Source organism: Streptomyces achromogenes subsp. achromogenes (genome assembly GCF_000720835.1).
Lineage (GTDB): Bacteria > Actinomycetota > Actinomycetes > Streptomycetales > Streptomycetaceae > Streptomyces > Streptomyces achromogenes.
Window position 1 is genome coordinate 111,728 of sequence record NZ_JODT01000017.1, and the last position, 56,644, is coordinate 168,371.

The window sequence follows — 56,644 nt, forward strand, 5'->3', positions numbered from 1 at the left end:
GTTCGACGGCGGTGACGGTGCCCTTGGTCTTGCCCGTCGCGGTCTGCGCGGCCTGCTGCGGGGTGACGGTGGCCTTCTTCAGCAGGTCCGCCAGTTCGCGCTTGTCGTCGCCGTCCTCGTCCTTGGCCCGCGCCTGGCCGGCCTTCCCGTCGGCCGCGTCCACGGAGACGGAGTGGGCGGTGCCGTCGTCCGTGGCGACCTCGGCCTCCCACCGGGGACTGTCGGGCGGGCCCTTGAGTTCGACGGAGACCGGCTTGGAGTGCGGTACGGCCCCCACCGCCGCGCTGAGCGCCTGCTCGTAGCCGGTCTTGGCCTTGGGGACGAGTTCCTTGCGCTCCCGCTGGTCCTCGGTGAGATTGCCGTCCGCCGAGGCGGTGGGCGAGGTCGCGGCGACCTGGGCGGCCTCGGCGGCGCCGCTGCGCGCGGCTTCGCCGCCGGTGTCGTCGGCGCACCCCGTGAGCAGCGCTCCGGCCGCGGCTGCCACACAGATCAGGGCGGTGCCCCGGGAGAGGGGCGGACGGTCACGGCGCGAAAGTATTTCGTCACTCTTTGTGTCCATGCGGTCAGTTTAGGTGAGATGTCCACCCGGTGCCTCGTCGGCGGCCGGACGCGGTGGCGGGGCGTACCGGACGGGTATGTGTGCCCGGTAGGGGCGGGGGAACTTGGTCCGACCGGTGGCCCCGGTGGATGCGTCCGGTGGCCTCGGTGGAGAGGAGTCCAGGTGACAGCGTCGACGTCGGCCGCGGGCGGCCGGGAACCGGACACCCGCGGGGACGGGTACGAGCCGGATCCGCGGCGGTGGCGCGCCCTGTGGGTGACGTTGGTGGCCGGGTTCATGAGCCTCCTCGACGTCACGATCGTGGCGGTGGCCCTGCCCACCGTCCAGCAGGACCTGCACGCCTCCCCGGCGCAGGTGCAGTGGGTGGTGTCCGGTTACGCCCTGACCTTCGCCCTCGCCCTGGTCACCGCCGGCCGGCTCGGCGACGCCCTGGACCGGCGCCGTATCTTCCTGCTGGCCCTCGGCGGCTTCGTGGTCTTCAGCGCGGCCTGCGGCGCGGCCCCGGACATCACGCTGCTGGTGGCGGCCCGTCTCGCCCAGGGGCTGGCGGCCGGCTTCATGGCCCCGCAGAATTCCGCGCTGATCCAGCAGATGTTCCGTGGCGCCGAGCGCGGCCGGGCCTTCGGCTTCTTCGGCGCCACCGTGGGCATCTCCTCCGCCGCCGGTCCGGTCACCGGCGGCGCCATCCTGGCCCTGGCCTCCGGGGACCAGGGCTGGCGGTGGATCTTCTACGTCAACGTTCCCATCGGCATCCTCGCCGTCCTGCTCGGCCGCCGTCTGCTGCCGCGCACCGAGCGTTCCGGGCGGGGCCGGGTGGACCTGCCCGGTGTGCTGCTCCTCGGGCTCGGCGTGCTCGCGCTGATGTGCCCGCTGGTGCTGGCGGAGTCCGGCGGCATCGAGCGCCTGTGGTGGCTGTTCCCCGCCGGTGCCGCGCTCCTCACCGTCTTCACCTGGTGGCAGCGCCGTCTCGTCGCCCGGGGTGCGCAGCCGCTGCTGGATCCGCGCCTGTTCACCACCGTGCGCGGCTACGCCATCGGCGCCGGCATCGGCACCCTGTACTTCGTCGGGTTCAGCGGTGTGTGGCTGGTGTTCGCCCTCTTCTACCAGCGGGGGCTGGACTTCTCCCCGCTCCGCTCCGGTCTCGCCGTCACCCCCTTCGCGCTCGGCTCGGCGAGCGCCGCCGTGGTCTCCGGGCGGCTGGTGGAGCGCTACGGCCGCCTGCTCACCGTCTGCGGCCTCGCGGGAGTGATCGCCGGCCTGGGCGGCACCGCGCTGCTGCTGCGGCTCGCGCCCCTGGACCTGGCGCCCTGGGCCGCCGCGCCGGTGCTCTTCCTCGGCGGCGTCGGCGGCGGCCTCGTGGTCTCCCCCAACATCACCATGACCCTGCGGGACGTGCCCGTGCGCATGGCGGGCGCGGCGGGCGGCGCGCTGCAGACCGGGCAGCGGCTGGGCGCGGCGCTGGGCACCGCCGCGCTGCCCGGCCTGTTCTACCTGGTGCTGGGCCGCGCCGGCGACTACCGCGGCGCTCTCGTCACCGCGCTGGGCGCCGCGCTGGCCGGCATGGCGGCCTCCCTGGCCCTCGCGATGTTCGACTGGCGGCGCGACCGGCGGCGGAAGCCGCACCGCACGTGTCCGGACGAGGTCGCCAACGCGCCCGTGCACGCCCGGCACACCTGACGGGCGCCTCGGGGAGCCGGGCGGAGGCAGGGCCATCAGGGTGGTGCGGGCCCGTGTCGGGCGGCGGGCACGCGCACGGTTGGCCATGCTGGCCGGGAGCGGCACCCCTTCCGGCGACAAGGAGCACGGCATGCCGACGGACCCGGTCGAACGATTCCTGGCGGCGCTGGATCCCGACCACCGCGAGGCCGTCGGCGCGCGGCCGCGCGAGGAGCAGGAGCGGCTCGCGGCGGCCTGGACGCGGGAGCTGGAGGCGGACGACGAACTGGACACGCTGGACGAGCTGTCCCCGGCGGCGGCGGAGGCCGAGGCGGCCCGCCGGGTCCTGGAGCGCGGCACCGGCTGACGCGCCCCCGCCCGGGCCGTAACGCTCTTTGTCCGTGCCACACCGGCGCGTTAAGGTCGGCCGATGGCACTCTCGAAGCGAGAACGCGAGCTGTTTCTGGCGGAGCCGCACATCGGTGCGCTGTCGGTCGTCGAACATCCGGACCGCGCCCCGCTGACGGTTCCCATCTGGTACCAGTACACGCCGGGCGGCGACCTGTGGGTGCGCACCGGGCCCGATTCCCGCAAGGGGCGGGCGATCCGCGCGGCGGGGCGCTTCAGCCTGATGGTGCAGCGCACCGAACCGACCGTGCGCTACGTGTCCGTGGAGGGCCCGGTCGTCGCGACGGCCCCGGACAGCCCCGAGCTGTCCTGGGAGATGGCCGCGCGCTACCTCCCCGAGGACAAGGTCGCCGCCTTCGTGGAGTACGACCGGTCCCGGCTCGGCGAGCACTTCATCGTGACGATGCGTCCCGAGCACTGGGTGGCCGCCGACCTCGGCGCCTTCTGAGCCCGCCCGGCCGCCGCGCGGCCGGCATCGCCGGGGGACGCCGCCGGGCGATGCCGGTCCCGCGGGAACGCGGGCGCCGCACACGGCCTGCCGTGCCGTCGGCGCCCGCGGCGGCGGTTTACAGCGAGCGTTCCAGGCGGTCCGCCATCAGCTTGACGAAGCGGGCCGGCTCCTTGGGCTGGCCGCCCTCGGCGAGCACCGCCAGGCTGTACAGCAGCTCGGCGGTCTCGGCCAGCTCCGTACGGTCCTCGCGCTCCTTGTACGCCTGGTTGAGGCCCTTCACCAGCTGGTGGTCCGGGTTCAGCTCCAGGATCCGCTTGGCGCGGGGCACCTCCTGGCCCATCGCGCGGTACATGTTCTCCAGCGCCGGGGTGAGGTCGTGCGCGTCGGAGACGACACAGGCCGGGGAGACGGTGAGGCGGGAGGACAGCCGTACGTCCTTGATGTCCTCGTCCAGCCGTTCCTTCATCCAGCCGAGCAGCCCGGAGTACTCCTCGGTCTGCTTCTCCCGGTCCTCGTCGGCGCCGTCCTCGTCCTTGGCGTCGAGGTCGATCTGCCCCTTGGCGACGGAGCGCAGCTTCTTGCCCTCGTACTCGCCGACGGCGTCGGCCCACACCTCGTCGACCGGGTCGGTGAGCAGCAGCACCTCGATGCCCCGCTCCCGGAATGCCTCCATGTGCGGGGAGTTCTCGATGCTCTGCCGGGACTCGCCGGTCAGGTAGTAGATGTCCTCCTGGCCGTCCTTCATCCGCTCCACGTACTGCTTCAGCGTGGTCGGCTCGGTGTCGTGGTGGGTGCTGGCGAAGGAGGCGACGGCGAGGATGGCGTCACGGTTCTCCGCGTCGGTGACCAGCCCCTCCTTCAGGACCGTGCCGAACTCCCGCCAGAAGGTGCCGTAGCGCTCCTGGTCCTTGGTCATCATCTCCTTGACCGTGGACAGGACCTTCTTGGTCAGCCGGCGCCGCATCATCTCGATGTGGCGGTCCTGCTGGAGGATCTCGCGGGACACGTTCAGCGACAGGTCGGCGGCGTCCACCACGCCCTTGACGAAGCGGAGGTACGGCGGCAGCAGCGCCTCGCAGTCGTCCATGATGAACACGCGCTTGACGTAAAGCTGCACGCCCCGCTTGAAGTCGCGGGTGAACAGGTCGTGGGGCGCGTGTGCCGGGAGGAACAGCAGGGCCTGGTACTCGAAGGTGCCCTCCGCCTGGAGCCGGATCGTCTCCAGCGGGTCGCGCCAGTCGTGGCCGATGTGCTTGTACAGCTCGTGGTACTCGTCGTCGGACACCTCGTCGCGGGGCCGCGCCCACAGCGCCTTCATGGAGTTGAGCGTCTCGGGCTCGGGCGTCGCGCCCTCGTCACCGGACTTCTCGGGCACCATCCGGATCGGCCAGGTGATGAAGTCCGAGTACCGCTTGATGATCTCCCGGATCTTCCACGGGGAGGTGTAGTCGTGGAGCTGGTTCTCCGGGTCGGCGGGCTTGAGGTGCAGCGTGACCGAGGTGCCCTGCGGCGCGTCGTCGACCTTCTCCAGCGTGTACGTGCCCTCGCCGCGCGAGGACCACCGGGTGCCCTGGCCCTCGCCGGCCCGCCGGGTCAGCAGGGTGACCTCGTCCGCCACCATGAAGCCGGAGTAGAAACCGACGCCGAACTGGCCGATCAGCCCGTCCTCGCCGGCCTTGTCCTTGGCCTCGCGCAGCTCCTGGAGGAACTTCGCGGTGCCCGAGTTGGCGATCGTGCCGATGAGCTGCCCGACCTCCTCGTACGACATCCCGATGCCGTTGTCGCGCACGGTGAGGGTACGGGCGTCCTTGTCGATGTCGATCTCGATGTGCAGATCGGACACGTCGGCGTCGAGCGAGTCGTCCCAGAGCTTCTCCAGACGCAGCTTGTCCAGCGCGTCGGAGGCGTTGGAGACGAGTTCCCGCAGGAAGACATCCTTGTTCGAGTACACCGAGTGGATCATCAGCTGGAGCAGCTGACGGGCCTCTACCTGAAACTCAAACGTCTCGGTCGGCATGTTCGCGAATACCTCACAGGTCCTGTTGCCCTGAACTGGTGGCAAACACTGTAAAACACCACGTCAGGGCGGTGGCCGGAAGACGGTGGCGGTGGCCGGATCCGCACCCCGGCGATCTGGGCGCGCCCGGAGACCTGGACGCGCCCGGCGGGCGCCCGGCGCCCGGCGGGCGCCGGGCGCGCTCCCGGGTGTGCCGGCGAGCCGGCGGCGGTGATCGAAACCGATGGCCATGACCGCCGGTTCCCCGGGTACCCGGCTCTCCCGGCCCGGGGCGCGCCGCACGCACGGCCGGCCCGGGACACCCCACCAGTGAGAACGGAGACCTGGAGATGAGCACGGTCAAGGAAGCGGTGGAAGTCGGCGTACCGGTGCACACCGCCTACAACCAGTGGACGCAGTTCGAGAACTTCCCGAACTTCATGGAGGGCGTCGAGGAGGTCACCCAGCTGGACGACCGGCACAATCACTGGACCACGAAGATCGGCGGGGTACGGCGGGAGTTCGACACCGAGATCGTCGACCAGCTGCCGGACGAGCGGATCACATGGCGCACGGTCAGCGGCGACACCAGCCAGCGGGGCAGCGTCCGCTTCGAGCGGGTGGACGACACCCACACCAGGGTCGAGCTGGTGCTGGACGTCGAGCCCAGCGGGACCGTCGAGAAGGTCGGGGACCTGATCGGCACCGTCGACCGCCGGGTGAAGGGCGACATGAAGCGGTTCAAGGAGTACATCGAGAAGCGCGGCGCGGAGTCCGGCGCGTGGCGCGGCCGGATCAAGCCGGGCGACGCGGGCGGACCGGCTCTGTGAGAGCCGGCACGCCCGCGCGGGGCCGCCGGTGAGAGCAGGCGGGGCACCGCCGGTCACCAGGGTCGCCCCACAGAGCAACAGGTCACCGCGTGACCTGACCGTGCCGGGCCGCGAACGCACCACCGTCGCGGCCCGGCACGACGTTGCCCGTGATCGCGTCCCGGCCCGGGCGGCACGTCCGGCCACCGCCGGACGTCAGTTCGGATTGTCCCCGTGGGTGAGGGTCTCCCAGGCGACGAAGAGGTTGTCGCTGCCCGCCGGGCGGTTCTGCGCGGTCAGGGTCCCGGTGTTGGTCATGGCGATGCCCAGGCGGTTGTGCAGGGCGTTGTAACCGACCTCGGTGACCGGGCCGAGTCCCCGCTTGACGCTGCCGCCGCACAGCCAGCTCGGGACGGCGGCGCCCAGTTCGTACTTCGACTGGAAGCCCAGCGCCTGCCGCAGCCGCTCGCCGACATCGGTGCCGTACAGGTCCTGGCCCTGGATCCGGCTGGTCTCGGCCACGTGCGAGACGGCGGAGATCCCGTATCCGGTGTGGGTGAAGTCGCGGCAGGTCTCCTGGGTGAGTCCGGTGACGAAGGTCGACTGGCCCTGCCAGTACGAGACGATCTTGTCGCGGGTGTCCAGGTTCTGGCTCGGGACGGTCTTCGGCAGGTCGCCGTCGGAGGCGAGGTACACGTAGGCGGCGGTGCGGGTGCGGAACCGGGCCATGGCGGTGTCGTACGCGGTCCTGTCCTCCAGGAAGACGGAGATGCCCACGGCCGCCTCCATCATCGACAGCTCCCAGTTGCCGTTGGAGTTCGAGCCGTTGATGATCTCGGGCAGGTAGACGTCGCGCAACATGGCCGCGAACCGGCCCGAGTCGGCCCAGGTACCGGTGTACGTGTACTTGATGATCTCGGCGGCCTTCGGCCAGGAGGAGCCCGCCCAGCCCGTCTGGAGCGGGGCGTTGCTGTTGGTGTGGTCCCGGAGCACGGCGGACCAGGCGTCCATCAGCTCGATCGCCTTCTTCGCATAGCGCTCGTCACGGGTGATGTACCAGGCGAGCGCGTCGGTGTACGCCGCGATCGCGTCCTCGCGCTCGTCCGTGCAGCCGTAGTTCGGGTTGGAGTACGAACCGCACTCGACGACGGCGCGGGGCTTCGGGGTGCGACTGAGGCTCGCGTACTTGCTCGCCATCATCTGGTCGTAGGCGCCCTTCCAGGGCTGGGCGCCGGCCAGCACCTTGCCGCGGGCGAAGTCGAGTTGGGCCCGGGAGACGGTCACGCCGGGGTGCGTGAAGGCGGCGGGGGCGGCCTGCGCCCGCTGGGTGCCGGGCCAGGAGAGCAGTCCGGCGGCGAGCAGGGCCGCCGCCGCGGTGAGCGCGAGAGCGGAACGCGGGAACTTGCGGCGGCGTCGGGCGGATATGTCCTTGTCCAGCATCTGGTCCGTCCTCGTATGTGAACGTCAAACGGCTTCCTGAACGGCCGAGTTGACGAGACCATAGGTACGGACCAACCACCCGTCAAGGGGGTCGTCCACCGGTGCCCGGCCCCTGTGCGCGCTGACGCCCAGCGGACAGGGCAGCGCCGGCAACACTGGGCCGTACGGGTGGAGAGGGGCGTGTCGGATCCGGGACGGACGGCGGCGGAGGCATATATGGCAGCGCGGGCCGGCAGTGTGAACGGCCGGCCCGCCGATGCCCGGTCCGGAGCGAGGAGGATCCGCTGTGCCTGTTCCCGTGGAGATCGATCAGCGTTCGACGGGTTACAGCCTCGAACGCGCCTACTGGCTCGCGCTGGCCTCGGACCTCGCGTACAAGGACGAGGCCACCGTCGAGGCGCGGGCGAGGGAGTGGGGGTTCGACACCGTCCGGCACCACGAGACACGCTTCACCCCGCCGTTCCCCCTCCAGGACACCCAGGCCTACACCATGGCCGGCGACGACATGATCGTGACCGCGTTCCGCGGCACCGAACCGCGACAGATCAAGGACTGGCTCTCCGACGCCACGACCCCGCCCCGGCAGGGGCCGGCGGGCACCGGGCACGTCCACGACGGCTTCGGCGAGGCGCTGGAGTCCATCTGGCCGGATGTGAAGAGCACCCACGCCGAACTGCGCACCAACGGCCAGACCGTCTGGTTCACCGGGCACAGCCTGGGCGGGGCGCTCGCCATGCTCGCCGGCGCCCGCATGTACCTGGAGGAGCCGCGCCTGGCCGCCGACGGCGTCTACACCTACGGCCAGCCCCGCACCTGCGACGCCGCCCTGGCGAGGGCCTACAACAAGGGCTACCGGGACCGGATGTACCGGTTCGTGAACAACAACGACATCGTCCCCCAGATGCCGCCCGCACCCCCCTACTCCCACGTCGACGCACTGCGCTACATCGACTCCCACGGCAAGGTCCGCGACACCATGCCGGTGATCGGCGGACTGTTCGACCACGCGGCAGGACTGACCGCGGACCCGCTGGCCCCCGCCGGTGATGGTGTCCGCGACCACTTCATGCACAGCTACCTCGCCGCGCTGGAGAAGAACCTCTCCTGAACCTCTCCCGATCCCGGCCTCGCGGGCGAGCCGCTTACGAGCCGGCCGGCTCCCGCCCGTCACCGCTGGACCCGTGTTCCCCGGGTCCGTCGTACGGCAGGGTCGTGCCCGGCAGCGCGTACTCGTCGCGGTGCCCGCACATGCCGAAACCGCCGAGCCGGGTGGGTGCGGCCCGGTACGCGGTCGCGTCGCCGAGGTAGTCGGGCTCGCCGGTCTCCAGCGCGTCGAGCTGGGCGCCGGTGCGCTCGGCGGCGGCCAGGGCGCCCGCGCGCCACAGCTCGCGCCAGCGGGGCACCTTGGCGCGGACCAGGCGGGCGGCGGTGCGCTGGAAGTCCCGGCAGGGCCCGGCGTCCCCGGCGGCCAGCGCCTCGCGCAGCCCGAGGAAGCCCTCGACCGCGAGGTCCCTGCGCCGCCGGGCCGCCGCTTCCGCGTCGGGGCCGGTGCCCGGCGGGAGTGTGGCCGCCGCCGCGTACCGCTCGGGGTCGGCGAGCACCTCGGGCGGGAAGGTGAACACCGCGTCCCCGGCCTCGGGCAGGCCGCTGTTCTGCATCAGCACGGTGACGCGCAGCCCGCCGCCCTGCACCATGCGGTGCACGGTACCCGGGGTGAACCAGGCGACCGTGCCCGGCCGCAGGGGGATGTCCCGGTAGCCGTCGGGGCCGAGGGTCTGCACCGCTCCCCGGCCGCGGGTGACGACGTACGCCTCGGTGCACACCAGGTGCAGATGCGGGCTGCCGCCGCACACGCCGTCGGCGGCCTCCCAGTCGTACGCGCTGAGGTGGGACAGGCCGACCGCCCCGGGCAGCGGGCGGGGCAGCCGGGGTTCCGGCCCGGTCACCACGGCAGGGCCGCCAGGTGGGCGGCGATCCGGTCCCGGTCCCAGGCGCCGTCGGCGATCACCAGCCGGTAGCGGTAGTCGAAGGAATCCCCGGGCTCCAGGGCGAACTCCTCGAAGAACGCCCAGGAGAAGGCGACCGTGGGAATGGGTTCGGCGCGGACGAACCAGTGGGACTCGTGGATCGCCGACTCCTCGTCCAGGTTCTCCGGCGCGTGCGCGAAGACCAGGGTGGAGTGCCCGTCGGTCTCGTCGTGCTCGGCGGTGAAGGCGAGCCAGGGGCTCCGACTGCCCATCAGCCGGCTCGCGTCGGCGTCGGCGTCGCCGGGGCCGGGGCCGGGTGCGAGGACCCGGCCGCCGGTGAAGTCGCGCGGGCCGCGCCACTGGAGCCCGGTGTACCCGGCCAGTTCGCGGCCCGCGGTGGTCGGGGAGCCGAACACCAGGGGTTCCGCGCGGATGTTGGTGAGCCGGATCGACCAGTCCAGGACCCAGGCGCCGGCCTCCTCGTCGAGCGAGTGCACCCCGATGCCGCGCCGCTCGCGCGCCCACTCCTGCCCGCCGTGCGCGACCCAGGTCAACTCCTCGGTCACGGACAGCCGTTCGGACTCGGCGGTGAGGGCGGTGAAGCCGTCGTGGCGCATGGAGCCGACCCGGTCGGGCAGTGCCAGGTAACCCCGCCCGGGCACATAGCTGTTGCCGCCCCAGAAGTTCTGCCCGGAGAGGTGACTGGCCGTCATCTGTACGCCCTTGTGCCAGCGGTGGTCGTTCGGGCGGTACCCGGTGACCGTACGCCCGGAGAGGGTGCGGACGGGGTGGGCGTAGGGCTTGGGGGACTCGAAGGGGTCCGGGTCGGGGCGGTAGACGTAGCGGAGGATCTCGGCGCCGTTCGGCGCCTGGACCGCGAGGTGCTCGCCGTGGACGTGGCTGACGCGGATGCTCACGCGCGCTCCTTCGGGGCCCAGTCGGGGTGGCCGCCGTGCATGGCCGTGTAGTAGGGATCGCCGGGGCCGATCTCGCCGGCGCGCACGGGCCGCCCGGTGAACGCCGCCTTGTACAGGGCGGCGGCGAACTCCACGGCGGCGCGGGCGTCGGGGCCGCTGCCGGGCGGCCGCACCCCCTGGTCGTAGGCGTCGAGGAAGGCGCCGAGCTGTGCGGTGTGCGAGCTGGGCACGTGGTGCGCGGGGGCGCGCCAGGCGGCGACGCGCTCGGGGTCGACGTGCGGGGCCGGGGTGTAGACCCAGTCGTCGTTGCCGTGTCCGTACAGGTGGGTCAACTCCACGGTCGCGTCGGCGCAGTCGATGCGGATGCGGCTCACCTCCTGGGGGGAGAGCACGCTGTTGACGACGGTGGCGAGCGCGCCGTCGCGGAAGCGGACCAGGGCGGTGGAGACGTCCTCGCTCTCGATGTCGTGGACCAGACGGGCCGCCATGGCCCGGATCTCCTCCCACTCACCGAGCAGGTGCAGCAGCAGGTCGTACTGGTGGATGCCGTGGCCCATGGTGGGCCCACCGCCCTCGGTGGCCCAGCGGCCGCGCCACGGCTCAGCGTAGTACGCGGCGTCCCGGTGCCAGGTGGTCTGGCAGTGCGCCACCAGCGGGGCGCCGAGTTCGCCGCGCGCGATGAGGTCGCGGGCGTGCACGGCGCCCGAGCCGTACCGGTGCTGGAAGACGACCGCGGCGTAGGCTCCGGACGCCTCCTCGGCGGCGGCGATGTCGTCCAGTTCGGCCTGGGACAGGCAGAGCGGCTTCTCGCACAGCACCCAGGCGCCCGCCTCGAGCGCGGCCACGGTCTGCTCCCGGTGCAGTGCGGGCGGGGTGCCGATCAGCACCAGGTCCGGCCGGGCCTCGTCCAGCATGGCCTCGGTGGAGGTGAACCCGGCGACCCGCGCGCCCGCGAGCTGCCGGAAGGCGTCCAGTCTGCCCTCGTCCAGGTCGACGGCGGCGACCAGTTCGACCCGCTCGGCATGGGCCCTGAGCGCGGGCAGATGGCCGCCGGTGACGATGGCGCCGGTGCCGATCACGGCGACGCGGCGGCGGGGTGCGGGCAGGGGCATGCGGCGCTCCTCGGAGGGATCGGCAGGACGCAGGCAGCATGGAAAGCGCTTGCTATCGTACGAGGACGACCCTAGGGGTGAGGAGCAGTCAGGACAAGCCCCGGACGGAGAGGCCGTACGGGCAGCGATCAGGCGCCTTGGCGCCGATACGTTCCCTCCCCTCCGGGACCGCGGTCCCGCCCTCGCGGGTGGGCATTTCTCAGTGAACGTACATGCGGCCGGGGTTCCTTGCGCTTCACACGAAGATGCACACGCGGCGAGGGGATGCCGGCCGGCGACGGCCGTCCACCGTCAGGAACGCACCAGGCGCGCGATCGCGTCGGACGCCTCCTTCAGCTTCCGCTCGCGTTCCTCGCCGCCCTCCGCGACCGCGTTGCTCACGCAGGTGGCCATGTGCTCGTCGAGCATCTGCAGCGCGAACGACTGCAGCGCGCGGGTCACCGCAGACACCTGAGTGAGGACGTCGATGCAGTAGGTGTCCTCGGCCACCATGCGCTGGAGGCCGCGGACCTGCCCCTCGATGCGCCGGAGCCGCATCATCACATCGTCCTTGTGCTTCTTCTGCCCCGCCATGACTCCGCTTCCCTTCCCTCTCCCGAGGGATGCCCCGCACCGCGGCGAGCTCCCTCCAGAAAGATACCCGCGGCCCGTACAAAGCACCCGCGACCGACCGACCGGCCACGCCGGCCCGGCGAGCGAACTCGGGCAGTGCGGCAGCGGCTTGACCTGCTGTCAGCACGCAGGCGGGCCCCATGACGGACATACCCCCGGCGCGTATACCGCCAATGATCCATCCCGGCCTTGCTTCCATGTGGACGCGAGGGTATACATAGCTTTACCGATACCCCGTAGGGGTATGCAAACGGCCGCGGGCCGCCTCCTGGTCCGTCGGCTCCGCAGTCCCCTGCCGAGGAGCATGATGGCAACAACCACCCAAGACCTGGCCCGAGTCGAGCTGACCATCGGCGGCATGACGTGCGCCTCGTGTGCCGCCCGTATCGAGAAGAAGCTCAACCGCATGGAGGGAGTCGAGGCCACCGTCAACTACGCCACCGAGAAGGCCAAGATCACCTACTCCCCCGTCCTCCAGGTGGCGGATCTGATCGCCACCGTCGAGGCCGTCGGGTACACCGCGGCGCCGCCCGCACCCGCCGTGCCGGAGGGCGGCGAGGCGGGCGAGACCGGCGGAGGGGCGGACGACGAGCTGCGCTCGCTGCGCGAGCGTCTGATCACCGCCGTCGTGCTGGCCGTGCCGGTCATCGTCCTGGCCATGGTGCCCGCCTGGCAGTTCGACTACTGGCAATGGCTCTCCCTCACCCTGACGGCGCCGGTGGTCACCTACGCCGCCTGGCCCTTCCACCGCGCGGCCTTCACCAACCTGCGGCACGGCGCCGTCACCATGGACACCCTGATCTCGGTCGGTACCGCCGCCGCGTTCCTGTGGTCCCTGTGGGCGCTGTTCTTCGGCTCGGCCGGCACCCCGGGGATGACCCACGGTTTCGAGCTGACCATCTCCCCCTCGGACGGCGGCGGGAACCTCTATCTGGAGACCGCGGCCGGGGTGACGGCCTTCCTCCTGGCGGGCCGGTACTTCGAGGCGCGCTCCAAGCGCATGGCCGGCGCCGCCCTGCGGGCCCTGATGGAGCTGGGCGCCAAGGAGGTCACCGTGCTGCGCGGGGACCGCGAGGAGCGGATCCGCACCGAGGACCTGGCCGTGGGCGACCGGTTCATCGTCCGGCCGGGCGAGAAGATCGCGACCGACGGCACCGTCGTGGAGGGCAGTTCCGCGGTCGACGCCTCCATGCTGACCGGCGAGCCCGTGCCCGTGGAGGTCGGCGAGGGCGACGCCGTCACCGGCGCGACCCTGAACGCCGGCGGCCGGCTCGTCGTCCAGGCGACCCGGGTCGGCTCCGACACCCAGCTGGCCCGGATGGCCCGGATGGTGGAGGACGCGCAGAACGGCAAGGCCGCCGCGCAGCGGCTCGCCGACCGGATCTCCGCCGTCTTCGTACCCGTCGTGATCGGCCTGGCCGTGGCCACCCTCGGCTTCTGGCTCGGCAACGGCGCGGGCGCCACGGCCGCGTTCACCGCGGCCGTGGCGGTGCTCATCATCGCCTGCCCCTGCGCCCTGGGCCTGGCCACCCCGACGGCCCTGCTGGTCGGCACCGGCCGCGGTGCCCAGCTCGGCATCCTCATCAAGGGGCCGGAGGTGCTGGAGACCACCCGGAAGGTCGACACCATCGTGCTGGACAAGACCGGCACCGTGACCACGGGCCGGATGAGCCTGCTGGCCGTGCACCCCGCCGAGGGCGTGGACGAGCGCGAGGTGCTGCGGCTGGCGGGGGCGCTGGAGCACGCCTCCGAACACCCCATCGCCCAGGCCGTCGCCGCCGATGCCGCCGACCGGGTCGGCACCCTGCCGGCCCCGCGGGGCTTCCGGAACCTGCCGGGGCTCGGCGTGGAGGGCGTGGTCGACGGGCACCGGGTCCTCGTCGGCCGGGGCAAGCTGCTCGCCGAGCGGTCCATGGAGCTGCCCGCCGGCCTGGCGCGGGCCGGTGCCGACGCCGAGGCCGCGGGCCGTACGGTCATCACGGTGGCCTGGGACGGTGAGCCGCGCGCCGTGCTGGAGGTCGCCGACGCCATCAAGGAGACCAGTGCCGAGGCCGTCCGGCGGCTGCGGGCGCTCGGGCTGACCCCGATCCTGCTCACCGGGGACAACGAGACCGTCGCCCGGTCCGTGGCCGCCGAGGCGGGCATCGACCAGGTGATAGCGGAAGTCATGCCCGAGGACAAGGTGGACGTGGTCAAGCGTCTCCAGGGCGAGGGACACGCCGTCGCGATGGTCGGGGACGGTGTCAACGACGCCGCCGCGCTGGCCCAGGCCGACCTGGGCCTGGCCATGGGCACCGGCACGGACGCGGCCATCGAGGCGGGCGACCTCACCCTGGTCCGAGGAGACCTGCGGGTCGCGGCGGACGCCATCCGGCTCGCCCGGCGCACCCTCGGCACCATCAAGGGCAATCTGTTCTGGGCGTTCGCCTACAACGTCGCCGCCCTGCCGCTCGCCGCGAGCGGACTGCTCAACCCCATGATCGCCGGTGCCGCGATGGCGTTCTCGTCGGTGTTCGTCGTCAGCAACAGCCTCCGGCTGCGCCGGTTCCGGGCCGCCGCCTGAACCACGGCACGGCGGCGGGGCGGACCATGCGGTCCGCCCCGCCGCCGTCGTATGTCCGCTGTCCGCTGTCCGCGAGAGCGGGTGTGTGTCAGGTCGGCCGGATGTGTGTCACACCAACAGGGGTGTGTCAGGTCGACCGGGGATGTGTCAGGTCAGGGACTCCGGATCCGGCTCGGGATGTCCAGGGAGGGGCGGAAGAACGGGCCGGCCCATGGATATCGCGGGCAACGCCCGGAATGTCGTGGATAATCGCCGGTTAACCGCACGTCAATGCCCGGGCGACGGCGACGGCGGCCTCACCCCGGCATTTCGGAAATCGCAGCGGGACACGGCCCGCCGGCGCCGGTTCGGAGAAGTTGCGCAAAAGCCGCTCCCTCCTGTGGATTGGAGTCCCGCTCCGCACCACTTATACCCATACCCCCTAGGGGAAGCAAGGTGTTTGAGCACGGAGAAGGGCCCGACCCGTCCCCGACCGCGCATCGGATTACCGCCCGATAACCGGCACCCGCCGTTCTGTGCCCGGCCTGGCCGTGCGCGGCTTCGCTCCCCTCTTTTCCCCGTGTTCCCCCCTCTCCATCCCTCGTTCCACTCCCCGGAAAAGAAATCTTCCCCCGTTGACAACGCCTACCCCCGTAGGGTTTCCTCGGCACGGTCGCAACAGAGCACAGTCGGCGCCGGGTCGAGTAGCCAGGCACAGAAACTGACGTTCGGTTGAAGATGGGGGACGGCAACGATGGAGACATCGACGATGCAGGAACCGAGCGCGGCCGCACACCGCTGTCTGTGACGGCGCCGGGGCACGCTGACACCTCCACGGCCGATCGGCTGGCCCACCCGCAGTTCCCGAGCCGGCTGATCCCCTCCCGCGTGCCCACCGAGCCGCACCCGCACGCCCGCCGCGTGCCGGGCACGGTGACTTCTTCCTTCTGAACTCCCGCCCACAGCCCACGGGTTCACCGCACACCGGCACCCCGGCCTGCCGCCCGTTCACCCAGGCCCGGCGCAATCCCAGGCACGAGCCCGCCGTGCGCTCACGCGCGTCGGCGGACGGTCAGCGTTCTCATACCCGCACTGGACGAGAGGACTCATGGACATCATCGGGAAGCCGTACGCACACGAGCGCTTCGCCGCGGTGGCGGCGGCTCGTGGCGAGACGACAGCGGTGGAGCACGACGGCCACCGGATCAGCTACGCCGAACTCGACGCGCACGCGAGCCGGTTGGCCAACCGGCTGCGCGCCCGGGGAGTGGGGCGCGGATCGGTGGTCCTGGTCCACCTGGAGCGCTCGATCGACCTCGTCGTGTCCCTCCTGGCGACACTCAAGGCGGGGGCGGCCTATCTTCCGGTGGAGCCGGGCGTCCCGGACGACCGGATCGCCGCCTACGTCAAGGAGACGGGCTGCGCGGTCGCCGTCACCCGCCCCGAGCACGCCCGCCGGTTCACCGGGCTGCCGGTGACGGCCCTGGACCCACGGGCCGCCGGCACCGAGGACTCCCCCGGCACCGGTCCGGACTGCACCGGCACCGGTCCGGCCGCCGCCGTCGAACCGGCGGACACCGCCTACGTCATCTACACCTCGGGCTCCACCGGCTCCCCCAAGGCCGTCCGGGTGGCCCATGCCTCCCTCGCCTATCTGTGCCACAGCGTCAACGAGCGCTACGGCGTCGAACCGGGGGACCGGGTGCTGCAGTTCGCCGCGCTCTCCTTCGACACCTCCCTGGAGCAGATCCTCAACACCCTGCTCAACGGCGCGACCCTCGTCCTGCCCGAGTACGCCTGGGCACCGAGCGAACTGCCCGGCCGGCTGCGGTCGCTCGGCATCACGGTCATGGACCTGACCCCGCCGTACTGGCGCGCCTTCCTCGCCGAACTGGCCGCCGCTCCGGTCGACTTACCCGTGCGGCTGACGATTGTCGGGGGCAGCGCGGTGCACGCCGAGGACTGCCGGACCGCCCTGCGGCTGATGCCCCGCTCCCGCCTCGTCAACGCCTACGGGCTGACCGAGACGACGATCACCTCCTGCACGATGGAGATAACCCCCGAGGTGCTGCCGGCCCAGGGCCCCGCGCCCGTCGGACGACCGCTGCCGGGGACCGTCGTCCACGTGCTGGACGAGCGGCTGACCCCGGTCCCGCCCGGACGGCACGGCGAGATCTACCTCGGCGGCCCCGGCGTCGCGCAGGGCTACCTCGGTGACGAGGCGCAGAGCCGGAAGCGGTTCGTGACCCTGCCGGGCGCGGCGGACGGCCCGGTGACCGTGTACCGCACCGGCGACCTGGGCGGCTGGACGGCCGACGGCAACCTCGAGATCGTGGGGCGGGCCGACCGGCAGATCAAGATCCGCGGCTTCCGCATCGAACCGGCCGAGATCGAGGCGACGTTGTCCGCGCACGACCTCGTCGACGACGCCGCGGTCACCTCCTTCACCCACCGGGGGGAAGACCAGCTCGTCGCCTACTTCACCGCCCGGCGCGCCCCGGGCGCCCTCGATCCCGCGGAACTGCGCGCCTTCACCGCCCGCCATCTGCCCGCCTATATGGTTCCGGCCCGGTTCGTCCAGCTCGACGCGATGCCGACGACCGCGCACGGCAAGACCGACCTCGCCGCGCTGCCCGATCCGTCCGAGCTGCCCGCGGCCCCTGCGGCGGCCGGTGGCGGGGCGTCCCCGGCGAGCCTGGTCGAGCGTGCCGTAGCCGGTCTGTGGTGCCAGGTGCTCGGTGTGGAGTCGGTGGAGCCGGGCGACAACTTCTTCGACCTGGGCGGGAATTCGATCCTCGCGGCCGAGCTGATGGCGAAGGTCCGGGCCTCGCTGGGCGTCCTGATCACCCAGGTGCGCCCCCTGATCCGGCTGCTGCTGGACGACGCCACCCTGCGCGGCTTCGCCACGGCGGTGGAGTCGGCCCGGGCCGGCACGCTCAGCGCGGACGGCGCGGCCCCGGCCGATCTGCGGGCGGACACCGCCGTCGGCGTGCCGATCCAGGACGGACCCACCGAGACCGCGTGGGCGGACCCGGCCCATGTCCTGCTCACCGGGGCCACCGGCTTCCTGGGCGTCTACCTGCTGCGCGACCTGCTGCGGAGCACCTCCGCCACCGTGCACTGCCTGGTGCGGGCCCGGGACGCCCGGCACGCCGTCGAGCGCCTCCAGGGCACCGCGCGGCGCTATCTCGCCGAGGACCTGGCCGAGTACGTGGCGTCCGGGCGGATCTCGGTCGTGCCGGGCGACCTGGACCGGCCGCTGCTCGGGCTGACGGAGGCGGAGTTCGACCACTTCGCCAGGACGGTCGATGTCATCCACCACCCGGGCGGGCTGGTCAACTTCATCTATCCGTACTCCCATATGCGCCCGACCAACGTCGAGGGCACCCGGGAGATCATCCGGCTGGCCGGACGGTACCGGAACATCCCCGTGCACTACGTCTCCACCATGGCCGTGGTCTCCGGCTTCGGCACCGCCGGTGTCCGGCACGTCACCGAGGAGACACCGCTCGACCACCCGGACCGGCTGTCGGTGGGGTATGTCGAGAGCAAGTGGGTCGCCGAGGGCATGCTGCTGAACGCGGCCCGGCAGGGGCTGCCGGTCGCCGTCTACCGGGCCGCCGACATCTCCGGCGACCGTGTGACCGGCGCCTGGAACACGGCCACCGAGATGTGCGCGATGAAGAAGTTCATCGTGGACACCGGGACCTCGCCCATCGCCGAACTCCCCCTGGACTACACGCCGGTGGACTGCTACTCCGCCGCGCTGCTGCACATCGCGGCCGGCAGGCTGCCGGCGGGCGAGGTCTACCACCTGACCAACCCCGGGAAGGTGAACGTCTCCGTGCTGGCCGACCGGCTGCGGGCGCACGGGCACACCATCCGCGAGGTGCCCTGGGAGGAGTGGGTCGACGGGATCGTCAGGATGGCCGTCGAACGGCCCGACCACCCCATGACCCCGTTCGCCCCGCTGTTCATCGACCGCTGCTCCACCGGCGAGATGAGCGTGGCCGAGATGTACCTGGAGACGACGTTTCCCGTGTTCACCCGGGACAACGTCGACGACGCGCTGCGCGGCAGCGGTATCGCGATCCCGCCCGTGGACGCGGAGCTGCTCGACCGCTACATCCGGTACCTGACCTCCATCGACTTCCTGTGAGGTGCACGTGTACATCCGTACGCTGGCGCGTACCGGTGGCGCATGGGAGTCGCTGGACGTCCTCGGCGGCCCGGCGGACGGGCCCGTCGCCTTCGGGGGCGACCTCGGCCCCCAGTCCCTGCTCGCCGCCTACCGGCGCGGCCTGTACCCGTTCCCGGCGGCGACGGCCGAACAGCGGATCGTCAACGAACTGCTGTACGAGGCCGATGTCGAGGCCGGTGCGGTGAAGACGCTGCCCGGCGACGAACCCTTCTCCATCGCCTGGTGCTCCCCCGACCCGCGGCCCGTCATCCCCGTCGGCCAGGCCCGCCTCCAGCGCAGCCTGCGCCGGCAGCTGCGCCGCACGCCGGACTGGACCACGACGGCGGACGTGTGCTTCGAGCGGGTGGTCCGCCGGTGCCGCGCCGGACGCACCGAACAGTGGCTCACCGACGACCTGCTGCGGGGCCTGTGCGTGTTGCACGAACTCGGCCACGCGCACAGCGTCGAGGTGTGGGAGGGCGACGAGCTGATCGGCGGCACCTTCGGCGTCCGCATCGGCCGCGTCTTCAGCGCCGACTCCCAGTTCACCCTGCGCAGCGGCGCGGGCAAGACGGCGGTCGCCGACCTGACGCGGCGCTTCGCCGCGGCCGGCGGGCTGGCCGTCGACGTCCAGCGCGACGGCGATCACGTCCGGCTCCTGGGCGCGCGGCCGATCCCCCGGGCGCGCTATCTCGCCCTGCTCACCGGCCCGGACACGGCCCGGCCGCTGCCCACCGAGCGGCTGCCCGCCCGCCGGCTCGCCGGATGAGGACCACGCCGACCGCTGGGCCCGCACTCACCGACGGGAGACACATCATGAGCACCACCAGCACCGGCCTGCGCGCGGTCAGTCTCGCCGCCAGACCCGATCTGGAAGAGGCGATGCTCACCATGGAGTCGTCGTGGCCCGCCTACATCCGCCCCGATCCGCTCCTCGTGGACTGGGCGCTGCGCCGCCACGCCGAGCACCAGTTCGTCGTACTCGACGAGGAGGAGCAGGTCGTCGCGCGGGCGGCCGCCGTGCCCTTCGCCTGGGACGGCGATCCGGACGGACTGCCCGACACCGGCTGGGACGAGGCGTTGCGCCAGTGCCTGTCCGACACGGTAGCCGGCCGGGAACTCACCACGCTGTGCGCGCTGGAGGTCGCCGTCGTCCCGGACCGCCTCGCGCGGAACCTGTCCGGGTACACGCTGCGCGCGCTGCTCGACCACGCCCGCGCCCAGGGGTTCCCCGACGTCGTGGTGCCGCTCCGGCCCAGTGGCAAGCACCGGCACCCGCGGCTGCCGCTGGCCGAGTACCTGGCGCTGCGCCGGCCCGACGGGCTGCCCGAGGACCCCTGGCTGCGGGTGCATGTGCGGGCGGGCGGCGAGGTGCTGCGGGTGTGTCCGGCGTCCATGACGATCTCGGGGAGCCTGGCCCAGTGGCGGGCGTGGACCGGCCTTCCCCTGGACACCGACGGCCCGGTGGAGCTGCCCGGCGGCCTGACCCCGCTCACCGTGAACACCGTCCACGACCACGCCGTGTACGTCGAACCGAACGTCTGGGTCCGGCACCGCCTCACCGGCGCGCGGCCCTGACGATCCGGCGCACACACACTCCGGTCTCCCCTGCCGAATGCGAGAAGACCGGCCCGTATCGCCCGAGCGACACCCACGACAAGGAGTACGACCATGAGCACGACTCCCCAGGACGTCCTCGCCACCGGCACACTGGATCTCCGTGCCGCCCTGATCGAGCGGATCGGCGGCTACATGACGGCGCACGGCATCGGTGTGGCCGCCGAACTGGGCCTCGCGGACCTGATCGGCACCGGTTCGCGCACCAGCCGGGAGCTGGCCGACGCGACCGCCACACACGAGCCCTCGCTGCGGCGGCTGCTGCGCATGCTGGTCGCCGTGGGCATCGCCGAGGAGCCGGCACCGGGCCGCTTCGCGCTCACCGACGTCGGCTCCCAGCTGCGCTCCGACTCCCCGGACTCGCTGCACAAGTTCGCCAGGATGTTCTGCCACCCCATCTTCTTCACGTCCTGGCAGAGCCTGCGGCACACCGTCACCACCGGCGAACGCGCCTTCGACCACGTGCACGAGACGGGCATCTACGACTGGCTGGCCCGGCACGGCGAGACCAGCACGCTGTTCAACGAGGCGATGAGCGAGGAGTCCCGGCTCTCGGCCGCGCAACTCGCCGCGGGCTACGACTTCCCGGCGGCCGGCACGGTGGTGGACCTCGGCGGCGGCGACGGCACCCTGCTCGCCGCGATCCTCCAGGCCCGGCCCGGGCTGCGGGGCATCGTCTTCGACAGCCCGAGCGGTGTCGCCGAGGCCCCCGTCACCCTGGGCAAGGCCGGGCTCGCCGACCGGTGCGAGGTCCGCTCCGGGGACTTCTTCCAGTCCGTGCCCGACGACGGCGACCTGTACATCATCAAGAGCGTGTTCCAGGACTGGGGCGACGACGAGGCGCGTGCGATCCTGCGCACGGTCCGGTCCCACATACCCGCCTCCGCCACCTTGCTGATCGTCGGCACGGTCCTGCCCGAGACCGCCGACACCTCCGCTCCCGTCGCGTACTTCACCGACGTCAACATGATGGTCACGACCGGCGGCCAGGAACGTACGGAAGGGGAGTTCCGGGCGCTGCTGGAGGAGACCGGATTCACCGTGCGGTCGGTCGGGGTGGGGCAGGCGGGACCGCTGTCGGTGATCGAGGCCGTCCCCGCTTCCGCGGCATGACCGCGCGAGAGACGCCGGAGCCGGGTACCCCGGCCGGCGCACGGCGTCCGGGGTTCGCCACCGCGCTGTTCCTCGGCCGGCCGGAGACCGATCCGCTCACCGGCCCCGCGGGCGATCCACGGCGACCGCAACCGGCGGAGGAGCGTTTCCTCGCGCGCCTGCGCGACTTCTGTGAGAAGGAGGTCGACAGCGCCGCGATCGAGCGCGCGGACCGTATCCCGGACGAGGTGGTCGAGGGGCTGAAGGACCTCGGCGCGCTCGCCATCCGTCTCCCACGCCGGTACGGCGGGCTGGGCCTGTCCACCCACTGCTACCTGCGCGCGCTCATGCTCACCAGTACGACGCATCCGGCGCTGAGCGAACTGCTCGCGGCCCACCAGGCGATCGGGCTGATCCAGCCGCTGCTGCTGTTCGGGACCGACGAGCAGAAACGCGCCTTCCTGCCGCGCTGTGTGCGGGAGATCTCCGCCTTCGCCCTCACCGAGGCCGACATCGGCAACGACCCGTTCCGCATGCACACCACGGCCGTCTACGACCCGGCCTCGGACAGCTATGTGCTCGACGGGGTGAAGACGTGGACGACCAACGGGGTGGTCGCGGACCTGCTCGTGGTCATGGCCGTCGTACCCGCCGGGGAGAGCGGCGACGGAGGGATGACGGCGTTCGTCGTGGAGGCGGACGCGCCCGGGGTGACGGTGGAGCGGCGCAACTCCTTCCTCGGGCTGCGGGGTCTGGAGAACGGCTGCGTCCGGCTGCACCGGGTGGTCGTCCCGGCGGGCCACCGGATCGGGGCGGAGGGCGAGGGGCTGGCGATCGCCCTCGCCGCGCAGGACACCGGGCGACTGTCGCTGCCGGCCGTGAGCGCCGCCGCGGCCAAGTGGAGCGTGCGGATCGCCCGGCAGTGGAGCGCGGCCCGGGTGCAGTTCGGGCGGCCCCTCGCCCGGCACGACGCGGTGGCGGGGAAGGTGTCCTTCATCACCGCGACCGCCTTCGCGCTGGAGGCGCTGGTCGAGGTCATCGCCCGGCGGGCGGCGGCCGGTGACACCGACACCCGGCTGGACGCGGAACTGGCCAAGCTGTTCGCGTCGGAACAGGCCTGGGTCATCGCGGACGAGCTGGTGCAGCTCCGGGGCGGCCGCGGCTACGAGACGGCCGAGTCGGCCGTCGCCCGTGGTGAACGGGGCGTGCCGGTCGAGCAGTTGCTGCGTGACGTCCGGGTCGGCCGCATCTTCGACGGCTCCAGCGAGGCCCTGCGGGCCTTTCTGGCCCACGACTTGATCGAGGCGCACCGGGCTGCGGCGCGTGGGCGGGATACAGGGCCTTGGCAAGGGACGGCTGACGCCGGGAAGAGCCCGGGCGCCGAGGAGACGGTGGGCACCGCGGATTCGGTGGCCGCCGGGGAAGCCGTGGATCCGGCGGCCGTCGGGAAGGTGCCGCGTCCGGCAGCCGCTGGAGAGGCGGCAGGCACCGGGATACCGGCCGGGCCCGACGCCTCGGCGGGCCGGCACGACGCCGGCCTGGACGACCACCTGGAGTTCGTCGCCCGGACCAGCCGGCGGATCGCCGGTGAACTCGCCGCGGTCGCCGCCGACTCCGGACCCGAGGGCGAGGGTCTCGACGGGCGGCAGCGGTTCCTCGGGCGGATCGTCGACGTCGGGGCCGAGCTGTACGCGATGAGCGCGAGCTGTGTCTACGCCCGGGCGCTCGGCGGCGCCGACGGCTCCCCGGCCGAACTCGCCGACGCCTTCTGCCGTCAGGCACGGCTGCGGGTGGCCGAGTCGCTGGCCCGGCTCGGCGAGAACACCGACGCCGCGGACCGCGCGGTGACGGGACATGTCCTGGACGGCCGCTACACGTGGCTGGAGGAGGGAGTGGTGGACGTCTCCGTCGATGGGCCCTGGATCGCCGCACAGCGGCCGGGGCCGGCGACGGGCCCCAGTCTGCGGCGCGTCATCCGGCCGGCGGGGACACCGAAGACCGCCCGGCCGTCGTCCGACGAAACCACGAGGAGGACCCCGTGAACACCGTGACGGACGTCCTTGAGGCGGCGCGGCTGCGGATCGCCGAGGACGTCGAGCCCAACCGCTTCCTCGACGTGCTGGAGCAGGGCCGGATGCCGAAGGAACGGCTCAAGCGGCTCGCCGGGGAGCTGTACCACCTGGTGCGCAGCGACCGCCGCAGCTTCGCGCTGCTCGCGTCGCGCTTCCCCGACGCCCCGGCCGGAGACCTGTTCCTGGCCATGGCCCAGGGCGAGGCCCAGGCCCTGGAACTGCTCGGGGGCTTCGCGACCGCTGTCGGCCTCACGACCGAGGACCTGCGGACGTACGAACCGCAGCCGCTCGCCCAGGCCTACCCGGCCTACCTGGCGCGTGCGGCGCTGTCCGGCACGGCGAGCGACACCGCGCTGGCGCTGCTGGCGAACGTGGCGGAGTCCACCGGGACCTATACCCGGGTGGCCGACGCCCTGGTGGCGCGGTACGGCATCGAGGAGCGCGCGCTGGAGCACTTCCGCTACTTCGCCGACACCCCGCAGGCCCTGCTGGACCAGGCGACGGCCACCCTGGCGGACGGTCTGGCCGGCGGGGACGACCCGGTGGCCGCCGTGCGCTGCGCGTGGACCGTGCACGCGCTGGAGGCCGCGTTCTGGAACTGCCTGGCACACGGCCTCGACACGGGCTGAACGCGCCCGTCCGCAGGCCCTCCGCCCGGCTTGACACCCATACCCCCCACCCGTATTTTCACTGCAATACCCGGTAGGGGTATGCCTGTGTGCCCGGTGGCCGTGCCACGGCGCGGCGCGGTCTCGCCGCAGGTCTCGACGAGGAGAGGAGTGCTGATGTCTTCGACAGGAAGTCCGCGGTTACGAGCAGGGGGTAGGCAGTGGGCCGCGCTGGGCCTGCTGGTCCTTCCCGCGCTCCTGCTGTTCATGATGCTGACCATCCTGTTCCTGGCCATCCCCTATCTCGCGGCCGATCTGCGGCCCAGCGGCACGCAGACACTGTGGATCCTGGACATCTACGGCTTCCTGATGGCCAGCCTGCTGGTGCTGATGGGCACGGTGGCCGACCGCTTCGGCCACCGGAACCTGCTGATCACCGGGGCACTGCTGTTCGGGCTGGTCTCGGCGGCGGCGGCCTTCACGGACTCGCCGGAGCTGATGATCGTCTGGCGTGCGCTGCTCGGCGTGGCGGCGGCCATGCAGATGCCGACCACGCTCGGCCTGATCTTCACGATGTTCCAGGACCCGAAGCAGCGGGGCGTCGCCATCGGCACCTGGGCCGCGGCCATCTCGGCCGGTGTCGCGCTCGGCCCGCTGCTCAGCGGCCTGTTGCTGGAGGCGTTCTCGTGGCGGGCGACGTTCTTCGTCGCCGTACCGGTGATGGCGGTCGTGGTGATCGGCGCGCCCCTGCTGCTGCCGGGCCGGCAGGGCCCGAGCGCGGGCCGGCTGGACCTGTTCAGCGCGCTGCTCATGCTGCTGACGCTGCTGCCGCTGATCTACGGCGTGAAGTCGTTCGCCACCAGCGACTCACCGCTGGTGCCGGCCCTGGCCGTCGTGGTGGGCCTGCTCTTCGGCGTCGTCTTCGTCGTCCGCCAACTGCGCGCCGCCGAGCCGCTGCTGGACGTCCGGCTGTTCAAGAACCGGACGGTCAGCGGGGCGCTGGGCGTCTTCATCCTCTCGGCGATGGGCCTGGGCGGCGTGTATCTGATGTTCACCCAGTACCTCCAGCTGGTGAAGGCGCTCTCGCCGCTGAAGACCGGGTTCGCGATCCTCCCCGCGGCCCTGGTCCTGATCGTGGTCGCGATGCGCTCCCCGGTTCTCGCCCGGCGCGTCCGGCCGGGGTATGTCATCGCCACCGGCCTGGCCGTCCAGGTCGTCGGCTACATCCTGTTCACCCTCGTCGACAGCACCACCGGGCTGCCCTGGGTGATCGTCGGCTTCATCGTGCTCTACCCGGCGGTCTCCCCGTCCATGGCGCTCACCACGGACCTCGTGGTCGGCTCGGTGCCGCCGGAGAAGGCGGGCGCGGCCGGCGGCCTGGCGTCGACCGTCAACGACCTCGGCATCTCGCTGGGCGTCGCCGTCATCGGCAGCATCGGCACCGCCGTCTACCGCGAAGGGGTCGACGACAAGCTGCCCGACGGCCTGTCGGACTCGGCGGCCTCCGCCGCCCGGGAGAACCTCGACGGCGCCGTGGCCGCCGCCCGGGAACTGCCCGGCCAGGTCGGGGACCAGTTGCTGGTGGTGGCGCGGGAGGCGTTCACCAGCGGGCTCAACGTCGCCGCCGGCACGGCCGCGGTGATCGCGGCGGCCGGTGCCGTGGCCGCGGCGCTCTCGCTGCGCCACGTGCCGCCGACCGGCTCGGCGGTGCCCGACGCCGGGCCCGCGGAGGCGAGCCCGGCCCCGTCGGTCCCCGCCGCCGATTCCGACTGACCGACAGCGCCCGAACGAAGCGACCGGAACGACGGAACGGCACCAACGGACCCGTACGTAGAGCGATTTCCAGTGAACCCCGCCGGACGAGGCGGCCGGAGCGGTCCGACACCCGCGCCGGCCGCCGCGTCCGGCCCCCTCGTCAGGAGGCAGGCAGTGTCAGTGATTCCCTTCAGCGCAACTCCCGCCGAGACACTCGACAACAGGGGCGGCCGGTGCATGTACGCGCAGGTCGAACGCCTGAGGTCGCTGGGGCCCGCCGTGCCTGTGCGGCTGCCGGAGGGGGTGGCGGCCTGGTCGGTGTCCCGGGGGGACGTCGTACGGATGCTCCTGACCCACCCCGGTGTGTCCCGGGACCTGAAGAAGACCGTGCCGGCTTATCAGCCCGGTTCCGTGCCCTGGCTGTCCCCGTGGGTCGACCTGGACTCCATGGCCACGGCGGACGGGCGGGAGCACGCGCGGCTGCGCAAGCTGATCACCCCGGCCTTCACCCCGCGCCGGGTGGAGAGGCTGCGCTCGCACATCGAGGCGGACGTCAGCATGCTGCTGGACCAGCTGGCCACGCGGCCCGGTGACGAACCGGTGGACCTGCACCAGGAGTTCTCCTACAACGTGCCGACCCAGGTGATCTGCGACCTCTTCGGCATCCCGGACGACCAGCGGCCCGAGGTGCTGCGGGTGTTCCGGGAGGTCGCCCGGACCGGCCTGTCCGAGGAGGAGTCGGTCGCGCTGTACGGCGACCTGGTGGCCGCGATGCACGTGCTGATCGCCACCAAGCGGAGCGCTCCGGCGGACGACCTCACCAGTTTCCTGCTCGCCGCCCGCGAGGAGGGCGAGGAGTCGCTGAACGAGCACGAACTGGTGTCGACGCTGCTGCTGATGATCGGCGGGGGCAGCCAGACGACCATCAACCTCCTGGACCACACCATCCGCGAACTCCTGGCCCGTCCCGACCAGTTGGGCATCCTCCGGGCGGATCCGGCGCGCTGGGACGACGCCGTCGAGGAGTCGCTGCGCGTGCACTGCCCGGTGATGCACCTGCCGATGCGCTGGGCCAAGGAGGACATCGACCTGGGCGAGGGCGTGGTGATCCGCGCCGGGGACGCCATCCTGATCTGCTACGGCGCCCACGGCCGGGATCCCGGGGTGCACCACGACCCGGAGACCTTCGACATCGACCGGGAGGACAAGGACCACATCGCCTTCGGGCTCGGCGCGCACTTCTGCCCTGGCTCGCACCTCGCGCGGCTGGAGGCCCGTATCGCGCTGCCCGCCCTGTTCGACCGGTTCCCGCGGCTGGCCCTGGCCGTCGCCCCGGAGGACGTGCCGCCCGGGCAGACCTTCATCGGCAACGACGTCTCCTCCCTGCCGGTCTTCCTGCGCCACACGTGAGCACGCCCCACGACACCGGGAGGTCCCCCATGGCGATCGACGAGAGCCTGATCGAGCGGACGGCACACCTGCTGAACCGGGCGCGCTATCTGAACCTGGCCACCGCGCGGGACGGAGCCCCGTGGGTGGCCACCCTGGAATACGCCTGGTTCGCCGGACCGCTGCGCTTCGTCTTCGGTTCGTCCACCGGCGCCCGACACAGCGGGGACATCCGCGCGGACCCCCGGGTGAGCGGTTCGCTGTTCGTGACCGGGGGCGCCGCCGGGGTGGCGATCGCGTCCGTCGACGGCGCCCAGTTCACCGGCCGCTGCACGGAGATCGGCCCGGAGCGGCTGGAGGAGTACCACGCGCCCTTCTACGAGACGGTGTTCCCCGACGCCGGGCAGCGCGCCCGATGGCAGCTGCCGCCGGAGCGGTTGCGGGGGGCCGCGCCGCACCGTCTGTACCGGGTCGATGTCGAGCGCTGGTGGCTGATCGACACCCGGCACTGGGAGGAGGACCGTATCGACCGCCGGATCGAACTGCCCCTGGACGCGGGCGTCCAGGCCCGGCTGTCCGCCCACGCGCCGGTGCGCGCGGTGTCCCGCTGAGGCGCGGCGACTGATCCGGCCGGGCTCGCCGACGGGGGTGGGGCGGGCCCGGCCGGACCGCTAGGAGCGTCCGGGAGGACCGGCCTCAGGCGGCGCGGCCGGTCAGCGCGTAGCCGGCCTCGTCGACGGCCCGGGCGATCAGCGCGTCGTCGGGGTTGTCCTCGGCGAGCACGGTGACCCGGCCCGTCTTCACGTCCACCTCGACCGACAGCACGCCGTCGACCCCGCTGACGGCCTTGGTGACCGCGGCCTCGCAGTGGCCGCAGGTCATGCCCGTCACGGCGTAGACGGTCCTGGTGGCGTCGGTGGTGATCCGGGTGGTGGCCGAGCCGGAGTGGCAGCTGCCGTCGGGGCTGCAGCAGGACGACATGGACTTCCTCCTGAGGGTGGGGATGACACGGAGCGTAAATACCCCTACAGGGTTGGGGTATTGAGCGCTGACGTCGCATAGATATACCCCCTACCCCTATCCAGCGGCAAGTCGTCCGGCCGCCGGAGCGGGCCGCGCGGTCAGGTGTCCGGCCCGGTGCAGCCGTGCGACCAGGGCGGCGCAGCCGAGGCCGGTCGCGGCCAGCACCGCCCACGGCAGCCAGCGCAGACCGGTGTCGAACAGCGCCCCGACGGCCAGGTTGCCGAGCGAGACCGCGATGCCGGAGGCGGTGTTGTAGGCGCCGTAGTAGGTGGCGACGAGCCGGTCACCGGAGAGCCGGACCACGGTGTCCATCTCGAACGGGTAGAGCAGGGCGCCGCCGCAGGCCAGCAGCACCGCGCACCCCGTCAGGGCGGCCACCCCGGCCACGGGGGCGTGCGTGGGGGGCAGCAGGGGCAGGAAGGCGGCGCCCATGACCGTCAGGCCGTAGACGACGGCTCGCGGACCGGACAGGGTGCGCTGCGCCCACGCGGTCAGCTTCGTCTGCGCCGCCAGCGCGGCGAGCGCGGAGACGGCGAACACCGCGCCCGTCACCACGCCGGTCCGGGGGCCGAACAGGTCCCGGGCGTGCAGCGGCAGGGCGAGAGACACCTGGAAGGCCAGCAGGTAGGAGCCGCTCATGGCGGCGGCGAACAGCAGGAAGGCCCGGTTGCCGGCCACGGTGCGCCAGTCGGCGGCGACCGCCCGCCAGGCGGGTCCGGCGCTCCGCCCGGCCGGGGGCCGCGCGGGCAGGGCCCTGGCCTGGAGCACGGCCAGGGCGCCGAAGACGACCGCCGCGACCGTGCACACGGCGCCGAAGTCCCAGGCCAGCAGGGCCAGTCCGGCGAGCGGGCCGATCAGGATGCCCGCCTGGTAGAAGACGTTGAAGGCGGCGAACGCCGCCACTCTGCGTTCCTCGCCGGCGTCGGCCGCGAGATAGGCGCGCACCGCCGGGTTGAACAGCGCGCCCGCCAGGCCGGTCAGCGCGGAGGCCGCCACCAGGACGGGCAGTGATTCCGCCACCGCCAGCAGGGCGAACGCGACCGCGCGCAAGGCGCATCCGGCGAGGATCGGCGGCTTGCAGCCGTAGCGGTCGGCGAGGGTGCCGCCGAGGAGGAACATGCCCTGCTGGGAGACGTTGCGCACGCCCAGCACCAGCCCGACGGCCCAGGCGGCCAGGCCGAGGCCGTGGGCCAGGTGGTCGGCCAGGTAGGGCATGAGCATGTAGAAGCCGAGGTTGATGCCGAACTGGTTCACCATCAGCAGCCGGGCCGGCCGGCCGAAGCCGGCCATCCGGGTCCACGGCCCCCTCACCGGGCACCGGCCTTCACCAGGGCGCGGGCGAGCGGATCGCGGACCCGGGCGCACCGGGTCCACCGCGTCACCACGCGCGCGTCGGGCTCCGCGATGTCGTCGGGTTCCGTCGGCGGGGCGGAGCCGAGGAGCCCGTGGCCGCGGCACCAGTCGTCGTCGTAGACGGTGTGGAGGTAGCGGTGCGGGCCGTCGGGGAAGACGGCGGCGATCCGGGTCCCGGCGGGGTGGGTCCGGGCCGCCCAGCCCGCCACCAGCGCCACCGCCCCGACGCTCCAGCCGCCGGAGACGCCGTACCGGCGGGCGAGGCACCGGCAGGCCCGGACGGCCTCGGCCGGTCCCACCCAGTGGACCTCCGAGAAGGCCGCGTAGTCGACGTTGTCCGGGTGGATGCTGGAGCCGAGCCCGCGCATCAGGCGTGGGCCGGCCGGCTGGCCGAAGATCGCCGAGCCGACCGCGTCCACCCCGATGAGGGTCAGCCCGGGGCAGGTCTCGCGCAGCGCGGCGGAGATCCCGGCGGAGTGTCCGCCCGTGCCGACCGCCGCCACCAGCACGTCCACGCGGCCGAGTTGGGCGATCAGTTCGGCCGCGAGGGGCCGGTAGGCGGCGGCGTTGTCGGGGTTGCGGTACTGGTCCGGGCAGTACGCGCCCGGGGTGCGGGCCAGCAGTTCGGCGACCCGCGTGCGGCGGGCCTCCTGCCAGCCGCCCTCGGGGTGCGGCGCGCTGACCCGGACGACCCGTGCGCCGAGCGCGGTGAGCAGGCGGGCGACGGGAGGTTCCAGGCCGGGGTCGGTGACGACGGTGACGGGATGGCCGTAGGTCAGCCCCGCCAGGGCGAGGCCGAGGCCGAGGGTGCCGCTGGAGGACTCGATGACCGGCGCGCCCGGCGCGAGGTCGCCACGGCGCCGGGCCTCGCGGACCATGTGCAGGGCGGGCCGGTCCTTCAGGCCGCCCGGGTTGGCGCCTTCGAGCTTGGCGTGGAAGCCCCGGCCGGGCGGGGCGAAGGGTTCGTCCACCCACAGGACCGGGGTGTCGCCGACGAGTTGGGCGGGGTGCCCGGCGACCGGCGGGTGGGGCGTGCGCGTGCGGCGCGGCGCGAGCGGGGAGAGGGGCATGAGGGTACGGCTCCTTCGCGCCCGGCCTCGGTACGGCGGGCGCTGTGCGAGGGGGAGGCATGGCGCGCGGGCACTCCCCGGACCGGCTGTCGGGTCCGGGGTGTGGTGCCGTCCTACTGCCGCAGCACGCGGACGGCCGCGAGCGACGGGCCGCCCGCACGGTCACCAGGGACATCGGGGGGCCTGCACCGGCCGGGGTGCGCCGCACGCCCGCGCGGCACGGCGGGCAGCGCCGGCGGGTGCTGCCCGCCGTCGGGCCCGGTGTCGTCCAGGGCGGCGCGCGGCCGGTCCGCCGTGTGATCCAGATGGCCGTCCGCCGCGTGCCGGTGCCGGGGAGGACCGGTCGGATCCGTGGCGTCGGCGGTGTCCGCCTGATGCCGGTGCCGGGACGGGCCGGTCGGATCCGTGCCGTCGGCGGTGTCCGCCGGGTGCGCGGACTCCCGCGCCGCCACGGCAGTCGGGCCGGTCCCGGTGAAGGAGCAGGCGTGCACCGAGCCGCCGAGATGGGCGGCGAGCACCAGGACCAGCCCGATCAGCAGGACGGCGCGACGCAAGCGCCCCGCGCTCCCGTCGCCGCCACCCCGCGTTCCGATCACATGCGCAGGGTAGTGGCGGAGTGACCGGCTGTCACATCGCGGCACGCCCGCCGGAGCCCCGGCAGCCGCAGGGCCGGCCGGGGTCCGCATGGCCGAGGCGGGCGGCCAGGGCCTGGAGGACGGCGATCGCCGCCATACGGGCCACCGGATGTCCGGCTCCCTCCCGGAGCACCGTCCACACGGCCGGTCCGCCGCCGCCCACCGGGAAGTCGGACCTGGGGGTCATCCTCATATCCTCTCGTCGCCCACCGGTGGTGAAACGGCTCCACACATACCCCCGGCCCGTATCGAAGGGCAAGGTTTCCTCCGGCTTGACTCTGTACCCCCCTGGGGTATGTTGAAGGTCATCGGGCCGCCTGCCGGCAGCGAACAGACGAGGAGTCACCATGAACACCGGGCTGCGGATCACCGCCTACGCCGCCGCGCTCGCCGCCGCGTTCGGCATCGCCTACGGCGTCGGCGGCGGGGTCGGCGAGATCTCCCTCCGGACCGAGAGCGCGGCACACGACGGGCACACCGGCGCCACGCCGGGCGGGAAGTCCGCCGCGGGTGCCGGCCCCGCGGCGGCGCCCGGCGGACTGCAGACCTCGGAGCGGGGCTACACCCTGGACCTGAAGACCCCGGCCGTCACGGCGGGCCGGAAGACCGACCTGCGGTTCGCGGTCGTACGGGACGCCACCGGGCGCCCGCTCACCGCCTACCGGGCGGAGCACACCAAGGAACTCCACCTGATCATCGCCTCGCGGGACCTGACCCACTATCAGCACCTGCACCCGGTGCGCGCCGCCGACGGCACCTGGTCCGCTCCCCTGACGCTGCCCAGGGCCGGGGTCTACCGGGTCTTCGCCGACTTCACGCCGGACGGCGGCGAGGGGCTGACCCTCGGCGCCGACCTCACCGCCTCCGGTGCCTACGCGCCCGCGCCCCTCCCCGCCCCCGCCGCCACGGCCGAGGTCGACGGGTACCGGGTCGGCCTCCGCGGCCGGCTCTCCCCCGGCCGGGACGGCGAGCTGACGCTCGGCGTGACCCGCGACGGCAAGCCGGTACGCGACCTCCAGCCCTACCTCGGCGCCTACGGCCACCTGGTGGCGCTGCGCTCGGGAGACCTCGGCTATCTGCACGTACACCCGGGCGGTGCGCCCGGGGACGGCAGGACGCGGCCGGGACCGGACATCTCGTTCACCACGACGGCGCCCAGCTCCGGCACCTACCGGCTGTTCCTGGACTTCAAGCACGCCGGCCGGGTCCACACCGCCGCGTTCACCGTCCGGGCGGGCCGGCCCGCCGAGCCGCCGGTCACCTCGGCGTCGCCCTCGCCGGAATCCGGCGAGCACTCCGGGCACCGCCATTGAGCCCGGGCTGTCACACGGTCCGGACCGTGTGACAGCCGTGCCACAGCCGGGCCACGTGATCGTCAACTCCCGCCAGCGCGTTGTCGGTTGCCGCCTAGCATGAGGTCCGACGCATGACGGCCGGGCGACCCGCGGGGGTACTTCGTGGAGCTGGGAGGGTCGGCGGCGCGCCTCGGCTGCGCCGTCGCGGTGTGCGGCTTACTGCTGGCCGGCTGTACGTCCGGCGGGGACGGGCCCGGCCGGCCGGCGGCCGGGACGAAGAGCGGCGGGGCCACCGGCGCCGGCCCGTCACCGACCGCCGTGGTCGACGCCGACCCGGCCCGGCTCCCCCGGACCCGGGCCCAGGCCGACGCCCTGGTCCGCGGCATCATGCCGGGGCCCTCCGCGTTCGGCCCCGGCACCGTCCGCCGCGAACCGTACGAGAGCGATCCGCGGCGGTGGGCGGTGCTCGGGGATTCCTGTGTCTGGGAGCAGCGGGCGCTTCCCGAGGACGTCCTCGCCAGTCTCACCCGCCACTACGAGATCCCGGCGCGCGGCGGCAAGGGGCCGCTGCGTCTGACCGCGGTCGTCACGGCGCACCGCTCGGCCGAGCAGGCCGACTGGGAGAGCGCCGAGGTGCTGGAGGAGATGATGCGCTGCCCCTCCCAGCTGCTGCGCCCCGGTGAGGTGCTCCGGGACCTGACCGACGTGCCGAACGCCCTCGGCGACTCGGGCAACGGTTTCGCCGACGACGTCCTGGCCGAGTCCGGCACCTACACCGGTGACGACGTCGGCGGTCCGCACCCGTACGTCTGGGAGCAGACCCGCATCGGCCAGTTCACCCTCGCGGTCTCCGCCCGGGGCGCCAAGGGCTGGACCAGGCGCGACCTGCTGGACCTGCTGCGCGAACCGCACGCCACGATGCGTGCCGGCCTGCGCGGCGCGATCGCACGACGGACGCCGGCCGCTTCCGCACCGCCCTCCGCAGTGGCACCCCACAGCCCGGAGACGGCGGGAACCACCGCTCCCGCCACCCTGGGGGGCGGTCGCCGATGACCGGGAAGCTCAAGCCCTCCGACCCTTCCCACCTCGGCGGTCACCGGCTGCTCGCGCGGCTCGGCGCCGGCGGCATGGGGGTCGTGTACCTCGGCCGGGCGCGGTCCGGGGAGCTGGCCGCGGTCAAGGTGATCCTGCCGGAGTACGCCGACCAGCCCGAGTTCCGCGCCCGGTTCCGCCGCGAAGTCGCCGCCGCCCGCCGGGTGGACAGCCCCTGGGCCGTGCCGGTGACCGGCGCCGACCCGGACGCGCCCGCGCCCTGGCTGGCCACCGCCTTCGTACCGGGTCCCTCGCTCGCCGAGGCGGTCGCCGCCCGCGGGCCGCTGCCGCCGGCCGCGGTGCGCGTGCTCGGCCGGACGCTGGCCCGGGCGCTGACCGCCGTGCACGACGCGGGACTGGTGCACCGCGACGTCAAGCCCGGCAACGTCCTCCTCGCCCTGGACGGCCCCCGCCTGATCGACTTCGGCATCGCCCGCGCCGCCGAGGAGACGGCCCTCACCTCGGACGGCATGGTCGTCGGCACCCCCGGCTTCCTGGCGCCGGAACAGGCGCGGGGCCGCCCCGCCACCCCCGCCAGTGATGTCTTCGCCCTCGGCTGCCTCCTCTCCTACGCCGCCACCGGACGCCCGCCCTTCGGCATCGGAGCCGTGGACGCCCTGCTGTACCGCACCGTCCACGACGAGCCCGACCTCGAAGGGCTCCCCGAGGATCTGCGCGAGCCGCTGGAGCGCTGTCTCGCCAAGGACCCGGCCGCCCGGCCCACCGCCCGCGAGGTGGCCGAGGCGCTCGGCGCGGACGCGCCCTCCGGCGCCGCCGACTGGCTGCCCGACGACGTCGTACGGCTCGTCGCGGACCGGTCCGCCGCGATGCTCGCCCTGCCGGACATCGAGGCGACGGCCCTCGACGCGGGAGCGGACGAGCCGCCGGCAGAGGTTCCCGGGGACGCGGCCCCGGCGTCGCAGCCCGGCACCCGCCGTCGCTTCCTGCTCCTCGGCGGCGCGGCCCTGTTCGCGGCGGGCGGTGGCGCGGCCCTCTGGGCGAGCCGCCGCGACGACGCCCCCGCGCCCGCCGCGCGCCGGATGCTGCTGGGCGTCCAGGCCGATCTGACGGGGCCGCAGAAAGCCGTCGGGCAGGCCCAGGAACGCGGTGTACGGCTGGCCGTGGAGGAGTTCAACGCGCGGAAGGACAAGCCGTTCACGCTCACCCTCACGGTCGCCGACGACGGCGGCGACGAGACCCGCGCGGTGCGGGCCGCCCGGGCCCTGGCCGCCGATCCCGACCTGCTCGCCGTCATAGGCTCCACCGGTGACCGGACCACCGGCGCGAGCCTGGACGCCTACGACGCACAGCTCGTTCCCCAGCTGACGGCCTCCTCCGCGCAGGCGGTGTACGGCGTGTCGGAGCCGCGCCACTTCCTCCAGGCCGTGCCCGGGTACATGGTGTCGCCCGCGCTGATCGCCGTTCAGCTCGCCAAGGCGGGCGCCCGGCGGGCGGGCGTCCTGATCGACCGCGACGGCGGCATCCCGTCCTGGCAGATCGGCCACACCGCGTTCCAGGCCCTCGGCACGCTCAAGATCCCGGCCGAGCCACGGGTCGTACCCCGCCTCGCCGGGGATCTCGCCCCGGTGGTGGCGGAGATGCTCGCGCGCGAGCCGGACGGGTTCGTCTACACGGGCACCCCGGCGCGTGCGGCGGCCGTCGCCCGCGCGCTCGCCGAGCGCCGCTTCACCGGCGTGCGCGTCCTCGGCTACCCGGCCGCCGGGCAGGAGTTCCTGTCCGCCGCGGGTCCGGCCGCCGAGGGCTGGCAGGTCTTCGCGCCGTACATCGACCCGTCGGCCGCACGGCTGCGCGCCTTCGCCGACGCCTACCGCGGGCGCTACGGCTCCGCTCCCCCGTACTGGGCGGCGGAGGCCTACGACGTGGCCCGCATGGTCATCGCCCGGCTCACCCGGGCGGGCGGCCGGCCCTCCCGGACCGGACTGTACGGCCTGCTGGCGAAGGGCACGTACAAGGGGCTGGTGCGCACGTACGCGTTCGACGACAGCCGGCAGCTCAAGGGGTACGACGTGTTCCGCTACGAGGTGAAGGGCGGCCGGTACGCCTACGCGGGCGAGGCGGCCTTGTGATGCGCCCGCTCGCCGCGGACGACCCGGAGGACATCGGCGGGTACCGGCCGCTGGCCCGGCTCGGCGCCGGCGGCATGGGCGTCGTCTATCTCGCCCGGGGCGCGGGCGGGGCGCTGGTCGCGCTGAAGGTGATCCGCGCCGAGCACGCGGCGGACCCCGCCTTCCGGGCCCGGTTCCGGCGCGAGGTGACGGCCGTACGGGGGCTGTCGGGGCGGTGGCTGGTGCCGGTCGTGGCCGCCGATCCGGAGGCCCGTTCGCCGTGGCTGGCCACGGAGTTCGTGCCGGGCCCGGCGCTGGCGGAAGCGGTCGACGGGCAGGGGGCACTGCCCGTGGCCGCGGTGCGGGTGCTGGGCTCCCGGCTGGCCGAGGCGCTGACCGCCGTGCACGCGGCGGGTCTGGTGCACCGCGATGTGAAGCCGGGGAACGTGCTGTTGGGACTCGACGGTCCCCGGCTCATCGACTTCGGCATCGCCCTCGCCGCCGGGGCCACCGCGCTGACCGCTCCCGACGCCGTCGTGGGCACCCCGGGTTTCCTGTCACCGGAACAGGCCCGCGCCCGCGCCGAGCGGGTCGGCCCGCCGAGCGACGTCTTCGCCCTCGGGTGCGTGCTGGCGTACGCGGCCTCGGCCCGGCGCCCGTTCGGCACCGGGCACGCGGCGGCGGTCCTGTTCCGCACGGTGCACGAGGACCCCGACCTCGCGGACGTGCCCGCCGGGCTGCGCCCGCTGATCGAGAGCTGCCTCGCCAAGGACCCCGCGCGCCGCCCGACGGCCGCGCGGGTCCGGGCGGCGCTCCAGGACCCCCGGACGCGGCTGGCACGGGACGCCGCTTCCGCCGGGGGCGCCGCCGAGGGCTGGCTGCCGCCCGCCGTGCTGCGCCTGGTCGCCGAACGCTCCGCCCGCGCACTGGACATACCCGCGCCCCGGCGCGCCCCCGGCCGGCCGGCGCCCGGGGAGACCGGCACCGGCCCGGCACCGGCGGCCCCGGCCGGGCAGCGCGCACCGGCCCGGCGCCGGGTGCTGGCGGTGGGGAGCGCGGCGGCCTCGGTGCTGACGCTCGGCGGCGGGACGGCCGCGTATCTGACGCTCGGCCGGAAGTCCGGCGGCGAGCCGCCCGTGCACGCCCTGGGCTTCCAGGCCGATCTGAGCGGTGCGGACAAGGCGGACGGCGTCGCCCAGGAGCGCGGCGCGCGTCTCGCCGTTGCGCACCACAACGCACGGACGGACAGCGCCTTCCGGCTCGCCCTCGACACCTTCGACGACCGGGGCGACGCCGCCCGGGCCCGGCAGGCCGCCGAACGCTTCACCGGGGCCGCCGTGCGCGCGGTCCTCGGACCGAACACGCCGGCCGCGGCACGGGCCGCGGCGCCGCGCTACCAAACCGCGCGCACCGCCATGGTCCTGGTCTCCCTGGACGATCCCCAGTTGGACGAGGACGACACCCTGCGGACCCTGCGCGTCACCCGCGCCCCGGAGCAGTTGCTGGCGGTTCCGCTGAGCGGGTACCTGTCCTCCGTACGGCCGGTCGACCGCACCGCCGTGCTCGACGACCGGGCGGCGGGCCGCATGGGCTCCGACCTGGCCGACGCGCTCACCCGGCGTCCGCCGAACGAGGGCACGACCCGCGTGTACGCGGTACCGGCCGGAAGCGACGACTTCTCCCCCGCCGTCCGTGCCGCGCTCGCCGACCGGGCCCAGGCCGTCGTCTTCACCGGGACCTCGGCGGACCGCGCCGCGCGCTGCGCCCGTGCCCTCGCGGAGGCCGGCTTCACCGGGCCGCGCCTGGGCACCTGGCACCTCATGCGGCCGGACTTCCTCCGGCAGGGCGGCGCGGCGGCACAAGGGTGGGTGTTCGGCGCGCCGTTCACCGATCCCGGCAGTGTGTCCGGCGCCTTCCGGTCCGCCTACCGCGCGGCCTACGGCACCGCGCCCGGCCGCTGGGCCCCGGAGGCGTACGACGCGGTGGGGCTGGTCGCCCGGGCCCTGGAGTCGCTGGGCGGCCGGGCCGGCGTCAGCGCCGGGGCGGTCGCCGAACGGCTGTCGGACCTCACCTACCAGGGACTCGCCAAGCCGCTCCGCTTCACCACCGGCCGCATCGACACACTGCGGGGCGAGGGGTACTTCCTGTATCAGACGGCAGGGAACGTCTTCCGGTTCCTCGGGCGGTACGACCGGTTCACCAAGCACGGATAAAAAATCGGATGCAACCTTGTGCGGGGCTTGTGAGTCTTCTCATCGATCACACCGTGGTCGCGTCTACAAGGAGACCATCATCAGCGCCATACGCAAGACCCTCACCGCCACCGCCGTCGTCGGTGCCGTCCTCGCGGGTTCCGCCGCCTGCGGAACGGTGGAGCAGCTCTCCGCCGGCCAGAAGCTCGACAAGGCCTTCGACAAGCTCGGCGAGAAGAAGACGCTCTCCTTCGAGCTGGACCTGGACACCGACGCCGCGACCCTGAAGGCGCTGGACGCCAAGTCCGACCCCGAGCCCGGCGACGAGATCCCGGACGAGGCCGCGAAGCTGCTCAGCGACGCCAAGATCACACTCACCGTGGAGTCGAAGAAGCCGCTCACCGAGTCCGGTGAGAAGGACATCGTCGGCATGGCCATGAAGGTCAGCAGCCCGGACGGCGACCTCGCCGAGTACCGGATGATCGGTGACTACGTCTACGTCCGCGCCGATGTCGACACCATCGGCAAGCTGACGGGCAGCCCCGTTCCGCCCGCCGACGAACTGCCGCCGGAGGCCGGGGCCTTCAAGGACGTCCTGCAGGGCAAGTGGGTCAAGTTCAACGTCAAGGAGATGGAGAAGGCCGGCCTCGGCGGCCAGGAGGACGAGGACAGCCCCTCGCCCGCCCCGTCCCTGGACGCCAAGACGCAGAAGAAGCTCATGAAGTCCCTGCGCGAGGTCGTCGCCCGCGAGGTGAAGCTGAAGACGGCCGACGGCGACGGCGACACCGAGCACGTCACCGCGACGGCGCCCTTCCGGACGCTGATGAGCAAGATGATCGGCGAGATCCGCCCGCTGGCGAAGGACCTGCCGCCGGGCATGGACCTGCCGACGGACAAGGACCTGAAGGACGCCCCGAACGCCAAGGTGACGGCGGACTTCACGCTGAAGAACGGTGAGCTGTCCGAGGTGAACGTGGACCTCGCCAAGCTGGCCGAGACCGCCAAGGTCAAGAAGCTGGGCCTGGTCCTGCGGATGAGCGACGGCATCAAGCCCACCGCGCCGGCCGACGCCAAGGTGCTGGACATGAAGCAGATCATGCAGGGCATCTTCTCCGCGCCCGGCATGAGCGAGGAAGAGTTCGGCGACGAGGGCTTCGGCGACGAGGAGTTCTGATCCCGCCGGGCGTACGCGGGCGGTGGTGAACGGGAGGGTGCCCGTGCGGACACCCTCCCGCCCTCACCGCGTGACAGGTGCCGGACCTCAGACCACCAGGCTGCGCGTGTCGACGCCGTGGAGTTCCATCCAGGCGTTCAGCCGCACAGGGGTCTCCGTGTAGACGGAACGCTGCATCATCGAGTACGGGGTGTCGACCGGCTTGGCGAGGTGGGACCGGATCGCCTCGGCGTTCAGCAGCGGCAGCGCCGGCGCGTCCGGGTCGGCGACGATCCGGCTCAGTTCCCGGTTGACCGCCTCGTCGTACCCCGGGTCCTGGGTCGAGGGATAGGGCGCCTTGCGGCGCCGTACGATCGACTCCGGCAGCAGGTCCTTCGTCGCGTGCCGCAGCAGGCTCTTCTCCCGCCCGTCGAACGTCTTCACCGACCAGGGCGCGTTGTAGACGTACTCGACGAGCCGGTGGTCGCACAGCGGGACCCTGACCTCCAGGCCGGTCGCCATGCTCATCCGGTCCTTGCGGTCCAGCATCATCTGCAGGAAGCGGGTGATGTTCAGGTAACTGGCCAGCCTCATCCGCCGTTCGGCCGGGCTGTCACCGGGCAGATGGGTGACCTCGTCGGCGGCGCTGCGGTACTGGTCGGCGATGTACTCGGCGAGGTTCAACTCCTTGACAAGGGAAGGGTCCAGGAAGCTCGTGGCCTGCTCGCTCACCGGCACCTTGTTGATCGCGTGCCAGGGGTAGGTGTCGGCCTGTGAGGCGACCGGGTCGTGGAACCACAGGTAGCCCCCGAAGACCTCGTCGGCCGACTCCCCCGACAGCGCCACGGTCGAGTTCTCGCGGACGGCCTTGAACAGCAGGTAGAGGGAGGGGTCGTGGTCCCCGATCCCGTACGGGAGGTCCCAGGCCCGCAGGACGGCGTCCCGCACACCCGGCTCGACCAGCCGGGCGGTGTCGAGCAGGATCTCCCGGTGGTCGGTGCCCACGTGCCGGACGAGTTCGGTGACGAACGGCGCGTCCGGCGCCTCGCGGAACGGCTCGGGCTGGAAGTTCTCGGCGAGGCCGGCGAAGTCCACGGAGAACGTGCGGACCCGTCCGCCGCCGTCGGCGTCCAGCGAGCGCTGGGCGAGCGCGGTCAGCGCGCTGGAGTCCAGGCCGCCCGACAGCAGCGTGCACAGCGGCACGTCGGAGACCATCTGCCGGGCGACCGCGTCCTCCAGGATCTCCCGCACCTTCGCGACACTGGCGGGGATGTCGTCGGTGTGCGGACGGGTCTCGAGTCTCCAGTACGCCTCCTGGCGTATGCCCTCGCGGCTGACCCGGACGATGTGGCCCGGCCGTACCTCGTACAGGTTCCGCAGCGGGGTCCGTCCGGGCACCCGGGCCAGCGCGAGCGCGTCGCGCAGGCCGTCGAGGTCCATGACCGCGCTGCTGACCGGGTTCGCCAGGATCGCCTTGGGCTCCGACCCGAAGAGCACTCCGGCGGGGGTGGGGTAGTAGAAGAGCGGCTTGATCCCGAGGCGGTCCCGGACCAGGAGCAGTTCCTCGGTCCGGGTGTCCCACAGGGCGAAGGCGTACATCCCGTTGAAGCGGTCGACGAAAGCGGCGCCCCACTGGAGGTAGGCGCGGAGCACGACCTCGGTGTCGCTCCTGGTGCGGAAGCGGTGTCCCAGGAGGACCAGTTCCTCGCGGATCTCCTTGAAGTTGTACACCTCGCCGCTGTAGCTGACGACCACGAGCGGCTCGCCGTCCGGACCGGTCTCCGGGGTGCGCATCGGCTGCCGGCCGCCCTCGATGTCGATCACCGCGAGCCGGCGGTGTCCGAGTGTCACGTGCCCGGCGCTCCAGATCCCCTCGTCGTCGGGACCGCGGCAGGCCATCGTCCTGGTCATGGCCTGTGCCGCGGCGACCTCCCTGACGAGGTCGCGTTCGAAGTCCACCCATCCAGCGATTCCGCACATAGGAACGCCCTTCACTACGGGTTGAATGACACGTCGGCCGGCTACGCGGTGACCTTGGCCGTCTGCGCCGGCGAGCTCTTGGCCAGCCGGTGCCCCAGTTCGGAGAGGCCCAGCGCGAGCACGGCGACCGCGGCGCCGACCAGGCTGATGTTCCGGGCCCCGATGGTGTTGATGCCCACCGCGCCGATGACGCCGGACAGGGCGATGGCGAGGTAGAGGAACGCGGCGTTCAGGGAGATCAGGAGGGGGGCCGACTCCGGGCTGAGGGCGATCAGGCGCGACTGCTGGGGCGCGGTGATGCCCCAGGCCGCGACGCCGTACACCACGATGACGACGGCCGCGGCGGCGAACGAGCCGGTGGCGAGCGGCACCACGAGGAGGCTGAGCGCCAGCAGGACGATCGCGCCGCCCACCACCAGGCGTGCCCCGAACCGGTCGGCCAGCGTCCCGGCGTAGTAGTTGCCGACCATGCCCGTCAGGCCGAAGGCGAACATCAGGATGGCCAGTTTCCGGCCGTCGCCGCCGGTGGCGGGGGCGAACACCTCGGCCATGTAGGTGTAGACGATGTACGCCGCGGTGAAGGCGACGAGCGTCGCGGCGAGGACGGCGACCGCGCGGCGGTCGCCGAGCGGGGCGAGGCGCCGGCGCAGACCTCCCGGAGCCCCGACGACCACCGCCGGGACGAGGGTGAACACGCCGAACAGGCTCAGCACGGTGAGGAGGGCGATGAACCACATCGTGGCCCGCCAGTCGAGGACGCTGCCCACCACGGTCCCGATCGGAGCGCCCAGTGCGGTGGCGGCGGTGAGCCCGGTGGTGACGGCCGCGATGGCCCGGCCGCGGCGTTCGGGTCCCATCAGCGCGGAGGCGGTGACGCTGGCCGCCGGGATGTAGAGGCCGGCACCGACGGCGGCGACCACCTGGGCCGCCAGGACCACGGGGAACGACGGCGCGAGACCGGTCCCGACGACGCCCAGCAGGTAGACCAGAACGGACAGCTTGAGCACCTTGTGACGCGGCCAGGCGGCGGTGAGCGTGCCCAGGATCGGCGCCATCACCGCGCAGGTCAGCGCGAACACGGTGACCACCTGCCCGGCGGTGGTGATGCTGACGGACAGGGAGTCGCTTAACTCGGGCAGGACACCGGCGAGCACGAACTCGTCCGTTCCGATGGCGAAGGCACCGAATGCCAGGACGAGGACTCCCCGCCACGGTGCGGCGGACTCTCCCCCGTCGGTCTTCCCCTCGGGCGTCCCGCTCTTCCGGTCCGGGACGGACTTACTCACTATGAACCCTCCTCGATTTTGGTACCGATCGGTACCATCTTGGCGGACGGTATCGGTCGGTACCGTTTAGCGTCAAGGGCGACTACTCTGGCCACATGCCGACTCGCGCACGTGACCGCCTGCTGGAGGCAGCCGATGAGCTCTTCTACGAGGAGGGCATCAACGGAGTGGGCCTGGAGCGCCTCCTGAGCCACTCCGGCGTCGGCCGCGCCTCCCTCTACCGGCACTTCGACGGCAAGGACGATCTGGTGTCCGCGGTCCTGCAGCGCCGGGACGAGCACTGGAGGCAGTGGCTGCGGGAGCGGGTGGAGGCTCGCGGCGGCGCCCCCCTGGCCGTCTTCGACGCCCTGGCGGAGGGGGCCCGGGACAGCGCGTTCCGCGGCTGCGCCTTCATCAACGCCATGGCGGAGAGGGCGAAGGAACCCGGCAGCACCGTCCACCGGCTCGCGGTCGAGCACAAGCGCAAGGTGGCCGACTACGTACGCGGCCTGATCGAGGACGCCGGCCACGCCGGGGCGCCGGAGCTGGCGGAACAGTTCATGCTGCTCATGGACGGGGCCGTGGTCACCGCGATGAGCGAGCACAGCGTCGAACCCTTCCGGAGGGCACGGCAGATGGCGGAAAGACTGCTGTCCTGACCGTCGTACCGCCGTGTGCGCGCCCATCCGGCCGTCCGTCACATACTCTGGAGTTTGATAAGCATCGAATGTGACGATGCTCATCGAAGGAGGATGACGACAGCCGCTGCGGCGGTCGGGATCGACGGAGGTGCGGGTGCCCTCATGACGGAGACCGTGCGGACCACCGAAGCGCCATGTCCGGGCTCACCCCATGCCGTGACGGCCCCGGCCGCGCGGTGGCCGTGGCACGCCACACCGCCCTCGCCACGAGCCACCTCCAGACCGTCGCGCGGGCCGTGGGCCGGCGGTCGGCGATGTCGGCCGTCACCCGTCCCGCCCTCCCCGCGGTGGCCGCCGTCGCGGCTCGGCTGACCGGCCGGATACCTGCCGGTGGCGGGGCACCGCCCATCGGGCCCCGCCCCGCCACGGATTTCCTCCAGTCCCGGGAGCCCCCTTTCGGATGGCCCGTTCCCATTCCAGGGAGAGCAACCTCTTTTTGGGAAGTGCGGGGCCACAGGCAAGCCGGTGCGCAATTAGCCGCATTCACTCTCGGGTCGGATTCCTCCGTTTCACCGAAAACCTCGCGCCGCCGCACGTTACTCGCCCATACCCGCAGGAAACACCGTTGACATATGACGCGACTGTCAGTAGCGTGACCAGCACGGCATGACAGAAAATTCGCCAGAGGCGAGAAAAGGACGCCGGCCTGGTGCTCGCACCGGCGGTGTGCCATTCTCGGGCAATTCCTGCGACCCATCCGGTACGACCCCCTCCGGGGACACACGGAAGGTGACATGGCCGTCCAACCCCTCGACAAGAGAAGCGAGTGGATCCGGAGTGCGGTACCCCGGGCGAACCCCGGGATCCGCCTGGTGTGCTGTCCTTACGCCGGCGCTTCGGCCAGTGCCTACAACGCGCTGTCCGCAGCCCTGCCCGAAGACGTGGAGGCGCTCTCCGTCCAGTACCCGGGCCGCCCGGGCAGCCGGGGCGAGCCGCCGGTCGAGGACGTCGGCGCACTCGCCGACCGCATAGCGGAAGAGGTCCGCCCCTGGCTCGACAGACCGGTGGCCGTCTTCGGCCACAGCTTCGGCTCGGTCGTGGCTTTCGAGGTCACCCGTCGCCTGGAGGCCGCCGGCGCCGCCCCCCGGCAGCTCATCGTGTCCGGGCGCCGCTCGCCCTCCGACGGGCTCGGCAGCCACACGCCGCGCGACGACCAGGAGATCATCGCCGAGCTCAAGGAGCTGGGCGGCATTCCTCCCAGGTTCTTCGAGAAAGAGAAGTTCCTGGAACCGATTCTGACGGTCGTGAAGAACGACTATCACGCCAATTCGACCTACCTCGCCCCCGAAAAGGCGTCGGTCGGCTGCCCCATATCCTTCCTGTTCGCCGACGCGGATCCGTATCTGACGGGCGGCGGAGAGCAGGGATGGGAACGGCACACATCCGCGGGTTTCCGGATCAGGCGCTTCTCCGGTGGCCATTTCTTTCTGAACGAAAAGGTAGCGGAGGTCGCCGAGGAGATAGCCGATATCCTCCGCAACGAACCTCATTGACCGTCTGACTCGGGATGGTGAGCACAGTGGAGAACATGCTCGCGTACGCAGACTTATCCGAGCTGTCGGCGGAGGACACCGAGAGAACCCCTTTCGAGCCGATGGCGCGCGGCCAGGACGTCGGCGAGGATCTGCTTCTCGGTGTGTACGATCACGTCCTGTCCTACCACGCGGCGACCACGCTGGAGATCGCCACGGCGCTCGGAGTGCCGAGCGCCGCCGTCACACGGGCGATGCGGGAACTGCTGCGGCTGAAGCTCGTCAGGCACTGCAAGGAACAGGACACCTTCCTCGCGTCCGACCCCGAGGCCGCCGAGACGGAACTCGTCCTGCCCCTCGAATCCGCCATACACGAGAAACGGCGCGAACTGGTCGCCATCCACCACCAGCTGGAACGTTTCTCCAAGTCCTTCAAACGGCACCAGCGCACGCAGCGGACGAGCCGGCTGGTGGCGACGCTGGAGAGCCAGCGCGAGATCTCCCTGAGGCTGACGGACGCGCTCCGCCAGTCCACGGGCGAGATCCTCACGATGTGGCCGGTGTGCAGCTACGAGACGCAGATCCTGAAGGACACCCTCCGGCTCTCCTACGAAGCGGTACGGCGCGGGGTGCGGCTGCGGACGCTGTACCCCCACTCGGCCAGGTGCCATCCCAGTTTCCGGGCGACCCTCCAGCAGAACCTGGACTCGGGGGCGGAGGTCCGGACGTCGGACGAGGTCCAGCACTTCATCATCATCGTCGACCAGGAGACGGCGTTCCTGCCCACCGACTCCGCCGAGGGGGGAACCTCCGCGGTCACCGTCGTCTACGAACCGGCGATCGTGAAGGTGCTGCGCGGCATCTACCGCAACACCTGGCAGCCGGCCTGCGTCTTCGACGGCAGCGCCTCCAACGGCACCTCGCTCAACAACGTCCGCAACGCCATCCTGAAGATGCTCGCCTGCGGTCTCAAGGACGACGTCATCGCCCGCCGGGTGGGGATCTCCTCCCGCACCCTGCGGCGCCACATAGCGGCGATCATGGAGGAGCTGGGGGCGGAGAGCCGCTTCCAGGCCGGTGCGGCGGCCGCGAGCGCCGGCCTGATCGGCACCCTCGGCGGCGGCTGACGGCATCCCGCCGGCCACCGGACGGCCGGTGAGCTGTCGCGCGTCCGGGACGGGGCCCGGTACGGGGTGACGCCCCGCACCGGGCCCCGGGCCGTCAGAGCACCTCCGACAGGCGCGTACGGATCCGGGCGGCCGCGGTCTTGCCGTAGGTCTCCTCGATCCTGATCGCCAGGTCGGCCGCGGAGAGTTTGTACTCCTGTGTGCCGACCGACTCCAGGACGACGGTGGCCAGCGCGCAGCCGAGCTGGGCCGAGCGCTCCGGCGGCCAGTCCCAGGCCGTGCCGGCCAGGAAGCCGGCCCGGAAGGCGTCGCCGACACCGGTGGGGTCCTCGGCCCGGTCCGTCGGCACGGCCGGGACCGCGAGCGGCGGCCCTCCCTTGCCGGTGATGGTCACGCCGTCGGCGCCGGCCGTGACGATCCAGGTCCCCACGCGTTCCAGGATCTCCTCGTGCGTCCAGCCGGTCCGCTGCCGCAGCAGGGCGGCCTCGTACTCGTTGGTGAACAGGTAGCGGGCGCCGTCGATCAGCCGCCTGGCCTCCTCGCCTTGGATGCGGGCGAGCTGCTGGGAGGGGTCGGCGACGAACGGGACGCCGAGCGCGCGGCACTCGTCGGTGTGGCGGAGCATCGCCACGGGATCGTTGGCGCCCACGACCACCAGGTCCAGCCCGCCGGGTTGCCGGGCGGCGGTTTCGAGCCGGATGACGCGGGCCTGCGCCATGGCTCCCGCGTAGAAGGTGGCGATCTGGTTCTGGTCGGTGTCCGTCGTGCAGACGAAGCGGGCGGTGTGCAGGGTGTCGCTCACGTGGACGAGCCGGGTGTCCACGCCGTTCGCCTCCAGCCACCGGCGGTACTCGGCGAAGTCGGCGCCCACGGCTCCCGCCAGCAGCGGGCGCAGGCCCAGGCGCCCGAGCGCCAGGGCGATGTTCGCGGCCACTCCCCCGCGTCTGATCTCCAGGGTGTCCGCCAGGAAGGAGAGCGAGACCCGCTCCAGGTGGCCGTCGACCAGCTGGTCGGCGAACCGTCCCGGGTAGACCATCAGATGGTCGGTGGCGATGGATCCGGTCACGGCGATACGCACGGTGCTTCCTCCTTCGGCCCGCCCGGGCGCACGAGCGCCCGGGGGCGGTACGGGCCGTCCGCGCCGCGGCCTCGGACGGCCCCTCAGGGGTCAGTCCAGGCCCGCGGCGGCGCGCAGGGCGTCGGTGCGGTCGGTGCGTTCCCAGGTGAAGTCGGGCAGTTCACGGCCGAAGTGACCGTAGGCGGCGGTCTGGGCGTAGATCGGGCGCAGCAGGTCCAGATCGCGGATGATCGCGGCGGGCCGCAGGTCGAAGACCTCGCCGATGGCCCGCTCGATCCGTCCCGCCTCCACGGTGTGGGTGCCGAAGGTCTCCACGAACAGCCCCACCGGCTCGGCCTTGCCGATCGCGTAGGCCACCTGCACCTCGCACCGGGTCGCCAGCCCGGCGGCCACCACGTTCTTGGCCACCCACCGCATCGCGTACGCCGCCGACCGGTCCACCTTGGACGGGTCCTTGCCCGAGAACGCGCCCCCGCCGTGCCGGGCCATCCCGCCGTAGGTGTCGATGATGATCTTCCGGCCGGTCAGCCCGGCGTCCCCCATGGGACCACCGGTCTCGAACCGGCCCGTCGGGTTGACCAGCAGCCGGTAGCCCTCGGTGTCCAGTTTGATCCCGTCGGCCGGCAGCTCACCCAGCACCCGTTCCACCACGAACTCCCGGATGTCGGGCGTCAGCAGCGCGTCCAGGTCGATGTCCGAGGCGTGCTGGGAGGAGACCACCACCGTGTCCAGCCGGACGGCCTTGTCACCCTGGTACTCGATGGTGACCTGGGTCTTGCCGTCCGGGCGCAGATAGGGGATCGTCCCGTTCTTGCGCACCTCGCTCAGCCGCCGCGACAGCCGGTGGGCCAGATGGATCGGCAGCGGCATCAGCTCCGGGGTCTCGTCGCAGGCGTAGCCGAACATCAGCCCCTGGTCACCGGCGCCCTGCCGGTCCAGTTCGTCGTCCTCCCCCTCCACCCGCCGCTCGTAGGCGGTGTCCACTCCCTGGGCGATGTCGGCGGACTGCGCGCCGATGGACACCGACACCCCGCAGGAGGCGCCGTCGAAGCCCTTCTTGGAGGAGTCGTAGCCGATGTCGAGGATCCTGCCCCGCACCAGCGCGGGGATGTCCGCGTAGGCGGCGGTGGTGACCTCCCCGGCCACGTGCACCAGGCCGGTGGTGATCAGCGTCTCCACCGCGACCCGGGAGGACGGGTCCTGCTCCAGCAATGCGTCGAGAATGGTGTCGCTGATCTGATCGGCGATCTTGTCGGGGTGGCCCTCGGTCACGGACTCCGAGGTGAACAGACGGCGGGACACATCGCTCCCTGGGAGGGGTGGGCCGGTGTGCGGGGCGCACCGGCGGCGGATACGAGCACGGGGCGGTACGAGCACGGCGGGCGGAAGGGGACGGGGCGGGGGGGGGCGGGGTCAGTCGTCCGGGCGGGCGGGGGGGTGCCCGCCCGGGGGGGGCACCCCCAACTCCGCGGCGGCGACCGAACCCCTCTTTTGTGTGATTGATACGCTTTGGGGGCCGCCGCCCCCCTCCCCCGCGCTAGACGTAACGGCGGAACCAGGGCCGGCCGAGCAGGTCGCCGAGTTCGTCCTCGGTCATGACGTCGATGCCGATCCACATGGCTCGCTCCCTGTCTCCTTCCCGCCCCGGTGCGGGGGCCGGGGTCATGCGAGGAAAGTGTGTTTGGCCACGCCCTGGAAGACCGCGAGCCGCTGGATGTGGCCGGTGCCCTCCATGAACTCGAAGGCCCGCGCGTCGCGGTACAGCTTGTCGAGCCACGGGTCCTCCAGCAGGGAGGCGGGTCCGAGGAGGTCGGCGGCGGCGAGTGTGGCGCGTTCGGCCAGTTCGGCGGCGCGGGTCTTGACGCCCGCGATGCGGTCGGACCGCACCTTTCCCGCGTCGATCGCGGACGCGATGTCGTAGTTCTGCCGCCGGGTGGCCTCCAGCCGGTCCCGCAGGTCCTCCAGCCGGGCGCGGGCCGCTCCGGCGAGGGCCGGCCGTTCGCGGCGTACGTGGTCCAGCACGGCGCGGGTCAGGCCCAGGGCGGTGCCGGCGAGGACCGGGCGGAAGCGCTGGAGGGTGCGGATGGCGCCCACCAGCCCGCGGCGGCTGGGCCGGAGCGTGTCGTAGCCGAGGACCTGCTCGCGTTCGATGCGCACGCCGTCGAGCGTGAGGGCGGAGATGCGCGCGCCGCGCATCCCGACGGTGGGGATCAGCTCGGCCCGGAAGCCGGGGTCGCGGGTGTCGACGAGTACGGCCTCGATGCCCAGCGGTCCGGGCGCCCGGCGGCAGAACACCACGCCCAGCCGGGCGAAGGCGGCGTTGCCCACGTAGCGCTTGGCACCGCTGAGCCGGAAGCCGTCCCCGTCGGGGGTCAGGGCGGTCTCCAGCTCGGTGGCCGCGGAACCCTTCGCGGGCTCGGTGAGGCCGAAGAACGTCCAGGTCGCCTCGGGGCGGCTCAGTTGCTCGTAGTAGGCGTGCCGCTGTTTGTCGTCGCCGAGCGCGTCCACCGCGACCCCGGACATCAGGGGGCCGGGGCAGGCGAGCATGAAGCCCGCGTCGCCGTAGCTCAGTTCCTCGATGGTGACGGTGTGCTCCAGGCAGGAGCGCAGGTCGTAGGTGTGCTCGCCGATGCGCAGCGGAGCGTCCAGGTACTCCACGGGGATGGTGCTCAGGCGCATGATGCCGGCCGCGGGGAGGTGGAGCCACCGGTCGATGGCCGTGGGGTCGCGGTCGATCTCCATGCCGGCGTCCCGCAGTTCCGCGGCCGCGTCCCTGACGTGGGCGCGCAGCACCTCCGTCCGGCGCGGCAGCTGGGGCTCACTCACGGCCGGCTCCCTCCTCTGGCTCTCCCGCGTGCAGATAGGTGTTGCCCAGCAGTTCGGCCGCGTACAGGAGCCGTCCCGGTCCCTCGGCCGCGAAGCTGCTCGCGCCGTACAGTCCGAGCGCGGTGCGGCCGGCGGCGACCAGGTCGCGGTGGATCCGGCGGCGGCGCTCGGCGGTGGGCCGGGGCAGGCCGAGGAGGTCCCGGGTCTCGGACAGGGCGAGGGCCACATCGGCGATCGTGCCCCGTACGAGCTGCCGGCCGAGCAGCGGGGCCCCTTCCGAGGTGCGCCCGTCGAGGCGGCTGACGGCGCCGTCGAGGACGTCGCGCAGCAGCCGCCAGTGCAGCCGCACCAGCGCGTCGCCGAAGACCTGCGCCGCCCGGTCGCCGGCCGGCTCGTCGCGTACGGCGGCGAGGGTGTCCGAGGTGCCGGGGACCGGGGTGCCCGCGGGCAGGCGCCGTACGGAGGCGATGGTCCAGCCGGCCGGGGAGGGCACCGTGCCGCCCGGCGCGGCCTGTTCGTGGCAGTCGTCCAGTTCCCCGGCGAACGTCTCCAGCCATCCGAGGACCGGGGCGGGGAGCGTGGTGTCCGTCGTCGTCATCGCTCCCCCTGTGCCGCGCCCGAGGCCCGGTCCGAGTGCAGTACCGCGATGTGGGTGCCGCCGGAGAGCGGGTCGGTGTCGCACAGCAGGACCGTGCCGTAGCGCTCCCGCCAGTCGGTCCAGTGCCGGGCCAGGGCGAGCCAGACGCTGGTGCAGTACGTGCCCGGGTTGCAGTGGAAGGCGGGGATGTCCTGGCGGAGCGGGTCGCGGTCCAGCCAGGGGCCGGTGACCAGCAGCGTGCCGTCGGGGTCCTTCGCGGTCAGCTCGCCGAGCCGGGCGGCGGCGGACTCGGTCGCCGCGACGGACTCCACGCGGGCGATCCGCGGACCGCCGCCGGTGCCGAGGACCAGCAGCACCCCGGAGTCGACCAGGTGGTTGTCGTGGACCAGGGGGAACGGGGTGGGCAGGGTGGTCTGTTCCAGGACGGCGAGCACGGCCCGCTGGGAGCGGCCCGCCCGCTGGAAGGCCGAGACGGCGCGCAGCGCGGTGAACGGCGCGGCCAGTCCCTGCTGGTGGATGCCGAAGTTGACGGCCCGGCCGCCCAGCAGTCGGTCCAGGTAGGGCGACATGGCGGTGAACGGGGTGATGTCCGGCAGCGCGTGGGCCACGATCACCAGGTCGGGCTCGCTGTCGCGGACGTGGGGGGCGGCCACCAGCCGGTCGACCAGGTCGCGGTGGCTGACGTGGGGCGCGGAGCGCAGCAGCGTCTCGTCCACCTCCAGGCCGAAGGGCTCGACCAGGTCACGGTAGTAGGAGAGGTTCGACAGGGTCGGTTCGGGGGACCTGCGGGGCGGTGCCACCACCCCGCAGGCCGCAAGGAGGGCCGGCATGCGCGATCCGCCTCACACTCCGCTGGTGGTCTGCTGGGACAGGACGTAGTCGGTGAGCGTGCCGACCGACTTGAAGTCGTCCATGTCGAGGTTCTCCGGGTCCACGGAGACGTCGATGGCGTCCTCCAGCGCCATCAGCATTTCCAGGACCGAGGTGGAGTCCAGGTGCAGGTCCTCGAAGAGCCGGACCTCTTCGGTCAGGCCGGTGACGGGCTGCTCCAGCACCTCGCTGAGCGCCTTCTCCACGGCTGCGACCACGTCGTGACGTTCCATTGCCGATGTTCTCCTTCGGTGCCGGGTTCCTTCGGTGCCGGGTTCCTTCAGTGGCGGGTGAAGTCCACGAGGCGCTGCTTGTCGAGCAGGTCCTCCTTGCGGTCCCGTTCGCGGACGAGGTGGGCCTTCCCGCCGTGCACGAGGACCTCCGCGGGGAACCCGTGGCTGAGGAAGAGCCCGGGCGAGGCGGTCGGCCCGTAGGCGCCGGAGAGTTCGACGCCGATCAGGTCGCCGGGCTCGACCCGCGGCAGCTGGACCTTCTTGCCGATGACGTCGTTGGGGGTGCACAGCGGCCCGGTGACCGTGTAGGTGCCCGCGGCCTCGTCGCCGTGGCGGCTCAACGACCGGATCGGGAAGTTGCGCTTGACGAAGCTGCCGATGCCCACCGCGGCCATGTGGTGGTTGGTGCCCCCGTCGGCGATCACGAACTTCTCGCCCAGGGACTCCTTGACGTACAGCGCGCGCACCACGTAGGTGCCGCAGGCCGCGACGAGGTAGCGCCCCAGCTCGTTGATCAGGCGGCAGCGCGGGTACGTGGCGGTGAAGGCGGCGACGGCCTCGTTGATGCCGGCGACCGTGGTCTCGATGTCGAGGCTCTTCTCGTTGTCGAAGTAGGCGATGCCGAATCCGCCGCCGAAGTCCACGGTCTCGGGGACGATGCCCAGCCGCTCCGACAGCTCGGCCGCCAGGGCGAGGATCTCGCGGGTGTTGTGCACGAGGTCGTCGGCGTTGAGGAAGCGCGTCCCCATGTACGCGTGGAAGCCGCGCACCCGTACCCGGCGCAGGGAGGCGATCAGCTCCCGGGAGCCGCGCAGTGTGTCGGCGTCGATGCCGAACTGCCGCGGCTTGCCGCCCATGGCGAGGCCGGAGCCCTTGGTGTGGAAGTCGGGGTTGATGCGCAGCAGCGCCGTGACGTCGTCGCGTCCCAGCCCGGCCGCAATCTCCTCCAGGAGCCTGACCTCCTCCAGGGACTCGCACACCACCGCGTGGATGCCGGCGGTGACGCACGCCTCCAGCTCGGCCCGGGTCTTGCCCGGTCCCAGGAAGATGACGTTCTCGGGCGCGATGCCGGCCCGCCGCACCGTCATCAGCTCCACCATCGAGGAGATCTCGGCCCCGGCGCCCAGCGAGGCGAGGTAGCCGCACACGCTGATGTTGGGGTTGGCCTTGAGGGAGTAGAAGATGTCGACGGCGGGGTGCAGCCGCTCCCTCAGCGAGGTGTACACGGAGTGCAGTACGTCGGCGTCGTAGAGGAACAGCGGGGTGCCGAACTCCTCCGCGATCCGTGACACCGGTATGCCCTGTACGTGGAGTTCCCGACTGCTCATGGCGTCCTCCCGGCTGTGTTCAGTCGGTCGAGCGCGGCCTCGACCCGGCGGTCCAGCGCGTCGAGTCCCTCGCGGTCCCCGGCGAACAGCATGGTGTAGAGCCGGCCGTTGAAGTGGGGGGCCGGCGTGGTCGGTGGGCCGGCGAGCGCGTCGCCGGCCTGGGCGTTGACCGTCCCGAAGCAGGTGATGACGAGTCCTTCCCCGTCGTGGGGCGGTTCGGCGAGGGCGCCGAGCGCGTCGGTGACCGCCTCGAACGGCAGGGGTGCGGCGAGCCGCAGCGGGTAGTGCCTGGCCAGTGCGGCTCCCCCGGGGCGGCCGAAGCGCTCGGTGATCCGTCCCTGGTAACTGGACATGTTCAGCCGGGCGTTGATCTCCAGGACCGGGTAGACCAGGTCGTCGGCCCCCAGCAGGGCGTCCACGCCGACGACGCCGAAGAAGCCGTCCGCGTACAGGCGTCCGCCCAGTGCCACGGCGGCCGTCGCCAGCTCGTCCTGCTGGGCCGGGGTGAGGTCGGCGGGCATGACGTGGCCGAGGTGCACACCGCCGGCGGTGAGGGCCTGCTTGACGAAGTCCAGGCGCACCCGGCCGCGGCGGTCGACGGTGAACTGGTAGTTGAGGTCGAAACGTTTGGGCAGGAACGCCTCCACGACGACGTGCAGCGCGTCGTCACCGCGGTTCGCGGCCCTGCGCTCGACCATGCGCAGCAGCCGGTCGGCTTTCCTGCGGCTGTCCAGGACCAGCAGGCCCTTGCCCGAGACTCCGTAGGCGTCCTTGACGATCACCGGCCGGTCCTCGCCCAGTTGCTCGTCGAGCGCGTGCCGCAGCTGCCCCACCGTCTCGCAGCAGTGGCCGGGGATGGTGCGCAGGCCCAGTTCCTCGGCCACGCGCCGGCTGTAGATCTTGCTGTTGACGCGTTCGTAGGTGGCGGCGTCGGGCACCGCGGGGCGCAGCCCGGTCAGTGCGCCGATGCGTTCCTCCTGGGCGGAGTTGCCCATGGGCATCAGGTAGGCGCCGTCCCGGGCGATCCGGCGCAGCCGCTCCAGGAGTTCCGGGGAGTCCAGCACGGCCGCGCCGGTGCCGCCGGCCGCGGCGGGCGCGGCCGTGACCAGTTCGGTGGGGGCTCCCAGGCCCGTCTTCTCGGCGTAGCCGCGGTAGCCCTCGTCCAGCGGGCGGTCCAGGAGCAGGTAGTCGGTGGGCTCGGCCAGGAGGGCGCCCAGTTCCTCCATGCGCTGCACGGTGGCGGCCGTGGCCGAGCCCCGCGCCGCGGGGAGCCCGGTGTAGGAGCGCGCCCACTGGTTCTCCACCTCGAAGTTGCACAGCCATACGAACCGGGCGTCCCGGTCGCCGGTGAGCGCCGCTTTCAGGCCCGCGGTGTAGCCGTCGTCGAAGGACATCGAGTTCACCGCTTCCTGTGCCTGATCACCATGGCGCCGAAGGTGGCGCCGAGGCCGACGGAGACCAGGACGTAGTACCGGCCGTCGGCCAGGCGGTCCTGGTCGCGCAGCGTGGTGTAGTTGACGAAGACGTCGGAGGCGTAGGTGTGGCTGTAGTGCGCGACGTTGTCCAGGAAGAACTTCTCCGGGGTGGCCCCCATCTCCTTGATCGTCTGGCGCCAGGAGACCATGTTCACGTTGTGCGGGATCACCAGGTCGACGTCGTCGAAGGAGAGTCCCGCCGCGTTCACGGCCTCGTTGATCACCTCGCCGAGCACGGTGCCGTAGACCTGTCCGAACCCCTGTGTCTCCTCCTTCGTCATCTCCAGGCCGGCGGCGTACTCGCCGAGCGTGCGGGTCACGAAGGACAGCACCTCGTCGCCGGGGCCGCCCACGGTCACCAGGCAGGCCGCCGCCGCGTCGGCCATGATGGCGCTGTTGGGGATGAGCTGCACCTTCGGCGAGTACGCCCGCTCGCCGGTGACCATCAGCGCGTACGCCCCCTCGGGCGCCTCGGCGCGCAGCAGTTCGCCCGCCAGGTCGATCGCGCCCAGGCTGCTGACGCACGCCTGGTGGGTCAGCGCGAAGGCCTCCGCGTCGTGCAGCCCGAGGCCCTCGCGGATCGTCGCCGCGGTGTCGACGTGCGGCGGGGCGACGGCCTGCACGGTGTGCGCGTAGATGACGTACTCGATCCTGCGTCCCTCGGGAAGTGCCGCCAGCGCGCGGCGCGCCGCCGGGAGCACCAGGTCGAACAGGCCGGTGTCCGGGTCGAAGCGGAGCCGGTCCAGTCCGTAGATCTTGCGGAAGACGCCCACCTCGGCGCGTCTGAGCCCGAGGCTCGCGGCCACGTCGTCGATCCGGACGCTGCGTTCGGGGAGGAACGACTCGATCCTCTCCAGCGTCGTCGCGGTGCTCACCCGGCCTCCTCAGCTGCCCGCGTACTCGGCCCGGACGAGCCAGCTGCGGGCCACGCCCCGGCGGTCGCGCGGCTGCACCTCGTACGGCCAGCGGCCCTCGCCGGCGCCGGGGTCGCCGGGCTCGCGCAGGTCCCGTACCTTCCAGCCCGAGGCGGCCAGGAAGTCCTCCGGTTCGTCGGTCCCGAACAGCCAGGGGGTGCCGTCTTCCTTGAGCCCCTTGAGGAACGACTGGGAGAACGGGCTCCGCAGCAGCGCCTTGCTGACGAAGTCCACGGCCAGCCAGCTGCCGGGGGCGGAGGCCGAGCCGAGGGTGCGCAGCAGGTGGACGACCTGTTCCTCGGTGAGGAAGAACATCAGGCCCTCGGCGATCCACAGCGTCGGCCTGGCCGGGTCGAAGCCGGCCCGCTTCAGCGCGGGCAGCCAGTCCTGGGCGAGGTCGGCCTTCACCTCCACCCGCTCGACGGCGGCCTCGGCGCCCAGCCGGGCGAGGCGGGCGCGCTTCTCCTCCACGAGGGCCTCGTGGTCGATCTCGTACACCGTCGTGCCCGCCGGCCACGTCAGGCGGAACGCCCGGGTGTCCATTCCGGCGGCCACGAGGACCACCTGCCTCACGTCACCGTCCCGCAGCACGGTCTCGACGCTGTCGTCGAAGTACCTGGTGCGGATCGCGATGAACGGGACCAGTCCCCCACCGCCGTACTTGTCGAGCAGTTCGAAGCCGCGCGGCGCCGCCAGCGCGCGGGCGAAGGGGTCCTCGAACATGGCGTCCCCGGTGCGCTCCGACTCCAGGGCGCGAGCGGCCGCCGTCCACTGGGCCGTATACGAAACAGCTTCCACGTCCCTTACCTCCGTAAGAAGTCAGACCGCCGCGAAAAACGCCTTCTCGATGGAGGAGAGGGTCTGGAAATCGCGAATGTCGATGTTGTCGAAGTCGATCTCGGCGCCGCTGGCCTCCTCGATCGCGTAGACGAGTTCGACGAAGGACAGCGAGTCGACCAGGCGGCTCTCGATGAGGTTCTCGTCCGGCGCGACGTCATCCCGTTCCGGGTGCCGGCCCAGAATCCACGAACGTATTTCCTCGATGCCTGCGGAAGCCATTGCAACTCCTCAGTCGTTGTAAGCCGATTCGAGTTGATGTGCTTCCCTTTCCGTGGCTGTGTCGCAGAAGGCGACCGCCACGGCGAAGGGATCGTCGTGCGCGATGCTCACTTCGATGTGTCCGACACGGGCGTCCCGCGCCAGTCGTGCGGCGCGGCCGCTCAGCCTCACCACGGGCCGCCCGCCGTTCTCCTTCAGGATTTCGATGCCGAGCCACGGCATGGGCTGCCCGGCCGCGTGGAACAGTTTGAAGACGGCCTCCTTGGCGGCCAGCCGCCCGGCGATTCCCGGAATGTCCGGCCCGGTCCGCGTGACGCAGAGCCCGAGTTCCTCCTGCGAGAGCATGCGGGGGAGGACGGGTTCCGCCTCCGGCGTCAGGAGCCGGCTCACCCGGGCGAAGGGGACCAGATCGATCCCGACTCGCCCCGGCGGCATGTCAGGAGACCTGTTCGGCTGCCGCCCGGACGGCTTCCAGCGCCCGGTGCGCGTCGCCGTCGTGCCGGTCCAGCAGGACCGCCAGCCAGCGCTCCAGACCGAAGGCGACACAGCTGGTGAAGGCGTGTTCGTCGCTGCCCTCGCGGCGGATGTCGCACCGTTCGCCGAAGAAGTTGCGGTGCGTGTTGACCGAGGCGATGGCCAGTTCGCCCGCCTGGAACT

51 protein-coding genes (2 of these 51 cut by a window edge) are annotated in these 56,644 nt (G+C 72.5%); 23 read left to right on the forward strand and 28 right to left on the reverse strand.

The window, feature by feature from the left end:
* A protein-coding gene (locus IH25_RS0118365) for a PepSY domain-containing protein (protein ID WP_078844295.1) crosses the window boundary here: on the reverse strand, positions 1 to 559 show its 5' portion. It extends 131 nt beyond the left edge of the window; only the first 559 of its 690 coding nucleotides appear in the window; the start codon lies at positions 557 to 559; the stop codon falls past the left edge of the window.
* Positions 560 to 721: 162 nt separating this feature from the next.
* Between IH25_RS0118365 and IH25_RS0118370 the strand changes: the two genes are divergently transcribed.
* From IH25_RS0118370 to IH25_RS0118380, 3 genes are all read left to right on the forward strand, one after another.
* A complete protein-coding gene (locus IH25_RS0118370) occupies positions 722 to 2,236 on the forward strand; it encodes an MFS transporter (RefSeq protein WP_030611022.1) in 1,515 nt (504 codons plus the stop codon).
* Between the two features lie 130 nt (positions 2,237 to 2,366).
* Positions 2,367 to 2,582, forward strand: coding sequence for a hypothetical protein (locus tag IH25_RS0118375; RefSeq protein ID WP_030611025.1), 216 nt, complete (start codon positions 2,367 to 2,369; stop codon positions 2,580 to 2,582).
* Positions 2,583 to 2,645: 63 nt separating this feature from the next.
* Positions 2,646 to 3,071, forward strand: coding sequence for a pyridoxamine 5'-phosphate oxidase family protein (locus IH25_RS0118380; RefSeq protein ID WP_030611028.1), 426 nt, complete (start codon positions 2,646 to 2,648; stop codon positions 3,069 to 3,071).
* 118 nt (positions 3,072 to 3,189) lie between these two features.
* Here the strand turns inward: IH25_RS0118380 and htpG are convergent, their stop codons facing one another.
* A complete protein-coding gene (htpG, locus tag IH25_RS0118385; protein ID WP_030611031.1) occupies positions 3,190 to 5,091 on the reverse strand; it encodes a molecular chaperone HtpG in 1,902 nt (633 codons plus the stop codon).
* 329 nt (positions 5,092 to 5,420) lie between these two features.
* Here htpG and IH25_RS0118390 point away from each other — a divergent pair, with 329 nt between their 5' ends.
* A complete protein-coding gene (locus IH25_RS0118390; RefSeq protein ID WP_030611032.1) occupies positions 5,421 to 5,900 on the forward strand; it encodes an SRPBCC family protein in 480 nt (159 codons plus the stop codon).
* A gap of 195 nt (positions 5,901 to 6,095) precedes the next feature.
* On the opposite strand, the gene IH25_RS0118395 is transcribed toward IH25_RS0118390, so the two are convergent.
* Positions 6,096 to 7,319, reverse strand: a complete 1,224-nt coding sequence (locus tag IH25_RS0118395; RefSeq protein WP_030611035.1) for an alginate lyase family protein — start codon at positions 7,317 to 7,319, stop codon at positions 6,096 to 6,098.
* Between the two features lie 256 nt (positions 7,320 to 7,575).
* On the opposite strand from IH25_RS0118395, the gene IH25_RS0118400 reads away from it, so the two are divergent.
* Positions 7,576 to 8,427, forward strand: a complete 852-nt coding sequence (locus IH25_RS0118400; protein ID WP_078844296.1) for a lipase family protein — start codon at positions 7,576 to 7,578, stop codon at positions 8,425 to 8,427.
* A 34-nt stretch (positions 8,428 to 8,461) separates the two neighbouring features.
* Here IH25_RS0118400 and IH25_RS0118405 read toward each other — a convergent pair whose 3' ends face one another.
* From IH25_RS0118405 to IH25_RS0118420, 4 genes are all read right to left on the reverse strand, one after another.
* Positions 8,462 to 9,268, reverse strand: a complete 807-nt coding sequence (locus IH25_RS0118405) for a cupin domain-containing protein (protein WP_051754007.1) — start codon at positions 9,266 to 9,268, stop codon at positions 8,462 to 8,464.
* Positions 9,262 to 10,203, reverse strand: a complete 942-nt coding sequence (locus IH25_RS0118410; protein WP_030611041.1) for a DUF6807 domain-containing protein — start codon at positions 10,201 to 10,203, stop codon at positions 9,262 to 9,264. Before IH25_RS0118410 ends, IH25_RS0118405 begins: the two co-directional genes overlap by 7 nt.
* A complete protein-coding gene (locus tag IH25_RS0118415; protein ID WP_030611043.1) occupies positions 10,200 to 11,315 on the reverse strand; it encodes a Gfo/Idh/MocA family protein in 1,116 nt (371 codons plus the stop codon). Before IH25_RS0118415 ends, IH25_RS0118410 begins: the two co-directional genes overlap by 4 nt.
* Before the next feature lie 291 nt (positions 11,316 to 11,606).
* Positions 11,607 to 11,888: a metal-sensitive transcriptional regulator gene (locus IH25_RS0118420; protein WP_030611054.1), complete on the reverse strand. Its 282-nt coding sequence runs from the start codon at positions 11,886 to 11,888 to the stop codon at positions 11,607 to 11,609.
* 346 nt (positions 11,889 to 12,234) lie between these two features.
* On the opposite strand from IH25_RS0118420, the gene IH25_RS0118425 reads away from it, so the two are divergent.
* The 10 genes from IH25_RS0118425 (at position 12,235) to IH25_RS0118470 (ending at position 27,793) form a co-directional block, all read left to right on the forward strand.
* Positions 12,235 to 14,490: a heavy metal translocating P-type ATPase gene (locus IH25_RS0118425; protein WP_030611057.1), complete on the forward strand. Its 2,256-nt coding sequence runs from the start codon at positions 12,235 to 12,237 to the stop codon at positions 14,488 to 14,490.
* 1,087 nt (positions 14,491 to 15,577) lie between these two features.
* Complete coding sequence (locus IH25_RS0118430; RefSeq protein WP_078844297.1) at positions 15,578 to 18,628, forward strand: non-ribosomal peptide synthetase family protein; 3,051 nt, start codon at positions 15,578 to 15,580, stop codon at positions 18,626 to 18,628.
* Positions 18,629 to 18,635: 7 nt separating this feature from the next.
* The gene (locus tag IH25_RS0118435; protein ID WP_209445330.1) at positions 18,636 to 19,418 is read left to right on the forward strand and encodes a leucyl/phenylalanyl-tRNA--protein transferase; all 783 of its coding nucleotides are present in this window, start codon (positions 18,636 to 18,638) and stop codon (positions 19,416 to 19,418) included.
* Between the two features lie 47 nt (positions 19,419 to 19,465).
* A complete protein-coding gene (locus IH25_RS0118440) occupies positions 19,466 to 20,227 on the forward strand; it encodes a hypothetical protein (protein WP_030611066.1) in 762 nt (253 codons plus the stop codon).
* 93 nt (positions 20,228 to 20,320) lie between these two features.
* The gene (locus IH25_RS0118445; protein WP_051754008.1) at positions 20,321 to 21,379 is read left to right on the forward strand and encodes a methyltransferase; all 1,059 of its coding nucleotides are present in this window, start codon (positions 20,321 to 20,323) and stop codon (positions 21,377 to 21,379) included.
* The gene (locus IH25_RS42315) at positions 21,376 to 23,400 is read left to right on the forward strand and encodes an acyl-CoA dehydrogenase family protein (RefSeq protein WP_167346033.1); all 2,025 of its coding nucleotides are present in this window, start codon (positions 21,376 to 21,378) and stop codon (positions 23,398 to 23,400) included. The genes IH25_RS0118445 and IH25_RS42315 overlap by 4 nt, the downstream gene beginning before the upstream one ends.
* Positions 23,397 to 24,059 carry a thiaminase II/PqqC family protein gene (locus IH25_RS38590; protein WP_051754009.1) on the forward strand — a complete coding sequence of 221 codons (663 nt, stop codon included), beginning with the start codon at positions 23,397 to 23,399 and terminating at the stop codon, positions 24,057 to 24,059. The genes IH25_RS42315 and IH25_RS38590 overlap by 4 nt, the downstream gene beginning before the upstream one ends.
* Positions 24,060 to 24,215: 156 nt before the next feature.
* Positions 24,216 to 25,811 carry an MFS transporter gene (locus tag IH25_RS0118460; protein WP_030611078.1) on the forward strand — a complete coding sequence of 532 codons (1,596 nt, stop codon included), beginning with the start codon at positions 24,216 to 24,218 and terminating at the stop codon, positions 25,809 to 25,811.
* Positions 25,812 to 25,967: 156 nt separating this feature from the next.
* On the forward strand, positions 25,968 to 27,203 hold the full coding sequence (locus IH25_RS0118465; protein WP_030611081.1) for a cytochrome P450 family protein: 1,236 nt from the start codon (positions 25,968 to 25,970) through the stop codon (positions 27,201 to 27,203).
* 29 nt (positions 27,204 to 27,232) lie between these two features.
* The gene (locus IH25_RS0118470; protein WP_051754010.1) at positions 27,233 to 27,793 is read left to right on the forward strand and encodes a pyridoxamine 5'-phosphate oxidase family protein; all 561 of its coding nucleotides are present in this window, start codon (positions 27,233 to 27,235) and stop codon (positions 27,791 to 27,793) included.
* A gap of 85 nt (positions 27,794 to 27,878) precedes the next feature.
* Here IH25_RS0118470 and IH25_RS0118475 read toward each other — a convergent pair whose 3' ends face one another.
* The 5 genes from IH25_RS0118475 to IH25_RS0118495 form a co-directional block, all read right to left on the reverse strand.
* Entirely contained in the window at positions 27,879 to 28,163 is a 285-nt protein-coding gene (locus tag IH25_RS0118475; RefSeq protein WP_030611085.1) for a heavy-metal-associated domain-containing protein, read from the reverse strand.
* Positions 28,164 to 28,259: 96 nt separating this feature from the next.
* Positions 28,260 to 29,495 (reverse strand): MFS transporter, encoded by a 1,236-nt coding sequence (locus IH25_RS0118480; RefSeq protein WP_030611087.1) that lies wholly within the window; start codon positions 29,493 to 29,495, stop codon positions 28,260 to 28,262.
* A gap of 17 nt (positions 29,496 to 29,512) precedes the next feature.
* Complete coding sequence (locus IH25_RS0118485) at positions 29,513 to 30,628, reverse strand: PLP-dependent cysteine synthase family protein (RefSeq protein ID WP_037655154.1); 1,116 nt, start codon at positions 30,626 to 30,628, stop codon at positions 29,513 to 29,515.
* Positions 30,629 to 30,741: 113 nt separating this feature from the next.
* A complete protein-coding gene (locus tag IH25_RS0118490; protein ID WP_245172818.1) occupies positions 30,742 to 31,182 on the reverse strand; it encodes a hypothetical protein in 441 nt (146 codons plus the stop codon).
* A 73-nt stretch (positions 31,183 to 31,255) separates the two neighbouring features.
* Positions 31,256 to 31,450, reverse strand: coding sequence for a hypothetical protein (locus IH25_RS0118495; RefSeq protein WP_030611094.1), 195 nt, complete (start codon positions 31,448 to 31,450; stop codon positions 31,256 to 31,258).
* A gap of 160 nt (positions 31,451 to 31,610) precedes the next feature.
* Between IH25_RS0118495 and IH25_RS0118500 the strand changes: the two genes are divergently transcribed.
* The 5 genes from IH25_RS0118500 to IH25_RS0118520 all read left to right on the forward strand — a co-directional run bounded on the left by IH25_RS0118500 (position 31,611) and on the right by IH25_RS0118520 (position 39,082).
* Positions 31,611 to 32,576: a hypothetical protein gene (locus IH25_RS0118500; protein WP_030611096.1), complete on the forward strand. Its 966-nt coding sequence runs from the start codon at positions 31,611 to 31,613 to the stop codon at positions 32,574 to 32,576.
* Positions 32,577 to 32,720: 144 nt separating this feature from the next.
* Entirely contained in the window at positions 32,721 to 33,611 is an 891-nt protein-coding gene (locus IH25_RS37595; RefSeq protein WP_245172819.1) for a hypothetical protein, read from the forward strand.
* The gene (locus IH25_RS0118510; protein WP_030611108.1) at positions 33,608 to 35,737 is read left to right on the forward strand and encodes a bifunctional serine/threonine-protein kinase/ABC transporter substrate-binding protein; all 2,130 of its coding nucleotides are present in this window, start codon (positions 33,608 to 33,610) and stop codon (positions 35,735 to 35,737) included. Before IH25_RS37595 ends, IH25_RS0118510 begins: the two co-directional genes overlap by 4 nt.
* Positions 35,737 to 37,929: a bifunctional serine/threonine-protein kinase/ABC transporter substrate-binding protein gene (locus IH25_RS0118515; RefSeq protein WP_030611110.1), complete on the forward strand. Its 2,193-nt coding sequence runs from the start codon at positions 35,737 to 35,739 to the stop codon at positions 37,927 to 37,929. Before IH25_RS0118510 ends, IH25_RS0118515 begins: the two co-directional genes overlap by 1 nt.
* A gap of 157 nt (positions 37,930 to 38,086) precedes the next feature.
* Positions 38,087 to 39,082: a hypothetical protein gene (locus IH25_RS0118520; protein ID WP_037655156.1), complete on the forward strand. Its 996-nt coding sequence runs from the start codon at positions 38,087 to 38,089 to the stop codon at positions 39,080 to 39,082.
* Between the two features lie 87 nt (positions 39,083 to 39,169).
* Here the strand turns inward: IH25_RS0118520 and asnB are convergent, their stop codons facing one another.
* Both asnB and IH25_RS0118530 read right to left on the reverse strand, forming a co-directional pair.
* Positions 39,170 to 41,041, reverse strand: coding sequence for an asparagine synthase (glutamine-hydrolyzing) (gene asnB / locus IH25_RS0118525; protein ID WP_030611114.1), 1,872 nt, complete (start codon positions 41,039 to 41,041; stop codon positions 39,170 to 39,172).
* Positions 41,042 to 41,082: 41 nt separating this feature from the next.
* Positions 41,083 to 42,327 (reverse strand): MFS transporter, encoded by a 1,245-nt coding sequence (locus IH25_RS0118530; RefSeq protein WP_078844299.1) that lies wholly within the window; start codon positions 42,325 to 42,327, stop codon positions 41,083 to 41,085.
* Between the two features lie 95 nt (positions 42,328 to 42,422).
* Between IH25_RS0118530 and IH25_RS0118535 the strand changes: the two genes are divergently transcribed.
* From IH25_RS0118535 to IH25_RS0118550, 3 genes are all read left to right on the forward strand, one after another.
* Complete coding sequence (locus tag IH25_RS0118535; RefSeq protein WP_030611118.1) at positions 42,423 to 42,965, forward strand: TetR/AcrR family transcriptional regulator; 543 nt, start codon at positions 42,423 to 42,425, stop codon at positions 42,963 to 42,965.
* Between the two features lie 776 nt (positions 42,966 to 43,741).
* Complete coding sequence (locus tag IH25_RS0118545) at positions 43,742 to 44,500, forward strand: thioesterase II family protein (protein ID WP_037655159.1); 759 nt, start codon at positions 43,742 to 43,744, stop codon at positions 44,498 to 44,500.
* 35 nt (positions 44,501 to 44,535) lie between these two features.
* Entirely contained in the window at positions 44,536 to 45,606 is a 1,071-nt protein-coding gene (locus tag IH25_RS0118550; protein WP_157846985.1) for a helix-turn-helix domain-containing protein, read from the forward strand.
* Positions 45,607 to 45,700: 94 nt separating this feature from the next.
* On the opposite strand, the gene IH25_RS0118555 is transcribed toward IH25_RS0118550, so the two are convergent.
* The 14 genes from IH25_RS0118555 to IH25_RS0118620 form a co-directional block, all read right to left on the reverse strand.
* Entirely contained in the window at positions 45,701 to 46,684 is a 984-nt protein-coding gene (locus IH25_RS0118555; RefSeq protein ID WP_030611129.1) for a carbohydrate kinase family protein, read from the reverse strand.
* A 90-nt stretch (positions 46,685 to 46,774) separates the two neighbouring features.
* Positions 46,775 to 47,986, reverse strand: coding sequence for a methionine adenosyltransferase (gene metK, locus IH25_RS0118560; RefSeq protein WP_030611133.1), 1,212 nt, complete (start codon positions 47,984 to 47,986; stop codon positions 46,775 to 46,777).
* A gap of 235 nt (positions 47,987 to 48,221) precedes the next feature.
* Positions 48,222 to 48,350, reverse strand: a complete 129-nt coding sequence (locus IH25_RS42825) for a hypothetical protein (RefSeq protein ID WP_280842501.1) — start codon at positions 48,348 to 48,350, stop codon at positions 48,222 to 48,224.
* Positions 48,347 to 49,510 carry an acyl-CoA dehydrogenase family protein gene (locus IH25_RS0118570; RefSeq protein WP_051754011.1) on the reverse strand — a complete coding sequence of 388 codons (1,164 nt, stop codon included), beginning with the start codon at positions 49,508 to 49,510 and terminating at the stop codon, positions 48,347 to 48,349. The genes IH25_RS42825 and IH25_RS0118570 overlap by 4 nt, the downstream gene beginning before the upstream one ends.
* Entirely contained in the window at positions 49,503 to 50,108 is a 606-nt protein-coding gene (locus IH25_RS0118575; protein WP_030611137.1) for a hypothetical protein, read from the reverse strand. The genes IH25_RS0118570 and IH25_RS0118575 overlap by 8 nt, the downstream gene beginning before the upstream one ends.
* Positions 50,105 to 50,938, reverse strand: a complete 834-nt coding sequence (locus IH25_RS0118580) for a hypothetical protein (protein WP_030611141.1) — start codon at positions 50,936 to 50,938, stop codon at positions 50,105 to 50,107. Before IH25_RS0118580 ends, IH25_RS0118575 begins: the two co-directional genes overlap by 4 nt.
* Before the next feature lie 12 nt (positions 50,939 to 50,950).
* On the reverse strand, positions 50,951 to 51,211 hold the full coding sequence (locus IH25_RS0118585; protein ID WP_030611144.1) for an acyl carrier protein: 261 nt from the start codon (positions 51,209 to 51,211) through the stop codon (positions 50,951 to 50,953).
* Between the two features lie 47 nt (positions 51,212 to 51,258).
* Positions 51,259 to 52,539 carry a type III PLP-dependent enzyme gene (locus IH25_RS0118590; protein ID WP_030611147.1) on the reverse strand — a complete coding sequence of 427 codons (1,281 nt, stop codon included), beginning with the start codon at positions 52,537 to 52,539 and terminating at the stop codon, positions 51,259 to 51,261.
* Entirely contained in the window at positions 52,536 to 53,933 is a 1,398-nt protein-coding gene (locus tag IH25_RS0118595) for a preATP grasp domain-containing protein (protein WP_030611150.1), read from the reverse strand. Before IH25_RS0118595 ends, IH25_RS0118590 begins: the two co-directional genes overlap by 4 nt.
* Before the next feature lie 5 nt (positions 53,934 to 53,938).
* Positions 53,939 to 54,889, reverse strand: a complete 951-nt coding sequence (locus tag IH25_RS0118600; RefSeq protein WP_030611153.1) for a 3-oxoacyl-[acyl-carrier-protein] synthase III C-terminal domain-containing protein — start codon at positions 54,887 to 54,889, stop codon at positions 53,939 to 53,941.
* Positions 54,890 to 54,898: 9 nt separating this feature from the next.
* A complete protein-coding gene (locus tag IH25_RS0118605; protein ID WP_030611156.1) occupies positions 54,899 to 55,726 on the reverse strand; it encodes a class I SAM-dependent methyltransferase in 828 nt (275 codons plus the stop codon).
* Between the two features lie 21 nt (positions 55,727 to 55,747).
* A complete protein-coding gene (locus IH25_RS0118610) occupies positions 55,748 to 55,987 on the reverse strand; it encodes a phosphopantetheine-binding protein (protein ID WP_030611159.1) in 240 nt (79 codons plus the stop codon).
* A gap of 9 nt (positions 55,988 to 55,996) precedes the next feature.
* On the reverse strand, positions 55,997 to 56,422 hold the full coding sequence (locus IH25_RS0118615) for a holo-ACP synthase (protein ID WP_030611162.1): 426 nt from the start codon (positions 56,420 to 56,422) through the stop codon (positions 55,997 to 55,999).
* A 1-nt stretch (position 56,423) separates the two neighbouring features.
* Positions 56,424 to 56,644 carry the final stretch of a class-II aminoacyl-tRNA synthetase family protein gene (locus IH25_RS0118620; protein ID WP_030611165.1) on the reverse strand. It continues 628 nt past the right edge of the window, so the window shows 221 of its 849 coding nt (coding positions 629-849); its start codon lies beyond the right edge, outside the window; its stop codon occupies positions 56,424 to 56,426.

Excerpts from the sequence above, each read along its gene's own strand:
- IH25_RS0118375 (WP_030611025.1), top strand. The coding sequence starts at position 2,367 with ATGCCGACGGACCCGGTCGAACGATTCCTGGCGGCGCTGGATCCCGAC.
- IH25_RS0118380 (WP_030611028.1), top strand. The coding sequence starts at position 2,646 with ATGGCACTCTCGAAGCGAGAACGCGAGCTGTTTCTGGCGGAGCCGCAC.
- htpG (WP_030611031.1), bottom strand. The coding sequence starts at position 5,091 with ATGCCGACCGAGACGTTTGAGTTTCAGGTAGAGGCCCGTCAGCTGCTC.
- IH25_RS0118390 (WP_030611032.1), top strand. The coding sequence starts at position 5,421 with ATGAGCACGGTCAAGGAAGCGGTGGAAGTCGGCGTACCGGTGCACACC.
- IH25_RS0118395 (WP_030611035.1), bottom strand. The coding sequence starts at position 7,319 with ATGCTGGACAAGGACATATCCGCCCGACGCCGCCGCAAGTTCCCGCGT.
- IH25_RS0118400 (WP_078844296.1), top strand. The coding sequence starts at position 7,576 with ATGCCCGGTCCGGAGCGAGGAGGATCCGCTGTGCCTGTTCCCGTGGAG.
- IH25_RS0118415 (WP_030611043.1), bottom strand. The coding sequence starts at position 11,315 with ATGCCCCTGCCCGCACCCCGCCGCCGCGTCGCCGTGATCGGCACCGGC.
- IH25_RS0118420 (WP_030611054.1), bottom strand. The coding sequence starts at position 11,888 with ATGGCGGGGCAGAAGAAGCACAAGGACGATGTGATGATGCGGCTCCGG.
- IH25_RS0118425 (WP_030611057.1), top strand. The coding sequence starts at position 12,235 with ATGGCAACAACCACCCAAGACCTGGCCCGAGTCGAGCTGACCATCGGC.
- IH25_RS0118430 (WP_078844297.1), top strand. The coding sequence starts at position 15,578 with ATGGACATCATCGGGAAGCCGTACGCACACGAGCGCTTCGCCGCGGTG.
- IH25_RS0118440 (WP_030611066.1), top strand. The coding sequence starts at position 19,466 with ATGAGCACCACCAGCACCGGCCTGCGCGCGGTCAGTCTCGCCGCCAGA.
- IH25_RS0118445 (WP_051754008.1), top strand. The coding sequence starts at position 20,321 with ATGAGCACGACTCCCCAGGACGTCCTCGCCACCGGCACACTGGATCTC.
- IH25_RS42315 (WP_167346033.1), top strand. The coding sequence starts at position 21,376 with ATGACCGCGCGAGAGACGCCGGAGCCGGGTACCCCGGCCGGCGCACGG.
- IH25_RS0118460 (WP_030611078.1), top strand. The coding sequence starts at position 24,216 with ATGTCTTCGACAGGAAGTCCGCGGTTACGAGCAGGGGGTAGGCAGTGG.
- IH25_RS0118470 (WP_051754010.1), top strand. The coding sequence starts at position 27,233 with ATGGCGATCGACGAGAGCCTGATCGAGCGGACGGCACACCTGCTGAAC.
- IH25_RS0118475 (WP_030611085.1), bottom strand. The coding sequence starts at position 28,163 with ATGTCGTCCTGCTGCAGCCCCGACGGCAGCTGCCACTCCGGCTCGGCC.
- IH25_RS0118480 (WP_030611087.1), bottom strand. The coding sequence starts at position 29,495 with ATGGCCGGCTTCGGCCGGCCGGCCCGGCTGCTGATGGTGAACCAGTTC.
- IH25_RS0118485 (WP_037655154.1), bottom strand. The coding sequence starts at position 30,628 with ATGCCCCTCTCCCCGCTCGCGCCGCGCCGCACGCGCACGCCCCACCCG.
- IH25_RS0118495 (WP_030611094.1), bottom strand. The coding sequence starts at position 31,450 with ATGACCCCCAGGTCCGACTTCCCGGTGGGCGGCGGCGGACCGGCCGTG.
- IH25_RS0118500 (WP_030611096.1), top strand. The coding sequence starts at position 31,611 with ATGAACACCGGGCTGCGGATCACCGCCTACGCCGCCGCGCTCGCCGCC.
- IH25_RS0118510 (WP_030611108.1), top strand. The coding sequence starts at position 33,608 with ATGACCGGGAAGCTCAAGCCCTCCGACCCTTCCCACCTCGGCGGTCAC.
- IH25_RS0118515 (WP_030611110.1), top strand. The coding sequence starts at position 35,737 with ATGCGCCCGCTCGCCGCGGACGACCCGGAGGACATCGGCGGGTACCGG.
- asnB (WP_030611114.1), bottom strand. The coding sequence starts at position 41,041 with ATGTGCGGAATCGCTGGATGGGTGGACTTCGAACGCGACCTCGTCAGG.
- IH25_RS0118535 (WP_030611118.1), top strand. The coding sequence starts at position 42,423 with ATGCCGACTCGCGCACGTGACCGCCTGCTGGAGGCAGCCGATGAGCTC.
- IH25_RS0118545 (WP_037655159.1), top strand. The coding sequence starts at position 43,742 with ATGGCCGTCCAACCCCTCGACAAGAGAAGCGAGTGGATCCGGAGTGCG.
- IH25_RS0118550 (WP_157846985.1), top strand. The coding sequence starts at position 44,536 with ATGCTCGCGTACGCAGACTTATCCGAGCTGTCGGCGGAGGACACCGAG.
- IH25_RS42825 (WP_280842501.1), bottom strand. The coding sequence starts at position 48,350 with ATGACCCCGGCCCCCGCACCGGGGCGGGAAGGAGACAGGGAGCGAGCC.
- IH25_RS0118575 (WP_030611137.1), bottom strand. The coding sequence starts at position 50,108 with ATGACGACGACGGACACCACGCTCCCCGCCCCGGTCCTCGGATGGCTG.
- IH25_RS0118580 (WP_030611141.1), bottom strand. The coding sequence starts at position 50,938 with ATGCCGGCCCTCCTTGCGGCCTGCGGGGTGGTGGCACCGCCCCGCAGG.
- IH25_RS0118585 (WP_030611144.1), bottom strand. The coding sequence starts at position 51,211 with ATGGAACGTCACGACGTGGTCGCAGCCGTGGAGAAGGCGCTCAGCGAG.
- IH25_RS0118590 (WP_030611147.1), bottom strand. The coding sequence starts at position 52,539 with ATGAGCAGTCGGGAACTCCACGTACAGGGCATACCGGTGTCACGGATC.
- IH25_RS0118595 (WP_030611150.1), bottom strand. The coding sequence starts at position 53,933 with ATGTCCTTCGACGACGGCTACACCGCGGGCCTGAAAGCGGCGCTCACC.
- IH25_RS0118610 (WP_030611159.1), bottom strand. The coding sequence starts at position 55,987 with ATGGCTTCCGCAGGCATCGAGGAAATACGTTCGTGGATTCTGGGCCGG.
- IH25_RS0118615 (WP_030611162.1), bottom strand. The coding sequence starts at position 56,422 with ATGCCGCCGGGGCGAGTCGGGATCGATCTGGTCCCCTTCGCCCGGGTG.